This window comes from Pseudarthrobacter sp. NamE2 (assembly GCF_005796205.1).
Classification (GTDB): Bacteria; Actinomycetota; Actinomycetes; order Actinomycetales; family Micrococcaceae; genus Arthrobacter.
On record NZ_VAHN01000003.1, the window covers coordinates 57,672 to 115,342 of the forward strand.

The 57,671-nt window shown below is 67.3% G+C and carries 46 protein-coding genes and 1 tRNA gene (2 of these 47 cut by a window edge); 22 read left to right on the forward strand and 25 right to left on the reverse strand.

The annotated features are described in order from the left end of the window. Nucleotides 1-31, forward strand: partial view of an ABC-F family ATP-binding cassette domain-containing protein gene (locus FDW83_RS05140; RefSeq protein WP_138136528.1) — the final stretch only. The gene continues 1,790 nt to the left of window position 1, outside the view; only the last 31 of its 1,821 coding nucleotides appear in the window; the start codon falls outside the window, past its left edge; its stop codon occupies nt 29-31. Nucleotides 32-140: 109 nt separating this feature from the next. On the opposite strand, the gene FDW83_RS05145 is transcribed toward FDW83_RS05140, so the two are convergent. Beyond that, complete coding sequence (locus FDW83_RS05145) at nt 141-767, reverse strand: TetR/AcrR family transcriptional regulator (protein WP_138136529.1); 627 nt, start codon at nt 765-767, stop codon at nt 141-143. A 132-nt stretch (nt 768-899) separates the two neighbouring features. On the opposite strand from FDW83_RS05145, the gene FDW83_RS05150 reads away from it, so the two are divergent. The 9 genes from FDW83_RS05150 to sufU all read left to right on the forward strand — a co-directional run bounded on the left by FDW83_RS05150 (nt 900) and on the right by sufU (nt 12,876). Continuing rightward, a tRNA-Gln gene (locus tag FDW83_RS05150) sits at nt 900-971 on the forward strand. A 102-nt stretch (nt 972-1,073) separates the two neighbouring features. After that, nucleotides 1,074-2,555, forward strand: a complete 1,482-nt coding sequence (gene glmU, locus FDW83_RS05155; RefSeq protein ID WP_138136530.1) for a bifunctional UDP-N-acetylglucosamine diphosphorylase/glucosamine-1-phosphate N-acetyltransferase GlmU — start codon at nt 1,074-1,076, stop codon at nt 2,553-2,555. Next, nucleotides 2,555-3,535 (forward strand): ribose-phosphate diphosphokinase, encoded by a 981-nt coding sequence (locus FDW83_RS05160; protein WP_138136531.1) that lies wholly within the window; start codon nt 2,555-2,557, stop codon nt 3,533-3,535. Before glmU ends, FDW83_RS05160 begins: the two co-directional genes overlap by 1 nt. A gap of 281 nt (nt 3,536-3,816) precedes the next feature. Next, nucleotides 3,817-4,437: a 50S ribosomal protein L25/general stress protein Ctc gene (locus FDW83_RS05165; RefSeq protein ID WP_138136532.1), complete on the forward strand. Its 621-nt coding sequence runs from the start codon at nt 3,817-3,819 to the stop codon at nt 4,435-4,437. 107 nt (nt 4,438-4,544) lie between these two features. Then, complete coding sequence (pth, locus tag FDW83_RS05170) at nt 4,545-5,135, forward strand: aminoacyl-tRNA hydrolase (RefSeq protein WP_138136533.1); 591 nt, start codon at nt 4,545-4,547, stop codon at nt 5,133-5,135. A gap of 121 nt (nt 5,136-5,256) precedes the next feature. Beyond that, complete coding sequence (locus tag FDW83_RS05175) at nt 5,257-7,992, forward strand: LuxR C-terminal-related transcriptional regulator (RefSeq protein ID WP_138136534.1); 2,736 nt, start codon at nt 5,257-5,259, stop codon at nt 7,990-7,992. A gap of 52 nt (nt 7,993-8,044) precedes the next feature. Next, nucleotides 8,045-10,642, forward strand: a complete 2,598-nt coding sequence (locus FDW83_RS05180; protein WP_370281168.1) for a LuxR C-terminal-related transcriptional regulator — start codon at nt 8,045-8,047, stop codon at nt 10,640-10,642. 441 nt (nt 10,643-11,083) lie between these two features. Beyond that, a complete protein-coding gene (locus tag FDW83_RS05185) occupies nt 11,084-12,409 on the forward strand; it encodes an aminotransferase class V-fold PLP-dependent enzyme (protein ID WP_138136536.1) in 1,326 nt (441 codons plus the stop codon). A 17-nt stretch (nt 12,410-12,426) separates the two neighbouring features. Then, the gene (gene sufU / locus FDW83_RS05190; RefSeq protein WP_138136537.1) at nt 12,427-12,876 is read left to right on the forward strand and encodes a Fe-S cluster assembly sulfur transfer protein SufU; all 450 of its coding nucleotides are present in this window, start codon (nt 12,427-12,429) and stop codon (nt 12,874-12,876) included. An 81-nt stretch (nt 12,877-12,957) separates the two neighbouring features. On the opposite strand, the gene FDW83_RS05195 is transcribed toward sufU, so the two are convergent. Genes FDW83_RS05195 through FDW83_RS05205 form a run of 3 tightly spaced genes read right to left on the reverse strand, consistent with a single transcriptional unit; the run spans nt 12,958 to nt 15,231 of the window. Then, the gene (locus FDW83_RS05195) at nt 12,958-13,179 is read right to left on the reverse strand and encodes an SCO4848 family membrane protein (protein ID WP_138136538.1); all 222 of its coding nucleotides are present in this window, start codon (nt 13,177-13,179) and stop codon (nt 12,958-12,960) included. A 4-nt stretch (nt 13,180-13,183) separates the two neighbouring features. Further along, on the reverse strand, nt 13,184-13,681 hold the full coding sequence (locus FDW83_RS05200; protein ID WP_138136539.1) for a DUF2505 domain-containing protein: 498 nt from the start codon (nt 13,679-13,681) through the stop codon (nt 13,184-13,186). Between the two features lie 44 nt (nt 13,682-13,725). Further along, entirely contained in the window at nt 13,726-15,231 is a 1,506-nt protein-coding gene (locus tag FDW83_RS05205) for an SDR family oxidoreductase (RefSeq protein ID WP_138136540.1), read from the reverse strand. A gap of 202 nt (nt 15,232-15,433) precedes the next feature. Between FDW83_RS05205 and mfd the strand changes: the two genes are divergently transcribed. Then, a complete protein-coding gene (gene mfd / locus FDW83_RS05210; protein WP_138136541.1) occupies nt 15,434-19,096 on the forward strand; it encodes a transcription-repair coupling factor in 3,663 nt (1,220 codons plus the stop codon). A 6-nt stretch (nt 19,097-19,102) separates the two neighbouring features. Next, a complete protein-coding gene (locus FDW83_RS05215) occupies nt 19,103-19,915 on the forward strand; it encodes a metal-dependent hydrolase (protein WP_138136542.1) in 813 nt (270 codons plus the stop codon). Nucleotides 19,916-20,064: 149 nt separating this feature from the next. Here FDW83_RS05215 and FDW83_RS05220 read toward each other — a convergent pair whose 3' ends face one another. The 6 genes from FDW83_RS05220 to nirB all read right to left on the reverse strand — a co-directional run bounded on the left by FDW83_RS05220 (nt 20,065) and on the right by nirB (nt 27,093). Next, entirely contained in the window at nt 20,065-20,325 is a 261-nt protein-coding gene (locus FDW83_RS05220) for a hypothetical protein (RefSeq protein ID WP_138136543.1), read from the reverse strand. Nucleotides 20,326-20,379: 54 nt separating this feature from the next. Beyond that, complete coding sequence (gene deoC / locus FDW83_RS05225; RefSeq protein WP_138136544.1) at nt 20,380-21,096, reverse strand: deoxyribose-phosphate aldolase; 717 nt, start codon at nt 21,094-21,096, stop codon at nt 20,380-20,382. Nucleotides 21,097-21,190: 94 nt separating this feature from the next. Continuing rightward, on the reverse strand, nt 21,191-22,048 hold the full coding sequence (locus tag FDW83_RS05230) for an FAD-dependent oxidoreductase (protein ID WP_138136545.1): 858 nt from the start codon (nt 22,046-22,048) through the stop codon (nt 21,191-21,193). A gap of 214 nt (nt 22,049-22,262) precedes the next feature. Further along, nucleotides 22,263-23,411 carry a uroporphyrinogen-III synthase gene (locus tag FDW83_RS05235; RefSeq protein WP_138136546.1) on the reverse strand — a complete coding sequence of 383 codons (1,149 nt, stop codon included), beginning with the start codon at nt 23,409-23,411 and terminating at the stop codon, nt 22,263-22,265. Nucleotides 23,412-23,425: 14 nt separating this feature from the next. Next, a complete protein-coding gene (cobA, locus tag FDW83_RS05240; protein WP_138136547.1) occupies nt 23,426-24,460 on the reverse strand; it encodes a uroporphyrinogen-III C-methyltransferase in 1,035 nt (344 codons plus the stop codon). A gap of 2 nt (nt 24,461-24,462) precedes the next feature. Further along, complete coding sequence (gene nirB / locus FDW83_RS05245; RefSeq protein WP_138136548.1) at nt 24,463-27,093, reverse strand: nitrite reductase large subunit NirB; 2,631 nt, start codon at nt 27,091-27,093, stop codon at nt 24,463-24,465. 281 nt (nt 27,094-27,374) lie between these two features. Between nirB and nirD the strand changes: the two genes are divergently transcribed. Then, a complete protein-coding gene (gene nirD, locus FDW83_RS05250; RefSeq protein ID WP_138136549.1) occupies nt 27,375-27,737 on the forward strand; it encodes a nitrite reductase small subunit NirD in 363 nt (120 codons plus the stop codon). A gap of 58 nt (nt 27,738-27,795) precedes the next feature. Here the strand turns inward: nirD and FDW83_RS05255 are convergent, their stop codons facing one another. Beyond that, nucleotides 27,796-29,544: a phospho-sugar mutase gene (locus FDW83_RS05255; protein WP_171027458.1), complete on the reverse strand. Its 1,749-nt coding sequence runs from the start codon at nt 29,542-29,544 to the stop codon at nt 27,796-27,798. A gap of 59 nt (nt 29,545-29,603) precedes the next feature. Continuing rightward, entirely contained in the window at nt 29,604-30,422 is an 819-nt protein-coding gene (locus FDW83_RS05260) for a purine-nucleoside phosphorylase (RefSeq protein WP_138136551.1), read from the reverse strand. 104 nt (nt 30,423-30,526) lie between these two features. Here FDW83_RS05260 and FDW83_RS05265 point away from each other — a divergent pair, with 104 nt between their 5' ends. From FDW83_RS05265 to FDW83_RS05275, 3 genes are all read left to right on the forward strand, one after another. Then, nucleotides 30,527-31,942, forward strand: a complete 1,416-nt coding sequence (locus FDW83_RS05265) for an NAD(P)H-quinone dehydrogenase (protein WP_138136552.1) — start codon at nt 30,527-30,529, stop codon at nt 31,940-31,942. A 140-nt stretch (nt 31,943-32,082) separates the two neighbouring features. Next, a complete protein-coding gene (locus FDW83_RS05270) occupies nt 32,083-32,343 on the forward strand; it encodes a hypothetical protein (protein ID WP_138136553.1) in 261 nt (86 codons plus the stop codon). Between the two features lie 12 nt (nt 32,344-32,355). Beyond that, nucleotides 32,356-32,535: a PspC domain-containing protein gene (locus tag FDW83_RS05275; protein WP_138136554.1), complete on the forward strand. Its 180-nt coding sequence runs from the start codon at nt 32,356-32,358 to the stop codon at nt 32,533-32,535. 12 nt (nt 32,536-32,547) lie between these two features. Here the strand turns inward: FDW83_RS05275 and FDW83_RS05280 are convergent, their stop codons facing one another. Genes FDW83_RS05280 through FDW83_RS05290 form a run of 3 tightly spaced genes read right to left on the reverse strand, consistent with a single transcriptional unit; the run spans nt 32,548 to nt 37,800 of the window. Beyond that, nucleotides 32,548-34,110, reverse strand: coding sequence for an FAD-dependent oxidoreductase (locus FDW83_RS05280; RefSeq protein WP_138136555.1), 1,563 nt, complete (start codon nt 34,108-34,110; stop codon nt 32,548-32,550). Continuing rightward, on the reverse strand, nt 34,107-36,323 hold the full coding sequence (locus FDW83_RS05285; protein WP_138136556.1) for a molybdopterin oxidoreductase family protein: 2,217 nt from the start codon (nt 36,321-36,323) through the stop codon (nt 34,107-34,109). The genes FDW83_RS05280 and FDW83_RS05285 overlap by 4 nt, the downstream gene beginning before the upstream one ends. Before the next feature lies 1 nt (nt 36,324). Beyond that, on the reverse strand, nt 36,325-37,800 hold the full coding sequence (locus FDW83_RS05290) for an MFS transporter (protein ID WP_138136557.1): 1,476 nt from the start codon (nt 37,798-37,800) through the stop codon (nt 36,325-36,327). A 276-nt stretch (nt 37,801-38,076) separates the two neighbouring features. Here FDW83_RS05290 and FDW83_RS05295 point away from each other — a divergent pair, with 276 nt between their 5' ends. Continuing rightward, on the forward strand, nt 38,077-39,489 hold the full coding sequence (locus FDW83_RS05295; protein WP_138136558.1) for an MFS transporter: 1,413 nt from the start codon (nt 38,077-38,079) through the stop codon (nt 39,487-39,489). 174 nt (nt 39,490-39,663) lie between these two features. On the opposite strand, the gene FDW83_RS05300 is transcribed toward FDW83_RS05295, so the two are convergent. The 10 genes from FDW83_RS05300 to FDW83_RS05345 all read right to left on the reverse strand — a co-directional run bounded on the left by FDW83_RS05300 (nt 39,664) and on the right by FDW83_RS05345 (nt 52,222). Further along, nucleotides 39,664-40,395, reverse strand: coding sequence for a glutamine amidotransferase (locus FDW83_RS05300; RefSeq protein WP_138136559.1), 732 nt, complete (start codon nt 40,393-40,395; stop codon nt 39,664-39,666). A 50-nt stretch (nt 40,396-40,445) separates the two neighbouring features. Beyond that, a complete protein-coding gene (locus FDW83_RS05305; protein WP_138136560.1) occupies nt 40,446-40,883 on the reverse strand; it encodes a nuclear transport factor 2 family protein in 438 nt (145 codons plus the stop codon). A 15-nt stretch (nt 40,884-40,898) separates the two neighbouring features. Beyond that, nucleotides 40,899-42,707: a biotin carboxylase N-terminal domain-containing protein gene (locus tag FDW83_RS05310; protein ID WP_138136561.1), complete on the reverse strand. Its 1,809-nt coding sequence runs from the start codon at nt 42,705-42,707 to the stop codon at nt 40,899-40,901. Nucleotides 42,708-42,837: 130 nt separating this feature from the next. Continuing rightward, a complete protein-coding gene (locus FDW83_RS05315; protein WP_138136562.1) occupies nt 42,838-43,485 on the reverse strand; it encodes a nucleoside triphosphate pyrophosphatase in 648 nt (215 codons plus the stop codon). A gap of 30 nt (nt 43,486-43,515) precedes the next feature. Then, nucleotides 43,516-46,038, reverse strand: a complete 2,523-nt coding sequence (locus FDW83_RS05320; protein ID WP_138136563.1) for an MMPL family transporter — start codon at nt 46,036-46,038, stop codon at nt 43,516-43,518. A 17-nt stretch (nt 46,039-46,055) separates the two neighbouring features. Beyond that, on the reverse strand, nt 46,056-46,781 hold the full coding sequence (locus tag FDW83_RS05325; RefSeq protein ID WP_138136564.1) for a TetR/AcrR family transcriptional regulator: 726 nt from the start codon (nt 46,779-46,781) through the stop codon (nt 46,056-46,058). Nucleotides 46,782-46,988: 207 nt separating this feature from the next. Next, nucleotides 46,989-48,422, reverse strand: a complete 1,434-nt coding sequence (locus tag FDW83_RS05330) for a dicarboxylate/amino acid:cation symporter (RefSeq protein ID WP_138136565.1) — start codon at nt 48,420-48,422, stop codon at nt 46,989-46,991. Nucleotides 48,423-48,621: 199 nt separating this feature from the next. Continuing rightward, nucleotides 48,622-50,307 carry a DUF885 domain-containing protein gene (locus tag FDW83_RS05335; RefSeq protein ID WP_138136566.1) on the reverse strand — a complete coding sequence of 562 codons (1,686 nt, stop codon included), beginning with the start codon at nt 50,305-50,307 and terminating at the stop codon, nt 48,622-48,624. A 56-nt stretch (nt 50,308-50,363) separates the two neighbouring features. Beyond that, a complete protein-coding gene (locus FDW83_RS05340) occupies nt 50,364-50,624 on the reverse strand; it encodes an acyl-CoA carboxylase subunit epsilon (protein ID WP_138136567.1) in 261 nt (86 codons plus the stop codon). Nucleotides 50,625-50,638: 14 nt separating this feature from the next. Next, nucleotides 50,639-52,222: an acyl-CoA carboxylase subunit beta gene (locus FDW83_RS05345; RefSeq protein ID WP_138136568.1), complete on the reverse strand. Its 1,584-nt coding sequence runs from the start codon at nt 52,220-52,222 to the stop codon at nt 50,639-50,641. 227 nt (nt 52,223-52,449) lie between these two features. Here FDW83_RS05345 and FDW83_RS05350 point away from each other — a divergent pair, with 227 nt between their 5' ends. From FDW83_RS05350 to FDW83_RS05370, 5 genes are all read left to right on the forward strand, one after another. Beyond that, entirely contained in the window at nt 52,450-53,337 is an 888-nt protein-coding gene (locus tag FDW83_RS05350) for an NAD(P)-dependent oxidoreductase (RefSeq protein ID WP_138136569.1), read from the forward strand. 76 nt (nt 53,338-53,413) lie between these two features. Further along, nucleotides 53,414-54,322: a biotin--[acetyl-CoA-carboxylase] ligase gene (locus FDW83_RS05355; RefSeq protein ID WP_138136570.1), complete on the forward strand. Its 909-nt coding sequence runs from the start codon at nt 53,414-53,416 to the stop codon at nt 54,320-54,322. Further along, a complete protein-coding gene (locus FDW83_RS05360) occupies nt 54,315-54,914 on the forward strand; it encodes a PH domain-containing protein (RefSeq protein WP_138136571.1) in 600 nt (199 codons plus the stop codon). The genes FDW83_RS05355 and FDW83_RS05360 overlap by 8 nt, the downstream gene beginning before the upstream one ends. Beyond that, nucleotides 54,904-56,028, forward strand: coding sequence for an adenylate/guanylate cyclase domain-containing protein (locus FDW83_RS05365; RefSeq protein WP_138136572.1), 1,125 nt, complete (start codon nt 54,904-54,906; stop codon nt 56,026-56,028). Before FDW83_RS05360 ends, FDW83_RS05365 begins: the two co-directional genes overlap by 11 nt. A gap of 293 nt (nt 56,029-56,321) precedes the next feature. Then, on the forward strand, nt 56,322-57,671 hold the 5' portion of the coding sequence (locus FDW83_RS05370) for an Ig-like domain-containing protein (RefSeq protein WP_138136573.1). 4,776 nt of this gene lie beyond the right edge of the window; the window shows 1,350 of its 6,126 coding nt (coding positions 1-1,350); its start codon is at nt 56,322-56,324; its stop codon lies off the right edge, out of view.

The following is a 57,671-nucleotide window of genomic DNA, read 5'->3' on the forward strand; positions in this document are numbered from 1 at the left end:
GCTGGAGTCCTCGGAACTCCTGGGCGACTGACAACGGCGACGTGCGCACGCGTGAGCGGGGCGGCCGTCCGGCAGCGTGCGTCAAAGCGACGAAGGAGCAGCACGCAGAGGACAGGTGCCCCACTCACGAACGTGACCACTTACACCTCGGACTTGAGCTCCGGGTCCTTCTGCAGGCCGGTGAGGCCGTTCCAGGCGAGGTTGACCAGGTGCGCGGCTACGGTGTGCTTGTCGGGCTGGCGGCTGTCCTGCCACCATTGGCCGGTCATGGCCACCATGCCCACGAGCATCTGCGCGTACATGGCGCCGTCCTCGCCGCTGAAGCCGCGGCGGGAGAACTCGTCGGAGAGGATGTGCTCCACGCGGGCGGTGACGTGGGAGAGCAGGGTGGAGAAGGCACCTTCGGGCTGGGAGGGCGGTGCGTCGCGCATCAGGATCCGGAAGCCTTCGGTGCGGTCCTCGATATAGGTCAGAAGGGCCAGGGCGGCGCGTTCCACCAGGACGCGGGGTTTGGCCTCCTCGGCGAGTGCCGCGGTGATGGAGTCGAGCAGGATGTGGAACTCGTAGTCCACCACCTCGGTGTACAGCCCTTCCTTGGAGCCGAAGTGCTCGTAGATAACGGGTTTGGACACGCCCGCGCAGGCGGCGATTTCCTCGATGGTTGTGCCGTCGAGCCCGCGGACGGCAAAGAGGCCGCGCCCGACGTCGACCAGCTGGCTCCGGCGCTGGCGTCCGGTCATCCGCGTCCGCGGCGGGTTGTTGCTCACATTCCCATCATGCCCTACAGGGCGGCGGCATTCCGGGCGGCTGCTTTGGGGCGCCGGGCGCCCGTGTCGCGCGGCGCCCCGAAGCCGTGGCAAAATAGGGACTTGTGCCCGGGCCTTGCGCCTCGGGCATGGTCCGCTCTGGTGTAACGGCAGCACCCCGGCCTTTGGAGCCGTGGAGTATAGGTTCGAATCCTATGGGCGGAACTGCTGTGCGACATGTTCAGTAGGATGACACCCGGTACCGGGCCCGCAGGCCGGCCCGGACACCGCAAACGCCAGCGTAACCCAGGCAAGGAGAGCCAGTACGTGATCCCCGAGAAGGCCGGCCCGGCCGCCGTAATCGTTCTGGCAGCAGGAGCCGGTACGCGGATGAAGTCACGTACCCCCAAGATCCTCCACGAAATCGGTGGCCGGTCCATGGTGGGGCACGCACTCCTGGCGGCCCGCAGCATCAACCCCCGGCAGCTCGCCATTGTGGTCCGCCATGAGCGGGACCTGGTGGCAGGCCACGTGGCTGAGCTCGACCCGTCTGCACTGATCGTGGACCAGGATGAGGTTCCCGGCACCGGCCGCGCCGTGGAAGTGGCGCTGCAGGCCCTGGACGCGGACCAGCCGCTGACCGGCACCGTGGTGGTGACCTACGGTGACGTGCCGCTCCTGTCCGCAGAGCTTCTGGCGGAACTCGTCGCCACGCATGAGAAGGAAGCGAATGCTGTCACCGTCCTGACCGCTGTCCTGGACGACGCCACCGGCTACGGCCGCATCCTGCGGGGCGGGGACGGCACGGTCACCGGGATCCGGGAACACAAGGACGCAACCGACGCCGAACGGCTCATCGGCGAGGTCAATTCCGGCATCTACGCCTTCGACGCCGGTGTGCTGCGTGATGCCCTGGCCAAGGTCACCACGGACAACGCACAGGGGGAGAAGTACCTTACGGACGTGCTCGCCCTGGCAAGGGAGGCAGGCGGCCGGGTGGCCGCCGTCGTCACCGCCGACCGCTGGCAGGTGGAAGGCGCCAATGACCGCGTCCAGCTGGCCGCGCTCGGCGCAGAGCTCAACCGCCGCATTGTAGAGGCGTGGATGCGTGCCGGCGTTACCGTGGTGGATCCCTCCACCACCTGGATCGATTCCTCCGTCACTCTCGACGAGGACGTCCGGCTCCTGCCCAACACGCAGCTGCACGGCGCCACCACCGTGGCGAGGGACGCCGTCGTCGGCCCCGACACCACGCTGACCGACGTCACCGTGGGGGAGGGCGCCAAGGTGGTCCGCACCCATGGCTCCGGCTCCGTGATCGGGGCGCGCGCCGCCGTCGGACCTTTCACCTACCTGCGCCCCGGTACGGTGCTGGGCGAGAAGGGCAAGATCGGCGCCTTCTATGAAACCAAGAACGTGACCATCGGCCGCGGCTCCAAGCTGTCCCACCTCGGCTACGCCGGGGACGCGGAAATCGGCGAGGACACGAACATCGGCTGCGGAAACATCACAGCCAATTACGACGGCGAGAAGAAGCACCGCACGGTCATCGGCTCAGGCGTCCGCACAGGTTCCAACACGGTATTTGTTGCCCCGGTCACCGTGGGGGACGGCGCCTACAGCGGCGCCGGAGCGGTGATCCGCAAGGACGTGCCCGCCGGCGCGCTGGCGCTCACCGTAGCGGCGCAGCGCAACACCGAAGGCTGGGTGCCCGCCAACAGGCCGGGAACCCGCTCCGCGGAACTGGCCCAGGCGGCCGCCCAGGACTCCTCAAGTACCCCGGCATCTACAGAAGAGGGCAAGCAATAATGAGCGAAATTACGGCGCGCGGCGAGAAGAGGCTGGTGCTTGCCACCGGGCGGGCCCACCCGGAGCTGGCCCGGGAAATCGCAAAGGAACTCGGCACGGACCTCCTTCCGGTGGACGCCTATGACTTCGCCAACGGTGAAATCTACGTGCGTGCCGGCGAGAGCGTGCGCGGCACTGACGCCTTCGTCATCCAGGCGCACCCGGCCCCGCTGAACAACCACCTCATGGAACAGCTGATCATGATCGATTCGCTGAAGCGGGCCTCTGCCAAGCGGATCACTGTCGTGTCGCCGTTCTACCCCTACTCGCGCCAGGACAAGAAGGGCCGCGGCCGCGAGCCGATCTCCGCCCGGCTCGTGGCGGACATGTACAAGACCGCCGGTGCCGACCGCATCATGAGCGTGGACCTGCACACCGCTCAGATCCAGGGCTTCTTCGACGGTCCGGTCGACCACCTGATGGCAATTCCGCTGCTCGCCGACTACCTGCGCACCCGGGTGGACGCCAACAACATCACCGTGGTCTCACCTGACACCGGCCGCGTCCGGGTGGCCGAACAGTGGGCCGAGCGGCTGGGCGGCGCTCCGCTGGCATTCGTGCACAAGAGCCGCGACCTCACTGTCCCCAACCAGGCCGTGTCCAAGACCGTGGTGGGGCAGATCGAGGGCCGCACCTGCGTGCTGATCGACGACATGATCGACACCGGCGGAACCATTTCCGGGGCCGTGAAGGTGCTGAAGAACGCCGGCGCCAAGGACGTCATCATTGCCGCCACGCATGCCGTGTTCTCGGAGCCTGCGGCTGAGCGGCTCGCCGAGTCCGGTGCCCGCGAAGTGGTGGTCACCAACACGCTTCCGCTCAGCTCTTCGCAGCGGTTCCCGCAGCTGACCGTGCTGTCCATCGCGCCGCTGATCGCGCGCGCCATCCGCGAGGTGTTCGACGACGGTTCCGTCACCAGCCTGTTCGACGGCAAGGCGTAGCCCTCCCGTTGTTGAGCCTGTGGGAACCTGGTTTCGACAGGCTCAACCACCGGGAGGGGCATCGTTTTCAGGAAACCGGTCCGGCGCTGGTAGACTGTTCCCCGATACCTTGGCGAGGGAGAGCAATTGGCATGCCGGTTGCAGGTCTCCGTTATCGACTGGGTCTGATTTGCCCTTCCGGGGGCGCCTTCTTGAAGAGCTGCCAGCGGGCGGCCCGGCGTTGAAGGTCATACCAGACCTCCGCCCTTGCTGAACACCCCTTAATCTTCAAGGAGATTTCCATGTCTGAGCAGAAGCTCGCAGCAGAACTGCGCACCGAATTCGGCAAGGGCTACGCCCGCCGCGCCCGGATGGCCAACCTGATCCCCGCCGTCATCTACGGCCACGGCGCAGAGCCCATCCACGTCACCCTGCCGGCCAAGGCCACCACCCTTGCCGTACGCACCGCGAACGCCCTGCTGTCCCTGGACATCAACGGCGAAGGCCACCTTGCCCTGGTCAAGGACATCCAGCGCGACCCGATCAAGCAGATCATCGAGCACATCGACCTCCTGACCGTCCGCCAGGGCGAGAAGGTCACGGTTGACGTTCCCGTCCACGTTGAAGGCGAGTCCGCTGCCGGCACCGTGCACAACCTGGAACTGACCGTTGTGTCCCTCGAGGCCGAGGCAACCCACCTTCCCGAGGCCGTCGTGGTCAGCATTGAAGGCCGCGCTGCCGGTGAGCACATCCACGCTTCCGATCTTGCCCTGCCCAAGGGCACCGTCCTGCTGACCGACGCCGAAGCCCTCGTGGTGAACATCTCCGAGGCCGTGGCCACCGAGGAAGAGGGCGCCACCGAAGGCGGCGAGGCTGTTTCCGGCGAAGCTTCTGAAGCTGCAGAGAAAGCAGCAGCCGAGTAACCACCCGGTTGTTTGCTTGTTTGTGGCCGGATCCCGCTGGGATCCGGCCACTGCCATGTCCGCCGCCGTAGGCCTTGCTCCCACCAGCCCACCCTAGGATTAATCCCATGACTGACACCTGGCTGATCGTCGGCCTCGGTAACCCCGGACCCCAGTACCAAGGCAACAGGCACAACGTCGGCCAGATGGTGCTTGATGAACTCGCCGGCCGGATGGGCTCCGGCTTTAAGACACACAAAGCGCGGGCGCAGGTGGTGGAAGGCCGGCTGGGAATCGGCGGCCCGCGCGTGGTCCTGGCAAAACCCATGACCTATATGAACGTCTCCGGCGGGCCTGTCTCGGCGCTGGCCAACTTTTACGGCGTCGCCGCTGACCATGTGGTGGCGGTACACGACGAGATTGATATCCCCTTCAATACCATCAAGCTCAAAATCGGTGGCGGCGAAGGCGGCCACAACGGCCTGCGCGACATCTCCAAAGCATTGGCCACCAAGGACTACCTTCGGGTCCGCGTCGGCGTGGGGCGTCCACCCGGCAGGATGGACACAGCAGATTATGTCCTGCGGGATTTCGGTACTGCCGAACTCAAGGAACTGCCTTTTCTGCTGGACGATGCGGCAGATGCCGTCGAGGCGCTGCTGCGCGACGGGCTCACGGCGGCGCAGCAGAAATACCACCCCGCGAAGGCCGGGCAATAGCAACATAGAAACTTAAACCCGTTTCAACCTGTTTCCCTGTCGGTACCACGAGGTAGTCTTCTAGCTATGCGGGGGAGCAATGGGGCTACATCCCGCTATCGGGGATGTAGGGGAAAAGTTCATGTCAATCGAGCCACTTAGCTGGGGACGTGGGTCAACACCTCACGACGACGGGCTGCGACCGCAAAGCTCCGCTACACGGGGGCAGCACTGGTCCGCGCCCGCCCGCAGCGCGCATCTTGAAACTGTCCGTACCGCTCTGACCAGCGAAAACTCCCTGGGGGCCGTCATCACCGGCGGCCGGGGCGTGGGTAAGTCGTCCCTCGCCCGTGCAGCCGTGGCGGACCTCGGACCGGACGTCTGGTCGCTGCAGCTCCGCACCGGGCCCGCCGGGGCCAACACACCCTACGGCTGCCTTTCCTTCCTGCTGGCCCGGCTGCCGCAGGCCTACATGGGTTCGCCCACAGCCATCCTCCGCGGAATCACGTCGCTGATCCGCAGCGACGCCGCCGGCCGTCCCTGCGTCATCACCCTGGACACCTCCAGCAGCATCGACGACATGAGCGCGGGCGTTCTGCTGAACGTCCTGCTGACCGGCACGGCCAAGATCATTGCCGTGGCACCGGGCATCAGTGACCTGCCGGCTGACTTCCACTGGCTTTTGACGGACCGGCGGCTGACCGAGGTCCGTCTCAGCAACCTCAACGAGTTGCAGACCCGCCAGGTCCTTCTCTCCCTGCTCGGCCACCGGGTTTCCGCCGCCCTGGTCAACACCTACCACCGCATGGTGGGTGGCAACCCGCTCCTGCTCAAGGCCCTCGTCACCGAACAGCAGCTGTCCGGCAACCTGGTGCTGTCCGACTCCGTCTGGACCCTGCGCGACAAGGTGGTGCTCGACGGCGCTGCCAGCCTCGATGACATCGTCCGGTCCCGCTGGTCCAGGGAAACTCCCGAAACCCGGGAAGTCATTGAGATGCTGTCTTGTGCCCGGCGGGTGGAGCTGTCCCGGCTGACGGCAATCTACAGTGCCGTTGTGGTGGCTGACATGGAGGATGGCGGCCTGCTGGAGATCGACGACTCCGATCACCGGTGGGTGTCGCTGCGGGAAAAGTACATCGGCGACGTCGTGCGGACCTGGCTGTCCATTGCCAGGCGGCGGGAACTTCGCGCGGTGCTGCTTGGCGGCGAGGAACCGGACCCGGCCGCCATGACGGTTGAAGAGCTGATGGCCTTCGCCGCCTGGACCAACGAATGCGAGGCCGAGCTCAGCCCTGCACTGGCCCTTGCAGCCGCGGAAGCTGCCGTCCAGTTATTCGACCCCAAGTTCGCCCTGACGTACGCGGACATGCTGAAGCGGACGGACCGGCAGTGGGTTCCCGCCCAGCGCCAGAAGGCCGCCGCCTACCTTCAGTTGGACCTGCCGGTCCAGGCACTGGCTGCCCTGGACGATATTTCGCGCCCCGAGCTCGACGCCCTCGACGACGTTGAGGAGTACGCCCGCGTTGTGGCCGCCAAGGCGCGGGTGATGGTGAGGCTTCCTGAACAGGCTGGCAAGGTCCCCGGCCTCTTCTATGAAGCCCGCAAGCGGCTTGCGCCGGCCGGAGAAGAAGCCGCGTGGCCCGAGCCGTCAGCGGCAGCGTTGAACCAGGTCACGCTGAGCGAGTTCGAATACCGGGCCTTCGTTGGTGATTACGCCGGCCTGATTCCTGCCCTTGAGGCGGCGGCTGATCCGGCGTCGAACCCTGACGCCGGATACCGTATGCACTCGGCCATCATCCTGATGACTGCACTGGCCCTGACAGGCAGGGAGATGGACGCGCTGGGCCTGATGCGCCAGCTCGGCGGCCAAATCAGCGACGCCTCCCACGTGGTGGGGCTGCGCGAGCGGTACAGCCGGGAGGCATACCTGGTGCTGCTGATGGCCGGTCAGTGGCGGCGGTGCATCGACGTCCTGGGTACGCAGAGCGTGGAGGAACCATACCGCCTTCCCTACGGCAGCGCCGCTGCCGAACTGGCCACAGGAATTGCATACGTCTACTCCGGCCGTGGTGCTGCCGCACTGGAACCCTTGATGTCAGCCACCGCCCAGCTGGAGTTGCAGCCCGTCCAGACCGCACTCCGGTTCGCTTACTCCGCAACGGCGCTGGCCCATGCGCAAACCGGCAATGCCGTCCAGGCCCGCAAGTTCCTCGCAAAGCTGCAACGGACCCCCGGCACAACCGGCTTCGTCACGGAGAGCCTGATCAGTTTTTGTGCCTTGGTGGCCGGACGGTGGCTCAACGACCCCGATGCCGCCGCCGGCCTCAAACAATCCGCGCGACGGAACATGGAGGCCGGGCTGTACACCATGGCCGGCATCGAACTCCTTGCTGCCACCGTGAATGGAAGCGACGCCGATTTTAAGCTTCTGGAGGAGATCGCAGCCCATCGCCAAGGCCCCCTCGCAGAGGTCTCCCGGCTCATCGCACTGGGTACCCGCACCAAGGACGCCAAGGCCCTCCTGGCCGGCGGGGAGCTCGCCGCCACTCTGGAACTGGACGCCGTCGAGGCCCGGTGCATGGCATTGGCCGTGGATTTTGCGCGCCAGGACGGGGATTCCATCTCGGCCCGGACGGCCCAGGCCCGGCTCGATATCCTGGCCGCAACAGTCACCAACCTGCCCATCGTGCCCAGCTCCGGCAGCCCCCTGCTCACCAGCAGGGAGCGTCAGATCGCCCGGCTTGCCGGCCGGGGTGCATCGAACCGTGACATAGCCCTGGAAATGGGCGTGTCAGTCCGGACTGTGGAAGGGCACCTTTACCAGGTGTTCACCAAGCTCGGCGTAACCTCCAGGGGTGATCTGACTGGACTCGTCTAACGGACACAAACCTGCAACAGCACACCGGCTCCTCACCGGACGCCGGGAGCCGCTGGAACGGATCTGCAACCTCGTCCGGAACCGCACCAGCCAGGCTGTTTTCGTCATGGCCGGCCCCGGTATCGGGAAGTCGTCCCTTACCGAGGCCATCAGCGAACGCCTCGCCGGCGAACTGAACATCCTGCAGATCCATGGCAGCTCGGCCCTTGCCGCGGTACCGTTCGGGGTCCTGACCCCCTACACCGCGGACCTGACGGCCGAGGAGTCGGTCTCGCCCGTGGCGGTCCTGCGGTCCATGTGGACCTACTTCGAGAAACTCAAAGCCGGCAACGGCAACTCCGTCCTCCTGGTGGTGGATGACGCCCACTACCTGGACGAAGCCTCGGCGGGCGTGCTCGCGGACCTGATTTCGGCCGGCTGGGCCAGTGTGGTGGCTGCCGCACGGCAGCGGCCCGGACTGCCGCAGCCCCTGGACCAGCTGTGGTACGACGGCCTGGCCGAGCGGATCGACCTGCGCCCGCTCACCCGGGAACAGATCGAAGAAGTCCTGGAGCATCTGTTGGATGGGACCGTCCCCGGTGCCACCATCGATGCAGCATGGACGGCCTCGGGCGGCAACCCGCGGCTGCTTGACGCGCTGCTCCATGACGCCGCCGAGGCAGGCATCCTGTCAAAGCGCAACGGAATCTGGATGCTGCTGGGCTCCCTGCCGGCGGACGGGGCCCGGCTGACGGCAGTGGTGTCGAAGGACCACATCAGGCGGCGGCCCGAAGAACAGGAAGCACTGAAGCTCGTCGCGCTGTCCGGTCCCGTGGGCAGGAAGGTCATCGAGGACATCTGTGGCGCTCCGGTGGTCCGCTCGCTCCTGGACCAGCAAATGATTGTGGAAACATCAGGTGTCCCGGCCGAACTATCCCTGTGGAACAGGCTTTTCGCCCACGCCATCAGGAACACCATTTCCGTATCGCGGAGCCTTCAGCTGCAGGAAAAGATCCGCGCCCACCAGAACGGCACCGTGCTGCGCGGGGAAGGCAAACTCCGTTCCGTGGAGTGGGCCCTGGAGTGCGGCCTGCGCGTAGCCGACGCCGACTTGCTGGAGGCCGCCCGGGAAGCGCTGGTCAGGTTCCGCAACGACAGCGCCCGTTCCATTGCCGCCAGGGTGCAGGATCCGGACCTGGCACCGCTGGCGCGCGCTGTCCAGGCCCGGGCGCTGTACAACGAGGGAGCGTACGCCGATGCTGCCGCCCTGCTTGATGGCTGCTGGCTTGAGCTTGCCGGCCACGGTGAGGGTCCTGCCGTCCTGCTGCTGCTGGTGTCCGCCCACCAGGCCGCCGGACACCAGCTGGCCGCGGTGGCCGAGGACGTGCTGGAACAGGCGGGGAGGCCGGCTGACGGCGGCCTGCTGTGGCAGGAGGAAATCCTCCGCTTGCTGAAGGCGGGCGCCGGGGTGGATCACCGGACGGTGGCCGCCGTCGTCGAAGGAATCAGGAACCACCCCGCCCCGGAGGGAGCTGCCGGCCAGCCCGCAACAGCTGTGGGTGAGGCGTTGCTGGCTCATGCCCTGACAGCCGTCGGACGCCCGGCTGACGGTCTGGACGCCGCACTCCTGGCAGCCTCGGAACTGGCGCCGCTGGAGGGCAGCCTGTTTTTCTTCCCTGAGTTCGCACTGGGGCGCCTTGTCATAAGCTACCTGGCCATGGGGGAGTGGGAGTCGGCGGAGCGCGAGCTGAACAGCTACGCCGCAGGCCACGCGGTCGGAGCCGCAACATTCGACGGCAGCCTGCAGCTGCTCCGCGGTTACTCAATGCTGCGGCAGGGCCGGATGGAGCGTGCATACCAGCTGCTGCTGCCCGCCGTGGAAGCACTCCGGCTCAACGATCCCCTCCAGCTGTTCCGTTTTGGCTCGTCCCTCGGCTTTTACGCCGCGGCACGGCTGGGCGATGCGGCACAGGCGAAGCGGCTGGAGCAGGACTACAAGGACGCCGTCACCGGCGGACCTGCCCACGACCTCCTTGCCGGCGCCTATGCCGCAGCGGCCGCGGAATACTTGTCCCGCGACGGTAAGGGCCTCGCCTCCCTGCATACGATGATGACTGCTGCAGAAGCGTCCGGCAGGGCCGGGCAGCTGCTCGAACTCCTGGCCGTCTGCTGGGATCTTGGGGACCCCTCGGTGATCCCCATGGTGCAGGACATTGCCAGGAACGTGCAGGGCCGCTGGGCTGAGGCCATGCTTGAGCTTTCCACGGCATGGGAAGCGGCTGACGGTGAAGCGCTCATGCAGACGGCCGCATCCCTGGAACAATCCGGTTTCGTGAACCTCGCCCGCGAAGCCTACGCGCGGGCCAGCTCCGTGCTGGACCAGGCAGGGGAAAAGCGCAGGTCCCGGCAGGCCGTGGCCCAGCGGGAAAAGTGCGACCACGAGCTGGGCGAACGGTTCCGGGAAGGCCGCTTCATCGCCGCAGCCCCGGCCGTGCATCTCACTCGGCGGGAGCAGGACATCGTGGAGCTTGCCGTGCAGGGGCTCACTGACCGTGAAATAGCGCAACGCCTCATGGTGTCCGTCCGTACCGTCGAGGGTCACCTGTACCGGACTTACGTCAAACTCGGCGTCCGCAGCAGGGACGAACTGGAGTCCGCGCTGCCCAAGTAGCCAGCAGCAATGCAAGACCGCCGCAGGCAGCTGTAACCCGCTGCCGGGCTTTGTCCTGCCCAAGGCAGGTTCCGCCCATCTCGGCTGCGCCCGGCCTAGGTAGTGCCACGGTGCCGAAATCGAGTACACCGTACTCGTGTACAGGAGGTTGCGGCGGGATTTACTTAAGGAGGCAAGGCGGTACGGCAGGATGAACGCCGGAACGGTTGCCGGCAGGACATAAGGGCCTTTTTGACTTCCGGTTCCGACAGGGACCGGGCGAGACGGGGCCGGCGGCGTTAGAGTCTTCTGAGACCGAGACTCTCCCCCCAGCCGTCGCCGGCCCTCCGCTCCGCGGGCTGAAGCCCGGAGCGGCTGTGGCGGCTGCCCCTCCAGGGCGGCCGCCACAGCCGTGCTGTGGGACAATTGAGTGTCACCCGTTGGCATCTCAAGGAGATCGTTTTGGCCGTAGTATCAACGCCAGCCACCCTGGAGCAGGCGCCCCCGGTCCTGGACAATGCCGAGGTTTTGCGGATCCGCAATGATTTTCCCGTCCTGGACCAGCTCGTCAACGGGCGGCCACTGGTGTACCTGGACTCCGGTGCCACCTCCCAGAATCCCCTGAGCGTCATCGAGGCTGAGCAGGAATTCTACGAGCAGCGGAACGCGGCAGTGCACCGGGGTGCCCACCACCTTGCCGTCGAGGCAACGGAGGCGTTCGAGGACGCCCGGCAGACGGTTGCGGACTTTATCGGTGTGGACTACGCGGAGACCATCTGGACATCGAACGCCACCGAGGGCCTCAACCTGATTTCCTACACGTTGTCCACCGCTGCTCTCTGGTCGGCGCAGGGCCGCGGCGATGCGGCCCTCAAGGAACTGGCGCTGCACCCCGGCGACGAGATCGTGGTGACCGAGATGGAGCACCACGCAAACCTCATCCCCTGGCAGGAGCTGGCGTTCCGCACCGGGGCCACCCTCCGGTACATCCCCATTGACGACGCCGGCAGCCTGCGGATGGACGAGGCCGCCGCAATCATCGGCCCCCGGACCAAGGTCCTGGCATTCACCCACGCGTCCAACGTCCTCGGCACCATTAATCCGGTCCGCGAACTGGTGGCGTTGGCCCGTGCTGCAGGGGCCCTGGTGGTGCTGGACGCATGCCAGTCGGCACCGCATATGCCCTTGGACGTGAAGGACCTGGACGTGGACTTCGCCGTCTTCTCCGGGCACAAAATGCTCGCACCCACCGGCATCGGCGTCCTGTATGGCAAGCAGGAACTGCTGGACGTCCTGCCGCCGTTCCTGACGGGCGGCTCCATGATTACCACCGTGACCATGGAACGCGCGGAATATCTGCCGGCGCCGCAGCGCTTCGAAGCCGGAACCCAACGTATCTCCCAGGCCGTGGCCCTCGCCGCGGCCGTGAACTACCTGACGGAGACCGGGCTGGACCGGATTCACCGCTGGGAGGCCGAACTCGGCGAACGCATGGTGTCCGGGCTCGAATCACTTCCCGGCATCCGCGTCCTGGGGCCGGCGGCAGGCAAGGAGCGGATCGGACTGGCCGCATTCGACGTCGAAGGCGTCCACGCCCATGACGTGGGACAGTTCCTGGACTCGCGCGGGATCGCAGTACGTGTGGGCCACCACTGCGCGCAGCCGCTCCACCGGCGCCTTGGGCTGACCGCCACCACCCGCGCGAGTGCCTACCTGTACAACACCACCGACGACGTCGACCGGTTCCTGGACGCCGTATCCGGTGTGCGGGCCTACTTCGGCGCCTGAAGGATCGAGGGTAACCGATGAGCCTTGACCAGCTGTACCAGCAGATCATCCTGGACCACTCCAAGGCCCGGCACGGAAGCGGCCTGGCGGACACCGAGGCGCCGGCAGGTTCGTCCACCGGGCAGTCGCACCAGCTCAACCCCGTCTGCGGCGACGAGGTCACCCTGCGCCTCGCAGTGGAGGACGGCAAGGTGGCGCAGGTTTCCTGGGACGGCCAGGGCTGCTCCATCTCCATGGCCTCGGCCTCGGTGCTCACCGACCTCGCCGAGGGGATGACCGTTGCCGAACTCCACGAAGTCATTGACAGTTTCCGGGAAGTCCTCCGGTCCCGCGGCAAGGTGCATGCCGATCCGGAGCTGCTGGGGGACGCTGCCGCGTTCGAAGGTGTGGCGCGCTACGCGGCCCGGGTCAAATGCGCCATGATCTCCTGGGTGGCGGCGGAAGACGCCCTGAACCAGGCCGCCTGACGGCCTGCCGGCCGTAGGCAGGAAGCCGGCATACAAAAAGGCTCTCTTCCCGGCGGGAGGAGAGCCTTTTCTGCAGGGGGACTAGCCGAACAGTCCCATGATGCCGATGAGGGCCGTGGCTGCCCCCAGCACCATGGAGATGCTTACGAGCACCACGTGCACGGTAAGGAACTTGGTCGCCTTGCCGGAGGAGTCACGGGCGCGGGGATCCTTCATGACCCGGCGCAGGAACTGCGGCCAGACCACCAGGGACCAGACGCCTGCCACGATCAGGACGAGCGCAGCGAAAACGGGCAGCTCCACGGTATCAGTGGCTTTCCAGCCAGGCCTGCGCCTGCTTGGCCTGCAGGTTGAGGGCCTTGGCAACCATCGGCTCGGCAGCATCGGCGATCTTGCCGCCCAGGAACGGTACGGAGGACTTGACCTCGCCTTCAAGCTCAACGCGCGTTCCGCTGGCCTCGGCCACCAGGCGCTGGACGGCGGTGACGTCCACGGGCGCACCGGCGATCTTGAGGGAGATATTGCTCTGGCGGGACCCGTCGGCGGCGGGGGCGCTCCAGTTTTCCACCTGCGTCACCTTCAGGTGCTCGCCGACGAACTTGCGGGCAATCTCGGGGAGACGGGTGGTGGGCAGGGTGCGCACCGAGGTGGCGCTGAAGCCGCCGGCGACGTCGCCGTCAACGGTGAAGGATTCCAGGTTTCCGCCCACCAGCTGGCTGACGTGGCGCTGGAAGTCCTCGTTCACCAGGACAGCTGCAACGCTGTCTACGGAGTGCGGAAGGGAAGTGGTTGCGCTCAGGGCCATGGATCCTCCTGGGAGATCGGGGAACGGATTTAACTCAAGACATCCTACGGGGTCGCGGCCTGACGCTCTGCATCGACGAGCTTTTGCGCCGCCCCGGTGATGTTCCGGGCCATTGCCGGGAAGATCAGGCTGTGGAACGGCAGGACCGCCAGCCAGTACAGGCGCCCGCTGAGCCCTTTGGGGAAAAAGATGGCCCGTTGCCGGTACCTGCTGCCGTTTCCGTCCGGATCCACCGACAGTTCCAGCCACGCCCGCCCGGGCGCCTGCATCTCCGCCCGGAGCCGCAGAAGCCTTCCCCGGTCTATGCGCTCCACCCGCCACCAGTCCACCACTTCGCCGGCGGCCAAAGTATGGGGGTGCCGGCGTCCGCGCAGCAGCCCGGCGCCGCCGGTCAGCTTGTCCAGCCAGCCGCGGACCTGCCAGGCAAGGGGCAGCGAGTACCAGCCGTTCCGGCCGCCGATGCCCTCGATGACCGTCCACACGTGGTCCGGATCCACGTCCCCGTGGAACGTCCGTTCGTCGATGTACACCTTGTGGCCCGCCCACTCCGGGTCGCTCGGCAGCGGATCGGATGCCACCCCGGCGTTGGCCCAGGTAGTCTCCACCTGGCCGTCCCGTTCCTTGCCCAGCGCCAGGGCGACGGCTGTCCGGTAAGGCGTCAACCCGCCGTCGGGCTCTGGAATGTATTGGTCAATGTCATGCTCGCCGGATACGGCGTCATGCTGCAGGGACTGGACCAGGGGGAACGCCATGGCCAACGGAATGGGCGTGGTCAGGGCCACCCACATGCCGGCGAGCTTGGGGGCGGGGACGGGCAGGGCGAGCACCACGCGGTAGGGGAGGCCGGCCTCGGCCGCATATTCCTGCATCATCCCGGCGTACGTCAGCACCTGGCGGCAACCGATGTCGAAGGTCCGGTTGACGGGCCCGTCCAGGGAGGCCGCAGCCACCAGGTAGTACAGGACGTCCCGGACCGCTATCGCTTCGATCCTGTTCCGCACCCAGCTGGGCGCCGGCATCAGCGGCAGCGTCTCGGCCAGGTGCCGGATCATCTCAAAGGACGCCGAGCCGGAGCCGATCACCACCCCTGCCTGGAACACGATGGCATCCAGCGGGCTGTCCAGGAACAGCTGGCCCACGGCTTCCCGGGACCGCATGTGGGTGGACAGTTCCACGTCCTTGGGGTGCAGGCCGCCCAGGTAGACGATCCTGTGTACCCCGGCGTCGGCCGCGGCCTGGGCGGCTATCGCGGCCATCCTTTTTTCCTTGGCTTCGAAGCCGGCCCCGGCGGCCATGGAGTGGACCAGATAGTAAAAGACGTCGACGCCGGCCAGCGACTTCCGCAGCGTGTTGCCGTCGTCGAGGCTGCTTACCACCACCTCCACACTGTCCCGCCACGGCACCCCTGCGATCTTGTCCGGCGAGCGCACCAGCACTTTCACGGTGTGGCCTGCCTCAAGGAGCCTGGGCACCAGCCGGCCGCCGATGTAACCGGTTGCGCCGGTCACCAGGACTGTTTTCGGGAAGCATTCGGTATTGATTCCGTTCATGCTGGCTCCTGTTCGTCCTGAGCGGTTCGGAGCGGACGCCCGGGTGGACGGCCCTCGGCTGACATGGCGTTGCCCTGCCAGCTTAGGCGCCTGCCCGGGATGTCAGCGGTGCGGGGTAGGCTGGAGGTTACCCGGGATTCACAGCGAATTTCGGGTTTTCGCGTTGCCTGCGATACCAAAGAACACCCCAGGAGCTTCTGCCATGAGCCAATCCGGCCCCTCCTCACACGGCCCGTCGCTGGACGGACTGCGCCGCGTCCTTGCCTCGGACCAGACTTTCGCCCGGGTCAGGGCGGAGGCTGCCAGGGGTTTCGCCGTGCGTGGGCAGGACTACCAGATCAGCGCCCCGGCGGGGCTTCGTCCCGTGCTGCTTGCGGAAATGGCTGACGGTCTGCAGGCCGCGTCCGATGGCGGTGAGCCGGGCGTGGTGCTGGCCGTCACCGCCACGGGCCGCGAGGCTGAGGACCTGGCGGCGGCGTTGCGCGCCTACCTGCCCGCTGACGCGGTGGCGGAATTTCCGAGCTGGGAGACGCTGCCGCACGAACGCCTTTCGCCGCGCTCGGACACGGTTGGGCGGCGGTTGTCGGTCCTCCGCCGGTTGGCGCATCCGGAAAGTTCGACGGCGGGACGCCTCCGCGTGGTGGTGGCTCCCGTCCGCGCCGTGGTCCAGCCCGTTGTGGCCGGCCTGGGAGACCTTGTGCCGGTCACGCTGAAGGTGGGTCAGGACATCCCGTTCACGAACGTTGTGAAAAGCCTCGCCGACGCCGCCTATGCCCGGGTGGACATGGTGACGCACCGCGGCGAGTTTGCCGTGCGCGGCGGCATCATCGACGTTTTCCCGCCCACCGAGGACCATCCCATCCGCGTGGAGTTCTTCGGCGACGAGGTGGACCAGATGCGCTGGTTTGCCGTGGCCGACCAGCGCTCGCTCTCCGCACCCGGCATCCACCATCCGACCGGGCTGCACGCGCCGCCGTGCCGCGAAATCCTCATCACCCCGTCCGTGATGTCCCGGGCCGCCACCCTCAAGGCGCAGCTGCCGGCCGCGGCCGACATGCTGGAAAAGATCGCCGGCGGCATCGCCGTGGAAGGCATGGAATCCCTGGCGCCGGTGCTGGTGGACGCCATGGTCCCGTTCGTGGACCAGCTGCCCGGCGACTCCATTGCCGTTGTCATCGAGCCGGAGAAGGTCCGGACCCGTGCCCATGACCTTGCCGCCACCAACGAGGAGTTCCTCGAGGCGGCCTGGTCCACGGCGTCCGACGGCGGGGCTGCGCCCCTGGACCTGAGCTCCCAGGCCACGGCGGCGCTTCACTCCGCCAGCTTCCGCTCCCTTGCGGAGACCCGCGCCACCTCCCTGGAGCACGGTGTCTCCTGGTGGTCCATCACCTCGCTCGCCCAGGATGAGGAACTGCTCCCGGAGGTCGACGTCCTCAACCTGCACGCCCGCGAGCCCCGGGGCTACCAGGGCGACGTGGCGGAAATGATGGATTTCATCGGCTCCCACGTGCGCGACCAGTGGCGGGTAGTGGTGGCCACTGAGGGTCCCGGCCCTGCGCAGCGCCTGGCCGAGCTCTTCCACGACGCCGACATCCCCTGTGCGCGCGTCGACAGCCTGGACCACGAACCCCAGCCGGGCATCATCGAGGTGACCACTGCCGCCGTCGGACGCGGTTTTGTCCTGGACGGCCTGAAGCTGGGCCTGCTCACGGAAGCCGACCTGCTGGGCCGCACTTCCGCGGCGTCCACCAAGGACATGCGGAGGATGCCGTCCAAGCGGCGCAACGCCGTGGACCCGCTGCAGCTGGTGGCGGGGGACCACGTGGTCCACGAGCAGCACGGCATCGGCCGGTTCGTGGAACTCATCCAGCGCAAGGTGTCCGGCGGCGGCGACGGCGTGCGGGAGTACCTGGTCCTGGAATACGCGCCGTCCAAGCGCGGCGCACCGGGGGACCGGTTGTTCGTCCCCACGGACCAGCTGGACCAGGTCACGCGCTACGTGGGCGGCGACACTCCCGTCCTGAGCAAGATGGGCGGCGCCGACTGGGCCAGCACCAAGTCCAAGGCACGGAAAGCCGTCAAGGAGATCGCCGGCGAGCTGATCCGGCTGTACTCGGCACGGATGGCCTCCCGTGGCCATGCCTTCGGCCCGGACACGCCCTGGCAGCGGGAACTTGAGGAGGCGTTTCCGTACGTGGAGACGCCGGACCAGCTGACCACCATCAATGAGGTCAAGGCGGACATGGAGCGGGAGATCCCCATGGACCGGCTGGTCTCCGGCGACGTCGGCTACGGCAAGACCGAGATTGCCGTGCGCGCGGCGTTCAAGGCGGTGCAGGACGGCAAGCAGGTGGCCGTGCTGGTGCCCACTACCCTCCTGGCCCAGCAGCACTACGAAACCTTCACCGAGCGGTTCTCCGGCTTCCCGCTGCGGGTCAAGCCGCTGTCCCGCTTCCAGGCGGCCAAGGAAGCCAAGGAGACGGCGGAAGGCGTCAAGAACGGCAGCGTGGACGTGGTGATCGGCACGCACCGGCTGCTGTCCAAGGACTTCGAGTTCAAGGACCTGGGCCTGGTGATCGTGGACGAGGAACAGCGCTTTGGCGTGGAACACAAGGAAGCGCTGAAGAAAATGCGCACCAACGTGGATGTGCTGGCAATGAGCGCCACCCCGATTCCCCGCACGCTGGAGATGTCGCTGACGGGCATCCGGGAAACCTCCACCCTGGCCACCCCTCCGGAGGAACGCCACCCGGTCCTGACCTACGTGGGACCCTACACGGACAAGCAGACCACCGCGGCAATCCGCCGTGAACTGATGCGCGAGGGCCAGGTGTTCCTGGTCCATAACAGGGTGTCCACCATCGAACGCACCGCCGCGAAGATCCGCGAGCTTGTGCCGGAAGCCCGGGTGGAGGTGGCCCACGGCAAAATGTCCGAGAGCCGCCTGGAGCAGATCATCGTGGACTTCTGGGAGCGGCGCTTCGACGTGCTGGTGTGCACCACCATCATTGAAACCGGCCTGGACATTTCCAACGCGAACACCTTGATCGTGGACGGCGCGGACAAGTACGGACTGTCCCAGCTCCATCAGCTCCGCGGGCGCGTGGGCCGCGGCCGCGAGCGGGCCTACGCCTACTTCCTCTACCCCTCGGAGAAACCGCTGAACGAGGTGGCACTGGAACGGCTCAAGGCCGTAGCCAGCCACAACGAACTGGGCGCCGGCATGCAGCTGGCCATGAAGGACCTCGAGATCCGCGGTGCCGGCAACCTGCTGGGCGGCGAACAGTCCGGCCACATCCAGGGCGTGGGCTTCGACCTGTACATCCGGCTGGTGGGCGAGGCCGTGGCGGACTTCCGCGGCGAGGCCGAGGAGAAGGCAGCGGAGATGAAGATCGAGCTGCCGGTGAACGCGCACCTGCCGCATGACTACGTGCCCGGCGAACGGCTGCGACTGGAGGCCTACCGCAAACTGGCGGCGGCCCTCACCAACGAGGCCATCGACGAGGTCCTGGCGGAACTGGTGGACCGCTACGGCGAACCGCCGCTGCCCGCACAGAACCTGGTGGCGGTGGCGCGCTTCCGGGTGGCGGCCCGGGAGGCGGGCCTGTCCGACGTCGCGCTCCAGGGCAACTTCATCCGTTTCTCCCCGGCGCAGCTGCCCGAGTCCAAGGTGATGAGGCTGAACCGGATGTATCCGGGGTCCCAGCCCAAGCCTGCCCTCGACGCGGTACTGATCCCCAAGCCCAAGACAGCCAGGATCGGCGGCCGGGACCTGCAGGACGCGGAGATCCTGGAGTGGGCCGACGGCGTCATCCGGAACATTTTCTCGGACCAGCCGCTTTCTGTTTCATCAGCCGGGGCCTGACCGGTGATGGGGGGACACCACGCCGCGTCGGGAGCCGCGGCGTGGGTGGCTGTTGCGTCCACGGGGCCCTACACCCTGGGCTGGTACCCGCTGGATCCCACGGGGATCCTCATCGGCGGAATGGCCACGGCCGGCACTGCCCTGGTCTGCGACTGGGACCACCGGTCCAGCACGGTGGCGCACTCCCTGCCGCCGCTTTCCAACGCGATTGCGCGGGGCATCGAAAACGCCAGCGGAGGACACCGCCAGGGCACGCACTCCATCCTGGGTGGCGCTGTTTTTGTGTTCCTTGCCGTGTTGGCGTCCCGGTTCCAGCTGGAGACACCCTGGGGGCTGCTGTCCGTCGGCGCCGGGCTGCTGTGCATGTTCCTGATCAACATCGCGGCCAAGGCCCTTAAGCTCTTTCCCAAGGCCGGGTTCCTGAGCAACTGGATCTTCGCGCTGGTCATGGCAGGACTGGTCACCGTGTACGCACCCGAACAGTGGACGTGGCTGCCCATGTCCATGCTCATCGGTGTTGTGGTGCACATCGTCGGCGACCTCATCACCACCGGGGGAGTGCCGCTGCTGTGGCCCCTGGTGGTCCGGCCGCCCAGGCTGCTGCGGAAGGTTCCCCTGCTGCGCAACGTCTGGCGGCCCAACGGGGCGCTGTCCCTGCCGCTCCTCGGCCGGGCCGGCTCCAAGCGTGAATGGCTGGTGCTGATTCCCGTGAGTGCCTACGCGATGGTGGGCCTGGCCATGGCCGGCTGGTCCATCGCCCAGGGCCAGTGGACGCGCGTGGCGGACGCGGCTGTCGCCTGGACCAGGCTCTGGTTCTAGGAAAATGCACAAGGCCTCCGGGGCGGTGATCACATCACAGCGCCCCGGGGGCCTTCCTTACTTCTTTACGTCGGCGGTCCCAACTGGGTAGCAGCAGCTGCCGTTTTGGGCCGCCAAGACGGCAGCTGGTGCTCCTTAGCCAGTTGGGGTTAGTGCTCGCCCGCGGAGTCCGAGCGGCCAAGAATGGCCTGGGGAATCCAGAAGGCCAGCGCGAACAGCACAATGCAGACGGCCATGGGCCAGATGTTGTCCAGGGTGAGGAAGGACAGGGAGTAAACGGCACCGAAGAACAGGGCGATGCAGACCACGAAGGCGAGGATGCTGGCCCCCAGCTTGTTCTCGTTCTGGGGCGTCTGGACAGGGCCCTCGTTCGGAATGTCCTGGCGGGACGCGTTGATGTTGCTGGACATGAAGTTCCTCCTCAGCCCCGCGGGGCTCAATCTGCGGCGGCGTCCGGCCTGCCGTCAGTAGGTCGATGAACCCTGTTCACCCTTGACGATGGCAATGCCGGAGCTGGCACCAATACGTGTTGCACCTGCAGCAATCATAGCCTGCGCGTCAGCAAGCGACCGCACTCCGCCGGATGCCTTGACGCCCAGGTCCGGCCCTACGGTTTTGCGCATCAGGGCGATATCTTCAACCGTGGCGCCACCGCCGTTGAAGCCGGTCGAGGTCTTGACGAAGTCGGCGCCCGCTTCCACTGCCGCTTGGCAGGCGAGGACCTTCTGGCTGTCCGTGAGCAAAGCGGTCTCGATGATCACCTTCAGGATGGCGCCGCTGGAATGGACGGACTCGGCCACCGCCGTGATGTCCTCGACCAGCGCGCCCTTGTCTTCGGCCCGGGCCGCGGCGATGTTGATGACCATGTCCACCTCGTCCGCGCCGTCAAGCACGGCACCGCGCGCTTCGAAGGCCTTGACGTCGGTCGGCGTTGCACCAAGGGGAAAACCCACCACCGAGCAGGTGAGGACCCCGGAGCCCTTCAGCACCTTCTTGACGGTCTTGACCCAGACAGGGTTGACGCACACCGACTTGAAGCCGTACTCCGCAGCTTCCGAGCAGACTTTCAGGACGTCGGCTTCGGACGCCTCGGGCTTGAGCAGGGTGTGGTCGATGTAGGAGGCGATGCCCCCGGCAACAGCGGCGGCCGGTTGAACAGAAGGCGTGGCTTCGTTGCTCATGATGGTCCTCTCCGGGGCCCTGTGGGGCCCGGTATGTCCTTGACTCGGTTCGGGAACCATCTTGTCACAGCAGCCGGCCGCCTCCGGGCCAGGACTAGGCGGCCGCCTGCAGGGCCGGTCCGGCGGAGGCCGCGGCCAGCAGCTGAGTTGCGCATGCTCCGGCAGCGGATGCCGCCGCCACCAGCAGGCCCAGCCGGACGCCGTCGAACGCCGCTGCGTCACCGATAGCCCAGATGCCGGGGACGGACGTCCGGAAGTCCTGGCTGATCACGATTCCGCCGTTGGCCGCTGTCCGCAGTCCTGCGCTGGAGGCGAGGCCGTCGCGGGCCACCCGCTCCTCGGCCAGGACCACCAAGTCGCCGCTCATGCTGCTGCCGTCCTCGAAAATCACGGCGGAGGCGGCGAGCCCGGAGACGGACTGGCCGGGAACGACGGCGGCCGGGCGGGCGGTGGTGCGGACGGGCCGGACACCCCGGGCGCGGAGGACCGCTTCGGCCTGGCCCGCTGCCGCGCCGTTGCCCACGAGGATCCCCAGCGGGCGCCGGCCCAGCTCCCGCGTCACTTCCCCCACGGCCTCGGCGATGCGTGCGGCGTCATCGATGGTGGAGTAGCTCAGGCACTGGGATGCCCCCTCCACCGGACTGGCAACCGGCGCGGATCCGGTGGCGATCACCAGCTGGTCGTATGCGAACTCCATGCCGTCGGCCGTGGCGACGGTGCGGTTGACGGCGTCGATGTGGCTGGCCGGCTGGCCGAACCGAACCGAAACCTGGGGGAGCAGCGCCAGTTCCAGCAGTTCTTCGGGCGTGTCATCGCGGTTGCTGAGCATCGTGATGCTGCCGGCGAACCGGGCGCGGTCCAGTTGCGTGACCAGGGCCTGGGCGGCCGGGCCGGCGCCGGCGATGACGATGCGGGTGGAGGAGGTGGACGTGGAGGGTGCCGGAGCGGACATGTGCTGGCCCTTTCGCTGGCGGCCGCGGAACGGCCGGAACTTCGTGATGAACCCAGCGTAGGGAGGCGCTTTTACCGTTGTGTTTCCCCTCCGTTGCCGGTCCGGGAGGGGTGCGTTCGCCAGTTTTTACCGGCCGGTAACAGAACCCGTGACGCGGCTCTCATCCGGCAGGCAGCAGACACACGTCCCTTCCGGACCGGGATGCGGAACGGCGCTAGACGCGGATGCGGTAGCCCCGTTTGACCACGGTTTCCACCAGGCGTCCGTCCGGCAGCGATGACCGCAGCCGGCTGACTGTCATGTCCAATGCATGGACCGAGCCGCGCAGTTCGAGCAGGTCCGAGAGCGATTCCCGGGACAGGACCGCGCCGCCGGCGCCAAGCAGCGCCCGCAGGAGCAGCAGCGGTGCCGGTGCGAGTTCAACGGGCTGGCCGTCGATGCGCAGGCTGCGCCCCCGGAGCTCGATGTTCCCGGACCGGGTATCCAGCCGCCGGACGTGGTTCAGTGCCAGGTGCTCGCACACCAGCCGGATGAGCGCGCCCATGCGGAAGCGTTCCGGGATCAGCGGCGTCACCCCGGCGTCCAGCAGCGGCTGCGCGGTCACCGGGCCCACCACGGCGGTAGTGACGTTCGTCTTGAGGCTTTCAATGAGCTGCTTGTAGACGCCCATCTCGTGCGCGGTGCTCCACATGGCGTCGACGGCGGGCGCGCTGGTGAAGGTAAGGACGTCCAGGTTTCCGCTGCAGGCGGCGTCGATGAGCCGCGGAAGCTTGTCCTCGCCGTCGGGCTTTACCCAGCGGTAGGGCGTGACGGTCAGGACTGTGGCGCCGGACATCCGCAGGCGCTCCAGCTGCCGGACATCGGTGTAGCCGTGCAGCTGCACGGCGACCGTCTTGCCGCGGACGCCCTCGGCCAGGATCATGTCCACCAGTGTTGCAGTGGTTTCGTCACTGCTGATTCCGACGTCGGCAAGGCCGGCCGCGCGCACGGCGCCGCGGGCTTTGGGCCCGCGGACGAACATCCGGCACGAGCCCAGCGTGTCCAGCAGTTCGTCGCCGATGCCGAAGGAGTCGGCGGCCTCGCACCAGCGCCGCATCCCGTATGCCGTGGTGGCGATGCAGAGGTCCGGCTTGGCGGCGATAATGGCCCGGGTGTCCTCGATGAGGTGCACGTCCTCCTGCACGGGCGCGATCTTCAGCGCCGGGGCGTGCAGCACCTCGGCGCCGCGGCGCTCCAGGGCCTCGATCAGGTCCCGCGAGCGCCGGTGGGACGTGACGCCGATGCGGAAGCCCTCAAGCGGGGCCTCCGCGGCGTCGGTTGCTTCCTCCGCCTGGGCGGCTTCGGCCGGTGCAAGTGCAGTCATGGGGGTTAATCCTTTCACGAACCGAGCAGCGAGGCCGCCAGCCTGTCCAAGTCGGCGGCGGCCTCAGCATGGCCGCGGTTGGCTTCGGCCACCCGGACCACCTCGCCTATGACCAGCACGGCCGGGTTGCTGCAGCCGGCGGCGGCGGCGGCGATGGTGCCCAGGCTTGCGATGGTGGTGCGCTGCCCGGGGCGGTAGCCGCGCTCCACCACGGCCATGGGCATGTCCGGGTGCATCCCGGCCCGGCGCAGTCCTGCCGCCAGCTGGTGCAGGGTTCCGATGCCCATCAGCACCACGATGGTTCCGCCCAGCCCGGCGAGGTGCCGGTGCTCCTTTTCCGTGAGCGGCGCATGCCCGGAAACTACGGTGAACATGTGGCTCACTTCGCGGTGCGTGACAGGGATCCCTGCCGCCGCCGGGACGGAGATGGCGCTGGTGACGCCGGAAACTACGTGGACCTTGACGCCGGCGGCCACGCAGGCCGCCACTTCTTCGCCGCCACGGCCGAAAACGTAGGGGTCGCCGCCCTTGAGGCGCACCACGTTGTTGCCGGCCAGCGCGCTTTCCACCATGAGCTTTTCGATGTCCGCCTGGCTCACCTTGTGGTGGCCGGGCTTCTTGCCCACGTCCACCAACTCGGCGGAGGTGAGGGACGGCAGTTCCTGGTACGGAGCGAGCCGGTCGTAGAACACCACGTCGGCATCCCGCAGGGCCTTCACGGCGGCGACGGTGAGGAGTTCCGTGGTGCCGGGGCCGCCGCCCACCAGGGTGACATGCCCGGCGGGGCCGGCGGCGGGTTCGGCGGCCACCGGAATCCCGGACTCCCGGCAGCGGCCAAGGAGGGCGTCCCAGCCGGGCTGGCCGTCGTCGACCGCGGCCACGAGGAACGGCCGTTCGGGCAGCGGTCCGTCATGCGCGGCACCCTGCGGGGTGCTGAGGCGGTGGACGACGGCGCCCGCGGCTTCGTAGCGGCGCACTGCCTGCCGTGCTGCGGTGTCCGAGCCGGTGACCAGGACCTCGCGGCCAGTGAGATCAATGCTGAGCTGCATGCCTACACCTCGTTTTCGTTGCCGGACCGGACTGAGATGGACGTGCCGAGGAGGACCTTGCCCTTTTCCTCCGGGGTGGCCGGCCGCATTTGGCCGCGCTCGTCCGGGACGAAGGTGATGGAGTCGTCCTTCTGGTCCGGGGCGTTGACGAAGGAACGGAAGCGGCGGAGGCGCTCCGGGTCCTTGAGGGTGTCCGCCCACTCGTCGATGTACGTGTCCACGTGCTTGGCCATGGCGGCCTCGAGGTCCGCGGCGATGCCCAGGGTGTCCTTGACCACCACATCCTCGACGTGCTTGATGCCGCCGTCAAGCTCTTCCTGCCACCGGGCCGTGCGCTGCAGGCGGTCGGCAGTGCGGATGTAGTACATGAAGTAGCGGTCGATGTATTTGACCAGCGTCTCGTCATCAAGGTCCTTCGCGAGCAGTTGGGCGTGCGCCGGGGTGGCGCCGCCGTTCCCGCCGACGTACAGGTTCCAGCCGTCCGCGGTGGCGATGACGCCCACGTCCTTGCCCCGCGCCTCGGCACATTCCCGGGCGCAGCCGGAAACGCCCATCTTCAGCTTGTGCGGGCTGCGGAGGCCGCGGTAGCGCAGTTCCAGCTTGATGGCCATGGCCACGGAGTCCTGGACGCCGAACCGGCACCAGGTTGATCCGACGCAGGACTTTACGGTGCGCAGGCTCTTGCCGTAGGCCTGCCCGGACTCGAAGCCGGCGTCAACGAGTTCCTTCCAGATTTCGGGAAGCTGCTCCAGCCGGGCACCGAACATGTCGATCCGCTGGCCGCCGGTGATCTTGGTGTACAGGTTGTACTTCTCCGCCACGGCGGCGATGACGCCGAGCTTCCTGGGCGTGATCTCGCCGCCGGCGATGCGCGGCACCACCGAGTACGTGCCGTCCTTCTGCATGTTCGCCAGCGCACGGTCATTGGTGTCCTGCAGCGTGCCGCGGCCGGCATCCAGCACGTAGGCGCTGTTCTGGCTGGCCAGGATGTTGGCAATCGTGGGCTTGCAGATGTCGCAGCCCGCGCCGGTGCCGTACTTCGCCAGGATCTCTTCGAACGAGGTGAGTTCCAGGACGCGGATGGCGTCGAACAGTTCCTGGCGGGACAGTTCGAAGTGCTCGCACAGGGCCCTGGAAACCTCGACGCCGGACTTGGTGAGTTCGGTTTCCAGCAATTTCTTGAGCATGGGCACGCAGGAACCGCACTGCGTGCCGGCACGGGTGCAGCCCTTCAGTTCGCCGAGCTCCTGGACCGGGGCGTTGCCCTCGCAGGCACCGCAGCCGTTGATGGCGTCGCGGATGCTTCCGGCGGTGACGTTGTTGCAGGAGCACAGGGTGGCGTCGTCGGGAAGTTCGGTTTCGGGTGCGTCCCCGCCGCCCGCGGCGCTGAGAAACGCGCCGGGTTCGGCGGGCAGTTCGCGGCCAAGGAGCGGGCGCAGGCTCATGTACGGTGAGGCGTCGCCCACGAAAATGCCGCCGAGCAGGGTCTTGGCGTCGTCGGTGGTGACGATTTTCTGGTAGACGCCGCGGGCGGGGTCGGCGTAGACGATTTCGAGGGCGTGCTCGGTCTTGGCGAAGGCGTCACCGAAGCTGGCCACGTCCACGCCGGAAAGCTTCAGCTTGGTGGCGGTGTCAAAGCCGGGGAACGTGGCGTCTCCACCGTGCAGCCGGTCGGCCACAATCTCGGCCATGGTGTTGGCAGGAGCCACCAGGCCAAGGCACATGCCGCCGAAGTTGGCTACTTCGCCGATGGCCCAGATCCCCGGGACCTCTGTGGCGCAGTAGTCGTTGATGACCACGCCGCCGCGGGGGCCCAGGCTGAACACCTGTTCCTCCCCCTCGGCGGCGCGGAAGAGTTCATCACGGGGCCGCACGCCGATGGCCACGATCACGATGTCCGCCGGAATGATGCGCTCATCGGCCATCAGCACACCGGTGACCTGGCCGTCGTCGTCCGTCAAAATCTCGGACGGGAAGACGCCGCCGTGCACCTCGAAGCCTTTCGCCTCGATCAGGCGGCCCAGGGCCTGGCCTGCACCCTCGTCAAGTTGCGTGTTCATCAGCCAGGGGGCCCCGTTGATAACGATGGGGGTGGCGCCCAGCTGCTCGGTGCCGGCCGCCGATTCGAGGCCCAGAAGGCCGCCGCCGATGGTGACGGCATTGATTTTGCGGCCAAGCTTTCCGGTGAGGTCGGCAATGGCCTTGTTGATGGCCCAGACGTCCTCAAGGGTCCGGTAGACGTGGGCATGCTCAGCACCGGGGAGCGGCAGGCGCATGGCATCGGAGCCGGTGGCCACCACCAGTTCGTCGTAGGGGTAGCTGTTGCCGGCGGCGGTTTCCACCGTCTTCGCTTCGGCGTTGATCCTGACCACGCGCTCGCCGGTCTTCAGGGTCAGCGCTTCGTGGTCCCACATGGAGGCGGACCCGAGGGTCAGGTCAACGCCGGTGTCGGTGAGGGCCTTGGAGAGGGCAACGCGGTCGTAGGGGAAATGCACTTCCTCGGTGAGGACCGTGACATGCCAGCCATCGAGGCCGCGGGCATGCATGGCGTCCGCAAAACGGTGGGCCGCGGGGCCGCCGCCGGCGACGACGATGCGGCGCGGAGTCCCGGTGTTTGAAGTCTGTTCGGTCACGATGGGCCTTTCGCATGGGCCGCAGGCAGTAATGCGCGGCCTTCACTGACGAGTGTCCAACCAGACTAGGGAGAGGCAGTTTCGCTTCAGTTTCCCGATTGTTTCGCCGACTTAACTTCTGCATCACGAACGCATTTCCAGCCGCGTTAGGTCTCTTTTACGCGCCGGACACATGCGCTGCATCCTCCCGAAACACCCCGGTCCTAGCGTGGAACACGGCCGCATCGCCAGCAGTCCGGATGACAAGCACAGGACAACAAACACAGGGAAAGGAGCCGGACATGACGGCAACACTGGAACTTGGGGCACTCGACACCGCCACCACCGGATGGCACCGCGTCTGCCCGGTGGACGACCTGGAACTTTCCTGGGGCGAGGCTGCCCTTGTGGCCGGCCGCCAGATCGCGCTTTTCCGCACCGGTCCCAGCGAGGTGTTCGCCGTGGCCCACGAGGACCCGGCCACCGGCGCCCACGTCATGGCCCGCGGCATCCTGGGTTCGAAGGGATCCCGCCCCACGATTGCTTCGCCGCTGCACAAAGAGGTCTACGACCTGGAGACAGGGGAGTGCTTCAGCACTCCGGGCCTCGAAATCCAGGCTTTCGGTACCCGGGTTGTGGACGGTTATGTCGAGGTTGAGCTGTAGCGGCAACAACCATGCAAAGCAGGAAGCAGGGGCGCCGGCAGGCGCCCCTTCTTCGCTGTTAAAGTCCCAGCGCCTCGCTGACATCCTTGAGCACCTCGTCCAGTGAAGCCCGCGCCGCCAGCCGTGCAGCAGGCAGTTCCGCTGCGGAGGCGGCGTGGTGGATGACTTCGAGGTAGCACTTGAGCTTCGGCTCGGTGCCGCTTGGCCGGATGATTACCCGCGTGAGGTCCCGGGTCACGTACAGGAGTCCGTCGGTGGGCGGCAGCTGGTCGGTGCCTTCGGCCAGGTCCGTGAAAACTTCGACGGCGGAGGACCCGAAGGATTCCGGCGGCGAAACCCGCAGCCGGTTCATCATGGCGTCCAGCAGTCCCAGGTCCGCCACCCTGATGCTCAGCTGGTCGCTGGCGTGCAGGCCGTGCTTCAGGTAGAGCTCGTCCAAAGTGTCGAAAATGGTTTTGCCGTCGGCCTTGGCTGCTGCCGCCAGCTCAGCAATGAGGACGGCAGCAGAAATGCCGTCCTTGTCCTTCACCAGGTCCGGCGCAACGCAGTAGCCCAGCGCCTCCTCGTATCCGTACAGCAGCCCGGGCACCCGCGAAATCCACTTGAACCCGGTGAGGGTCTCCTCATGCTCATAGCCGGCCTCCGCGGCGATCCGGGCCAGCAACCGCGACGACACAATGGAGTTGGCGAACACCCCGTGGGCGCCGTCAGCACCGCCGCCGGCGGCAGCCGCCAGGCGGGCAGCAATATGCGCACCCAGCAGCGCGCCCACCTCGTCGCCCCGCAGCATCCGCCAGGCGCCGGAATCCGGATCCTTTGCGGCAACCGCTGCACGGTCGGCGTCGGGGTCGTTGGCGATCACGATGTCGGCGTCAAGCCGGGAGGCGGTTTCCAGGGCGAGGTCCAGGGCGCCCGGCTCCTCCGGATTGGGGAAGCTCACAGTGGGGAAATCCGGGTCCGGCTTCGCCTGTTCGGCCACCAGGGTGACGTCCACGAAGCCGGCAGCCCTGAGCACGGCCAGCGCCGTTTCACCACCCACCCCGTGCATGGGGGTAAGGACGATGCGCAGGTCGCGTGCCGGGAAATAATCGCTGTGGACAAGCCCCGCCACGGCACGCTGGTACTCCCCGACGATGGAGTCCTCAAGGACCGTCCAGCCCTCCTGGGCGAGCGCGATGGATTCCAGGGAACCCACGGCGTTGATCCGGGCCGCGATTTCGGCGTCGTACGGGGTGACGATCTGGGCGCCGTTGCCGCTCTCCGGGACGGCGTGCCGGCCCAGGTACACCTTGTAGCCGTTGTCCTGCCGAGGGTTGTGGCTGGCAGTGACCATCACGCCGCCGTCGCACTCCAACGCCCGGACAGCGTACGCCAGCAGGGGTGTGGGCAGGGCTGCCGGCATCAGGAACGTTTCGATGCCCGCGGCAGTGAAGATGGCCGCGGTCTCGGCCGCGAACACGTCAGAGTTGTAACGGGCGTCATAACCGACGACGGCGCGCGGCCGGGTTCCGGGGGATACCGTGCCAACCGTGTCCAGCAGGAAAGCGGCCAGCCCGGCGGCGGCACGCCGTACCACCGCCCGGTTCATCCGGTTCGGGCCGGGGCCCAGCGCCGCCCGCAGCCCGGCGGTGCCGAACTGCAGGGCGCCGCGGAAGCTGTCAACAAGTTCCTGCCGGGCTGCCGGGTCACCGTCCTCTACCAGCCTGATGAGCTCGAGGAGGGATGCCGCCGTTGCGGGATCCGGATCGTGGGAGGCCCAGGCGCGGGCTTCGTCGAGCAGGCGGAAATCGGCATCGGCGGACGTCATGGGCACCACGCTATCGTCATTGTCCCTTCAGTTCCTCCCCATCCGCGCCGAAGCAGTGCCTACAGTTTGGCGATGATGTCGGCCAGGAGCCGGGAAATCCGCGGGCCCGCTGCCTGCCCCGCCTCGATGACTTCCTGGTGGCTGAGCGGAACCGGACTGATGCCCGCGGCGAGGTTGGTGACCAGGGAGATGCCGAACACCTCCATGCCGGCGTGCCGCCCTGCAATGGCCTCCAGCGCCGTCGACATGCCCACCAGGTCCGCCCCGATCCGCTTGGCATACTGCACCTCGGCCGGGGTCTCGTAGTGCGGCCCGGTGAACTGTGCGTAGACGCCCTCGCCGAGGGTCGGGTCCACTTCCCGGGCCAGGCCGCGGATGCGGGACGAGTACAGATCCGTCAGGTCAACGAACGTTGCGCCCTCAAGGGGTGAGGCCGCGGTGAGGTTGATGTGATCTTTGATGAGGACCGGGGTGCCCGGAGCCCAGTTGTCGTTGAGTCCGCCGCAGCCGTTGGTGAGGACCAGCGTGGTGCAGCCGGCGGCGGCCGCGGCGCGGATGCCGTGCACCACAGCGCGGACGCCCTTGCCTTCGTAGTAGTGCGTCCGGGCACCCAGGACCAGGGCGCGCTTGCCGTCGGCGGTGAGGACCGAACGGATGGTCCCCACGTGCCCCTCCACGGCCGGGGCGTGGAAACCGGGAACCTCCTCGGCGGAAAGGGTCGCGGTGGTTTCGCCGATGAGGTCTGCCGCAGCACCCCAGCCGGAGCCGAGCACCAGGGCAACGTCGTGGCTGTCCACTGCTGTTTCCTCGGCGATGTAGTCAGCCGCCGCGCGGGCTGCGGCGAAGGGATCCGTGTTCAGGAAGTCTGTTGTACTCACGAGTACAAGTTATCCTGCCGCTCCTGTTGCGCCCACCACAGCCTGCCTCGCAGGGTGCATGGATTCTTGGTGCTGCGGCGGGGGATGGGCGAGAATGATGAATTGTGACTACGCATCCAGATTTCAGCGCACCCCGGATCGCAATCCTTGGCGGCGGCCCGGGCGGGTACGAAGCCGCCATGGTGGCCGCCTCACTGGGGGCGCAGGTCACCATCGTTGAACGGGCCGGCCTGGGCGGATCCGCCGTACTCACCGATGTGGTGCCCTCCAAGACGCTCATCGCCACGGCCGACCTGATGACCCGGGTTGCCGAGGCAGGCGAGCTGGGAGTGAAGTTCGACGTCGACGGCGGCGACTTCGTGCCGGTGATGCGCGCGGACCTCAAGCACATCAACGACCGCCTGCTGAACCTGGCGCGCAGCCAGTCGAGGGACATCCACGACGGCCTGGCCGCGCAGGGCGTGCGGATCCTGACGGGTTCGGGCCGCCTGCTCGACAACCACACCATCGAAGTCCTCACCCTGGACGGCACCGAGATCGTGGAGGCGGACACCATCCTGCTCGCCGTCGGCGCCCATCCGCGGGAGCTCCCCACGGCCCGGCCGGACGGTGAGCGCATCCTCAACTGGACGCAGATCTACAACCTGGACGAGCTGCCCGAGGACCTGATCGTGGTGGGCTCGGGTGTCACCGGTGCCGAGTTCGCTTCCGCCTACAACGGCCTCGGCTCCAAGGTCACGCTGGTGTCCAGCCGCGACCGCGTGCTGCCCGGCTCCGACGTCGATGCCGCCGTGGTGCTGGAGGAAGTGTTCGAACGCCGCGGCGTCCGCGTCCTGTCCCGCTCGCGGGCGGAGTCCGTGGACCGCACGGAGGACGGCGTGGTGGTTACCCTCAGCGACGGCACCAAGGTCACGGGCAGCCACTGCCTGCTCTGCCTCGGCTCCATCCCCAACACCGCGGGCATTGGACTTGAGGAAGCGGGCGTCGCCCTCGGCGACAGCGGCCATGTGAAGGTCGACGGCGTCTCCCGCACCAGTGCGCCCAACATCTACGCCGCCGGTGACTGCACCGGCGTGCTGCCGTTGGCGTCCGTCGCAGCTATGCAGGGGCGCATCGCCGTAGCCCATTTCATGGGGGATGTGGTCACCCCGCTCAAGCTGCACCAGGTGGCATCCAACATCTTCACGTCCCCGGAGATCGCAAACGTGGGCGTCTCCGAGGCGGACATCGATTCCGGCAAGTACCAGGGCGACGTGGTCAAATTGTCCCTGCGCAGCAACGCGCGGGCCAAGATGCGCAACGCCCGGGACGGGTTTGTGAAGATCTTTGCCCGCAAGGGCTCCGGAACCGTGATCGGCGGCGTTGTGGTGGGCCCCAACGCCTCGGAACTGATCTTTCCCATCTCCATCGCGGTGAAGCAGAAGCTGCATGTGGACGACGTCGCCAGCACCTTCACCGTCTATCCGTCGCTGACAGGGTCCATTTCCGAGGCAGCCCGCCGCCTGCACGTGCACCTGTAGCTGCTGCGGGAGCGGCGCGGGCCGGAAAGTCTGGACCCCGCCGCTGCCTCCTGCATAGACTCCTTCAAGGACCGGCCGGAGATTCCATCTACGAATTTCCGGCCGTCCCTGCTTCAAGCCGTCGACGCAAGGAGAACCCCATGGAACTGCAGGACGTCAAGTGGAACGAGCAGGCGCGGGAGAAGATCCTGGTGGACGCCGACCGGGCGCTGCAGGAGGCAGTCCGGGAAGCGGCGTCGTCCCTGTCCGGTGCTGACAAGGACGAGGTCTACAAGTTCCTGTTCGAGAAGCTGAAGCCGCAGTTCGTCGACTTCCAGCCGGGGCCCGACCTTACCCAGTACGCGGAGGCAGTTGCCGGCGGGAAGTTCACCGCGGCAGGCGACCCAGGGGCGGAAGGCTAGCGGATCATGTCCATGGCACTCGTACGTCCGCGCCGGGGCAAGATGATCGGGGGCGTCTGCGCGGCGCTCGCAGCCCGGTTCGGGCTGCCCAAGTTCCTGGTGCGGCTGGCGTTCGTGATCTTTGGCCTGGTGGGCATCGGGGAGCTGGTCTACATCGCGCTGTGGATCATCATCCCCAAGGCACCGGCTTAGCGTTTCCAGGGGTCACGCGGCGGAGACCGCCTGGAAGTGTTTTTCGATCAGGGCCCTGATGTCCTCGTGGCAGCCGCCGCAGCCGGTTCCGGCCCTGGTGGCCTTGGACACGTCGGCCACGGCGGAGCAGCCTTCCTCAACGGCGCCCTGGATGGTTGCCGCGCTGACGCCTGCGCACCGGCACACCGTTCCGGCGGGATCGGATGCTGCCGTTCCCGGCAGCTGGTCCGGCCCGTCCAGCCGCAGCAGAAGCGAGCGGTCAGCCGGCAGCTCGGCGGAGCGCTCGTAGAGCCCCACAAGCTCGGCGGCCGTGCGCGGCATGCCGACGGCGACCAGACCTTCGAGGACGCCGCCACGGGTGGTCATCTTGACGTAGCGTCCATGCTCGGGATCTGCCCACTGGGCAATCTGCAACCGCGCGCGGCCGTTCACTGCACCGGCGCTGAGAACCTCCTCGTCCCAGGGGTCGGCCTGGTTGTCGCCCGCCAGCGCCATGTTCAGCCCGCGTGCCTTGAGGACGATAACGGCGGGCTGCTCGGCCGGCAGTTCAGGCAGCAGGCCGGCGTCGCTTTCGATGCCGGCAGCAAGGAGGGTGAGGTATTCAGCCAGCCATTCCGCCTGCCTCCAGCCGGGACCCACCAGGCCGGACGGGCCCTTGGCGTTCCGGCACGCGGCGCAGTCCGGGTCCGGGCAACGCACCTCGGCACAGTCACCGATGGCGAAGATGTGCGGCTCATGGTGCGCCCGCAGCTTGTGGTCCACCAAAATCCCGGTTGACGTGGAAAGCCCGCAGCCCTCCGCCAGTTCCGTACGGGGACGCACGCCGCATGAGATGACCAGGAGGTCCCCGTCGATCGCCGAGCCGTCCTCGAGCAGCAGCGCCGAGAAACCGCCGTCGGGGGCGTTGTGCTCCACTGCGGTGGAGCGGGCATTGCCGGCCATCCTCACTCCGCAGCGCCGCAGTCCGGCCGCCAGCACGGCCCCGCCGCCGCGGTCGATGGTGCGCCCCAGGGGGTGCGGGCCGTTATGGACAACGGTGACGGTGGCGCCTTCCTCAGCGGCTGCCAGCGCCGTTTCCAGGCCCAGCACGCCGCCGCCCAGGACCACCACCCGCTTGCCGCCGGCCACCGCCTGCCGCAGCACAGCCGCATCCCGGAGGTCACGCAGCGCCGTGACGCCGGCGGGCAGGACGGGTGACGCGGGATCCGGGTTGATGCCGGTCAGGTTGGGGATGACCGGACGGGAGCCGGTGGCAAAGACCAGCCGGTCGTAGTGGACGGCCGGGCCGCCGGACAGGAGCACCTGCTGCCGGGCGCGGTCCACGCGGCGCACCCGGGTGCCGAGGCGGACGTCCACCCCCTCGGCAACCAGGGCGGCAGCGTCGGACAGGGCCAGGGCGTCTGCGGTGGTGCGCCCAACGCCGAGGTCGGCCACCAGGACGCGGTTGTAGGCGGCCTCGGCTTCCTCGCCCACGACGGTCAGGGCCACGTGCCCTGCGCGCACGGCCGGCAGCAGTTCGTCCACCAGCCGGGACGCCACCGGACCGAATCCCACAATGACTACTTGCTCGCTCATGAGGCCTCCATCGTTTGCAGCACTTTGCCGGTTGGGACGGCGGCCACGGGCCGGACCCACACATTGTTGAACTTGAATTCGGGCATCCCGGAAGTCGGGTCGGTGGCCGCTTCGGTGAGGCGGTTGGCGCTTCCGAGTTCGGGAAAGTGGAACGGCAGGAACACCGTCTCGGGGCGGATGGACGTGCTGAGCCCGGCCCGGCACACCACCTCGCCGAGCTCGTTGGACACCGAGACCAGGGCTCCCTCCGCGATGCCCAGTGCGGCGGCCGGCGCAGGGTGGATCTGCACAGTGGCTTCCGGCCGGGCAGCCAGCAGCTCGGGCACCCGCCGGGTCTGCGAGCCGGACTGGTAGTGCTCCAGGAGCCTGCCGGTGATCAGGATCATTTCCTTCGCCGCGGCATCGGGGCTGGCAGCAGGCGTACGACGGCGGCGCGGGGCCACCGGAACCATCACGGCCTTGCCGTCGGGGTGGGCAAAGCGCTCCCGGAACAGCCGGGGCGTTCCTGTGCCGCCTGCCGGATACGGCCAGTAGGCGGCCTCGCCGCGGTCCAGCATCGCGTAGTCGATACCGGAGTAGTCCGCGAGTCCGCCGGCAGAGGCCCGGCGGAGTTCCTCGAACACGGTTTCCGGGTCCTCGCTGTAGGTGGACGGGGCACCGAGCCGTTCGGCCAGGCGCGCCATGATCCACAACTCGCTGCGGGCTCCCGCCGGAGGCTGCAGTGCCCGGCGGCGGCGGAGGACCCGGCCTTCCAGGTTGGTGAGCGTGCCTTCCTCCTCGGCCCACTGCAGGACCGGCAGGATGAGGTCCGCTTCGGCGGCGGTCTCGGACATAAAGAAGTCGCACACAACCAGGAAGTCCAAACTGCGCATGCCCGCGATCACCGCATTGGCGTCGGGGGAGGCCACGGCGATGTTGGAGGCATGGACGAAAAGGCACCGCACGCCGTCGGGCTGTCCCAGCGACTTCAGCAGCTGCACCGCGGGGAGCCCGGGTCCTGGGATCAGGTCCTCGGGAACACCCCAGACGCCGGCCACATGGGCGCGGGCGGCGGGATCGGTAATTTTCCGGTAGCCGGGCAGCTGGTCAGCTTTTTGTCCGTGCTCGCGGCCGCCCTGGCCGTTGCCCTGTCCGGTGAGCGTGCCGTAGCCGCTGCGGGCGGATCCGGGCAGGCCCAGCAGGAGGCTGAGGTTGATGGCGGCGGTGGCGGTGTCCGTGCCGTCCACGTGCTGTTCCACGCCGCGGCCGGTGAGGATGTAGCTGCCGCCCCGGCGGGACCCGGCGGCGAGCCTGCGCGCCGTTTCCCGGATGAGGTCGGCCGGGACTCCTGTCAGGGACTGGACCCGTTCGGGCCAGAAGGCGTTGACGCTGCGGGCTACGGCGCTGTAGCCCGTGGTGCGCTCTTCGACGTAGGCGGTGTCCACCAGGTTTTCGTGGATGACCACGTGGGAAATGCCCAGCAGCAGGGCCAGGTCGGTGCCCGGCAGGGGCTGAAGGTGCATGCCGCCGCCGTCGGCCGTGAACGCCGCCGTGGCCGAGCGGCGCGGATCCACCACGATCAGCCCGCCGGCGTCGCGTGCTCCCTTGAGGTGCTGGACGAAGGGCGGCATGGTCTCGGCCACGTTGGAGCCGAGCATCAGGATGGTGCTGGCGGTGTCCAGGGCTTCCAGCGGAAAGGGCAGTCCGCGGTCAACACCGAAGGCGCGCATCCCGGCGGCCGCCGCGGAGGACATACAGAACCGGCCGTTGTAGTCGATGCGGGAGGTTCCCAGGGCGAGCCGGGCAAACTTTCCCAGCATGTAGGCCTTTTCGTTGGTGAGGCCGCCGCCGCCAAAAACGCCGACGGCGTCAGCACCGTGGCGTGCCTGGGCGTCCTTCACGGCGGATACGGCAAGGTCGAGGGCCCGGTCCCAGCTGATGGGGCGGTGCACGCCGTCCGCGTCCCTGAGCAGGGGTTCGGTAATCCGGCCGGCGTGGTTCAGAAGCGTGGGCGAGGTCCAGCCTTTGCGGCACAGGCCGCCGCGGTTGGTGGGGAAATCGCGTCCCTGGACGTCGAGGGGGGCGCTTCCGGCGGCGGGGGAGGCCGGGGCTGCGGAAAGAGCCACGGGGACTGGCCCCGGCGGGGATGCCGGGGCCAGTTCCGCTGGTGACGTGAGCGTCATGGCGCACTGCAGGGCGCAGTAAGGGCAGTGCGTGTCGGCGCCGTTGGTCATGTTAGACGTGTCCCATCGCATTTCGGTTGGCGTTGCGGATGTAGCAGAACCAGCACACTGCCAGCATCAGGCCGTAGGCGGCCACGAAGCCGTAGAACGCGGGGGTGTAGGAACCGCTGGCGGTGTTGGAGGCATTGAGCACCTGCGGGATGACAAACCCGCCGTAGGCGCCGATGGCGGAGATCAGGCCCAGGGCTGAGGACGCCAGCCGCTGGGTTGCCACGGAGCTGGCACCGTTCTTTGCGGCCCTGCTGGAGGTGGCGAAGATGACGGGGATCATGCGGTAGGTTGCGCCGTTGCCGAAGCCGCTGGCGGTGAAGAGCATCAGGAACAGGACCAGGAAGAGCCAGAAGTTCTTCAGCGGCAGCGTCCAGATCATGGTCAGGGTGATCGCCGCCATGATGGCGAAGGCTGCAACCGTCATCCGGGCGCCGCCCATCCGGTCCGCCATGCGTCCGCCGTAGGGGCGGGCCAGCGAGCCGACCAGCGGGCCGAGGAATGCGAGGGACAGTGCCACGGTTCCGACTGCGATGGAGGAGAACTCGGGGAAGTAGTCCTTGATGAGTTTAGGGAACACACCCGCGAATCCGATGAACGAACCGAAGGTGCCGATGTAGAGCAGCGCCATGATCCACAGGTGCGGTTCCTTGAGGGCCGCGACGGAACCGGCGACGTCGCCCTTGGCGCTGGTGAGGTTGTTCATGTACTTCCAGGCACCGAAGGCGGCCAGGAGGATGAACGGCACCCACATCCAGCCGGCCATCGGCAGGTTCACCGTTCCGGCGGCAAGCAGGGTGATGGCGATCGGCACGGCGAGCTGCGCGACGGCGGCACCCAGGTTCCCGCCGGCGGCGTTCAGGCCCAGCGCCCAGCCTTTTTCACGGGCAGGGTAGAAGAAGGTGATGTTGGCCATGGAGCTGGCGAAGTTGCCGCCGCCGAAGCCGGCCAGGGCAGCGACGAGGAGCATGACGGCGAACGGTGTTTCCGGGTTGGAGACGCACAGTGCCAGGCCGATGGACGGGATCAGGAGGAGGAGCGCGGAGACGATGGTCCAGTTGCGTCCGCCGAAGCGGGGAACCATGAACGTGTAGGGGATGCGGAGCGTGGCGCCCACGAGGCTTGGCATTGAGATGAGCCAGAAGATTTCCGACGTGGAGAACGTGAATCCGGCTGCGGGGAGCTGGACCACCACGATGGACCACAGCTGCCAGACCACGAAGCCGAGGAATTCGGCGAAGATGGACCAGTTGAGGTTGCGGCGGGCGATGGAGCGGCCGGCGGAGTCCCACTGCTCCTTGTTCTCGGCGTCCCAGTTGGCAATCCAGCGTCCGGGGCGGAATTCAAGGGCGGGGGCGTCTGTGGTGCGGGTAGAGCCGGGCTGTGCGCTGGCGGATGCGGCAAGGGCTGCTGGGTCTTTGGCGTCGTCAAGGTCCAGGGAATTGCCGGTGCCGGCATCAGCGGTGCGGTCGACAGTCACGGGTTACCTCCTTTGGGGGATGTTGTTCCTCCAAGGTAGGGACGGTGCGTTTCACAGACCGACGCTGAGTGTTAACGCGCTGTGACATTTGCCTATCGGCGCCTTCCGGCCGTGGTTAGGCGCCGGTAGCAGCTGCAAAATGAGACAGACAGCACATGTCCGTATGCTGGACCTTTCGTCCATTGACTGGACCACGGGAACTAATATTGAACTCTAACTATTTCGACCCGGAGGCCACCCCGGCATCCGGCCGGTTCTTACGAAAGCGTTTACCCTATGTCTTCCACCGATACCTCCACGGTGCCTGGCCCGCCGCAGCCGGTTAACTCGCGCGGCCGTGTGATCGTGGCCAGCCTCATCGGCACCACGGTCGAGTTCTACGACTTCTACGTCTATGCCACGGCAGCGGTGCTCGTATTCCCGCAGCTGTTCTTCCCCAGCGCCAATGAAACAACACAGCTGCTGAGCTCCTTTGCGGTGTTCGGCGTAGCCTTCATCGCCCGGCCGCTGGGCTCGATCGTCTTCGGGCACTTCGGCGACAAGTTCGGCCGCAAGGGCACCCTGGTAGCCTCGCTGCTCACGATGGGTATCGCCACCTTCCTGATCGGCTGCCTGCCCACGGCGCTCGTTCCCGGCTGGGAATTCTGGGCTCCGGCCCTGCTGGTGGTCATGCGGTTCGCGCAGGGCCTGGCCCTGGGCGGCGAGTGGAGCGGTGCTGCCCTTTTGGCCACTGAAAACGCGCCCGCCAACAAGCGCGCCATCTATGGCACCTTCCCCCAGCTTGGCGCCCCGATCGGCTTCATCATTGCCAACGTCATCTTCCTGGTGTTCAGCTACGCACTGTCCCCAACCGACTTCATGGCCTGGGGCTGGCGGGTGCCGTTCCTGCTCTCGGCCGTCATGGTCATCATCGGCCTCTACGTGCGCCTCAAGCTGATCGAGACCCCTGCGTTCACCAAGGTGATCGAGTCCAACGAGGTGGCCAAGCTGCCCCTGGGCCGCGTTTTCAAGACCAGCTGGCGCCAGCTGATCCTGGGCACGTTCATCATGCTCGCCACCTATGTGCTCTTCTACCTGATGACCACGTTCACGCTGACCTACGGCACCCGCCCCGCCAGCCTCGAAGCTGCCCGCGCCGCTGCCGAGAAGGCCGGCAAGCCCATGACCGAAGCCGCCGCAGCCGCGTTTGTTCCCGGCCTGGGCTACACCCGCAACGATTTCCTCTGGATGCTGATTGCCGGCGTCGTGTTCTTCGGTATCTTCACGCTGGTTTCCGGCCCGCTGGCCGAGAAGTACGGCCGCCGCAAGATGCTGATCGCAGTCACCGCAGGGATTTTCGTCTTCGGCCTGCTGTTCGTTCCGCTGTTCAGCGGCGGATTCATCGGCACCATGGCGCTGCTGGTCATCGGCTTCTCCCTGATGGGCCTCACCTTCGGTCCCATGGGCGCGCTGCTGCCGGAGCTCTTCCCGACAAACGTCCGGTACACCGGTTCCGCCGTCAGCTACAACTTCTCCAGCATCCTCGGCGCTGCGGTGGCTCCGTTCATCGCCGTGGCCCTGTGGGAAGCCGCAGACGGCAGCCCCGTGCTGGTGGGTATCTACCTGACCTCCATGGCCGTGCTGACCCTCATCGCGCTGTTCGTGAGCAAGGAAACCCGCGACCTGGACTACGAGAACAACGTGGCCTGACACTCTTACCCGCGCGTTCCAGCCCGGTTAGCGGGTAGGGTGCCCGGCATGGCCCCCGTGAAAACGGGGATCGTGCCGGGCATTCTGCTTTTCCGGGTTAGCATTCTGCTTTCCCGGGTGAAGTGCACCGGGAAGGAAGGCACGACGGCGGGGCCGACTTTTTGGAGGGGCGGCTCACGCGGCGTACCGGGTTACGAAGTTCCGCAGGATGTTCATCGGCTCAGTCACAGTGAACTGCCGCGCGTTGTCCATCAGGTCCTCCGCGGACTCCGGCGGGAAGTAGCCGGCGTGGCGGTAGATGTCGATCCGGGTGATGAGGCCATTGACGTCCAGCTCAGGATGGAACTGGGTGGCATACAGGTTGGTGCGGATGCGGAACATCTGGACCGGGCATGCGGATGAGCGGGCCAGCAGCACTGCGTGCGGCGGCAGGACCGTGCAGGCTTCCTTGTGTCCGGTGAAGGCGGTGAAGGTGCGGGGCATCCCTTTCAGGAGCGGGTCCGCCAGGCCTGCATCGGTCAGTTCTATCTCGGCCCCGCCCAGCGGTTCGCCATAGGTGCGGTCTATGACGGCGCCCTGGTGCGTGCCGAGGGTTCCCACGCCGTAGCAGGCGCCCAGGAAGGGAAAGTCCATGGCCACCAGCTGGTCCAGGAGGCCGGACAGTTCCCGCTCCACCCGGTGCTGCACCGCGCTTTTTTCCTCCGGCGGGTCGCTGGACGTGAACGGGCTGCCGCCCACGATCACCCCGGAGTAGGAGGACAGGTCCAGGTCCGGCAGCGGTGTTGCCTCCAGGCGGATGCGGTGCAGTTCCTGCGGCTCCAGCCCGCCGTAGCGCAGGTAGGCGGCATACTCGTCCTCGGCGGCGGCATCCTCGGCCCGGGAGGCCAGCAGCAGGAAAGGCAACATCTGCTAAGTGTGCCCGTTCCCGGTGCGGCCTGTCAGTAGGCCGGCGCCCGTCAGCTGCCGGTCGGCTGGCTCAGGGACCGCCGCGACTGGGGCCGGGCGGCCGGATCGGCGTGCCGGTGCACCAGCTTCCAGTACCCTTCCTCGCGGCGGAAGACACTCGTCACCCGGAGCGCGAATTCCTCGATGGCCCCGCCGTCCAGCCGGGCACGGAAGTGCTCGGTCTCCACCAGGTAGGCAGTGTCACGTGCGGTGTAGGAGGTGACGGTGTCGAAGCCCAGCATCTGGCCGTCCTGGAACTGGCGTGCGGCCTGGTCCAGGCGCGCCTCCACCTGTGCCCAGCCGCGCGCGATGCCGCCAAACGGATTGGCCAGGGTGACGTCGTCGAGCCGTGAGTACAGCTCCTTGACCGGCCCCGGGTTGCCCTGGGTGATCTCAGGAACCGCCGCGTGGTAGCGGTCCACCTCTTCCTGAAAGCTGGGTGCGAGCATGCGTGCCTCCGTCGGCTAGTCTTCGATGGTGGCGATGACGGCACCTGCGGTCACTGTTTCGCCGGCTGCGGCGTTCAGGCCGGTGATGGTGCCGGAACGGTGCGCAGTCAGCGGCTGTTCCATTTTCATTGCCTCAAGGACCACAACCAGGTCGCCCTCTGCCACGACGTCGCCGTCCGCCACTGCAACCTTGACGATGGTGCCCTGCATCGGCGAGGCGAGGGCGTTGCCGGTGGCGGCCGCGGGCCCGCCCGAGCGGGAACGCTTCCTGGATTTGGCCGACTTGGCGGCTGCGGGTGAACCGGTGCCGGGGGTACCCAGGGATGCGGGCAGCACGACTTCCAGCCGCTTGCCGCCCACCTCGACCACCACGCGCTGGCGGTCCTCGGCGGTTCCCGCTTCCGCAGCGCCTTCCGGTGTCCAGGCCGGCAGGTTGTTCGTGAACTCGGTTTCGATCCAGCGGGTGTGAACCTTGAACGGTCCCTCTGCCGGCGCGAAGGCCGGGTCGGAGACGACAGCCAGGTCGAAGGGAATGACCGTCGGGATGCCCTCGACCACCATCTCCTCCAGGGCGCGGCGGGCACGCTGCAGCGCCTGAGGCCGGCTGGCCCCGGTAACGATGAGCTTGGACAGCATGGAATCGAAGTTGCCGCTGATCACGTCGCCCTGTTCAATGCCGGAATCGATCCGGACGCCGGGGCCGGTGGGGTTCTTCAGCACGCGGATGGTGCCCGGGGCAGGCATGAAGTTCCGGCCCGGGTCCTCGCCGGTGATGCGGAACTCGATGGAGTGGCCGCGGACCTCCGGATCGCCGTAGCCGAGCTCCTCGCCGCGGGCCAGGCGGAACTGCTCACGGACCAGGTCGATGCCGGTCACTTCCTCGGAAACGCAGTGCTCCACCTGGAGCCGGGTGTTCACTTCGAGGAAGGAAATGGTGCCGTCCTGCCCCACGAGGAATTCGCAGGTGCCGGCGCCCAGGTAGCCTGCCTCCTTGAGGATGGCTTTGGAGGATTCGTAGAGCCGCCGGTTCTGCTCCCCGGTCAGGAACGGGGCGGGTGCTTCCTCCACCAGCTTCTGGTTGCGGCGCTGCAGCGAGCAGTCGCGGGTGGAGACCACCACAACGTTGCCGTAGGCATCGGCCAGGCACTGCGTTTCCACGTGGCGGGGGGAATCGAGGAACCGCTCGATGAAGCATTCGCCGCGGCCGAACGCTGCGGTGGCTTCGCGGACGGCGGACTCGTACAGTTCGGGGATCTCCTCGCGGGTGCGGGCAACCTTGATGCCGCGGCCGCCGCCGCCGAAGGCTGCCTTGATGGCGACGGGCAGCCCGTGCTGGTCCACGAAGTCCAGGACCTCCTGCGCAGAGGCTACGGGGTCGGCCGTGCCGGGAACCAGGGGAGCGCCCACCTTCTCCGCGATGTGCCGGGCCTTGACCTTGTCGCCCAAGGCGGAGATGGCCTCCGGCGACGGGCCGATCCAGGTGATGCCCGCCTCGATGACGCGGGCGGCGAACTGGGCGTTCTCGGCCAGGAAGCCGTAGCCGGGGTGGATGGCGTCCGCGCCGGACTCACGGGCCGCGTCAATGATCTTGTCCATCATCAGGTAGGACTCGGCAGCGGTGTTGCCGCCCAGCGCGTAGGCTTCGTCAGCGAGTCGGACATGGAGTGCGTCGCGGTCCGGGTCGGCGTAGACCGCCACCGAGGCGATGCCCTCATCGCGGGCGGCGCGGATGATGCGGACCGCGATTTCACCGCGGTTGGCGATCAGCACCTTTGTGAGGCTCGGCTGGGTGGGACGGGCGGACTGCTCCAAATTTGCTGACAAGGCGTCTCCTTCTTTCCTTCAGGGAGCCTAGCGCGCTTTTGGAGGTTCCGCCGATATTACTTGCGGAACCCGCGCGTAAACCGGCAAGGCTTTGTAGGGAAGCTACAAGGCGGGCCGAAAAAGGGGATGTTCACGGCGAGGGCCACAGATCGGTGATCCGCACGTTGGCGGAGGCGAGGAGCCCGCGCAGCGTCGACACGGAAAGTCCGACGACGGCGTGCGGGTCCCCGTCCACCTTGCGGATGAAGGCGCCGCCCAGGCCGTCTATGGTGAATGATCCGGCGCAGTGCAGCGGCTCGCCCGTGGCGATGTACGCGTCGATTTCCGCGGGCTCCATCTCAAGGAAGGACACCTCGGCGGAGGAGACGGCCCCCACCGTGGCACCCGAGCCGGGATCCCCGCCGTCGTCGTCCGGATCCGTGCCCCGGCAGTCCACCAGCCAGTGTCCCGTGTGCAGCACCCCGGAATTTCCGCTCATCCGCAGCATGCGCTCACGCGCGACGTCCGCCGTGTACGGCTTGCCGTGCGCCTCGCCGTCGAATTCGAAGACCGAGTCGCAGCCAAGCACCAGCGCACCCTCCGCCTCCGGGAGCGCCGCAACGGCCTCAGCCTTGGCCCGGGCCAGGAGCAGCGCAGTGTCATGCGGATCCGTGACGCCGTACCGGGCCTGCACGGCGTCCTCGTCCACGTCGGAGACGAGGACCGAATGCCTGATGCCGGCCTCGGCGAGGAGCTTGGTGCGGGCAGGGGACTGGGACGCGAGTATCAGGCGGAGCACGCCTCCAAGCCTAGTGGACGGAAGCCGGCCTCAGTGGACCAGTTCCCCGGCCCGGGGAGCGGCCCCGGCGCGGTTGAGCTTGGCGCCTTCCACGTCCACGTCGGGCAGGATCCGGTCCAGCCAGCGGGGCAGCCACCAGGACTTTTCGCCGAGCAGGTACATCACGGCCGGAACGATGGTCATCCGGACCACGAAGGCGTCGAGCAGGACACCGAACGCCATGGCAAAGCCGAGCGGCCGGACCATGGTGAGGTGGCTGAAGATGAAGCCGGCGAACACGCTCACCATGATGATTGCGGCGGCGGTGACCACCGCGGCCGCGTGGCTGAAGCCCACCCGGACCGCTTCCCTGGCCGTGGATCCGTGCATGTAGGCCTCGCGCATGCCGGAGGCGATGAACACCTGGTAGTCCATTGCCAGGCCGAACAGGACGCCGATCAGGATGATGGGCAGGAAGCTCAGCACGGCGCCGGGGTTGGCGACGTCAAACACGTTTCCCAGCCAGCCCCACTGGTAGACGGCCACCACGGCGCCGAAGGCCGCGGCGAGGGAGAGCAGGAACCCGCCCGTGGCGAGCAGCGGCACCACGACGGAGCGGAACACGAGGAGCAGCAGGATCAGGGAAAGGCCGACGACGATCGCCAGGTAGGGCGGCAGGGCGCCACCGAGCTTGGTGGAGACGTCGATGTTGCCTGCGGTCTGGCCGGTCAGGCCCATGGTGACACCGTATTCCGACTGGATCCCGTTGTTCAGCCCGCGCAGTTCGGATACCACCTGCACCGTGCTGGCGCTGGCCGGGCCTTCTCTGGGGATGACCTGGAAGACGGCGGTTTGGCGGTCGTCACTAAGCGCGACGGGCACGGCCGCCACGACGTTGTCCACGCTGCGCAGCTTGTCGGCGACGTCGTACTGCAGGGTTTGCGCCTGCTGCTCGTCCAGGTTGGCCGGGAATTCGCCCACGGCAACGATGGGGCCGGTGACGCCTTCGCCGAAGCTCCGCGCGGTCAGATCGTATGCCTGGTAGGCCTCGGAATCCACGGGCTCGGAACCGCCGTCGGGCAGGGCGAGCTGGAGTCGGGTGGCCGGGAGGGCCAGCGTGCCCAGCAGGAGGGCGCCGGCGAGCAGGGCCAGGACCGGGTGCCGGGTGACCAGGCCGCCCCAGCCGTGGGTGCTGCGCTCCCGGTCCTTGGCCTCATCGGCGGCCTCGTGGCCGGGCTCAGCGTTGTGGGCCTCCGCTTTCGCCCAGGCCCGGCGGGAGACGATCCGGCGGCCGATCAGGGACAGCATGGCCGGGGTCAGGGTGATGGCCACCAGCACTGCCACCGCGACGGTTCCCGCGGCGGCCAGGCCCATGACCGCAAGGAACGGCAGGCCGGGCACCACCAGGGCGGCCAGGGCGATGATGACGGTGAGGCCGGCGAACACCACGGCGTTGCCGGACGTGCCGGTGGCACGCGCCACCGACTCCTCCGGGTCCATGCCGGCCAGCAGCTGGGTCCGGTGCCGGTTGACGATGAATAGGGAGTAGTCGATGCCCACGGCCAGGCCCAGCATCAGCGCGAGCATGGGGGAGATGGAGCTCATGTCGAAGATCCCGGAGAGCGCGAAGGTGATCCCCACACCGGCCCCCACGCCTGCCACTGCCATGAGCAGCGGCAGCCCGGCGGCAACCAGGGTGCCCAGCATGATGATCAGGACCAGGGCCGCCACGGCGATGCCGATGATTTCGGCAGCGCCGAAGAGTTCTGTGATGTCCTCCGTGATTTCCTTGCTGGCCAGTGCGGTGACACCGGCTGCGGAAGTCTCATGGGCGATGGCCTGCACCTCGTGGCGGACTTCCGGGCTCAGCCCGTTGATGGAGCTGTCGAACTGCACCTGCGCGACGGCGGCCTGGCCGTCCTCGGACACGAAGCGGATGGCTGAGGAGGCTTCGGCCTGGCGCTTGCCCAGTTCCAGCTTGGCCTTGCTGGCTTCCAGTTCTTGTTCCCCTGCCTGGAGGCGGGCCTCTCCTTCGGCCAGCGACGCCTTTTGCTGGCCCAGTTGCGCTTCAATGAGTGCGGCGGGGGCTCCTGCGGCGGCCAGCTGCTGCCCGGCTGCGGCGAGCCGGGCTTTCCCGGACTCGATTTCGGTCCTGGAGGCATCCAGCTGCGCCTGCCCGGCGGCCAGCTGCTGCTCGCCGTCGGTAATGGCCTGGCCGGCCTGGTCCACCTGGGCCTGGGTGGCAAACGGGTCCACGGTGCCGCGGACGTCCGGCAGGGTCTCCAACTTCTTCAGGGCGTCGGTGACAGCGGTGCGGCTTTCGTCCGTGAAACCGCCGTCGGGAGCCTGGAAGACAATGGTGGCGGTGCCCCCGGACGCAGACGGCAGCTCCTCCTTCAGCTTGTCCGCAATCCGCTGGGTCTCGGTACCGGGGATCTGGAAGTTGTTGGACAGGGTTCCGTGGAACGCGGCAGCGGAACCGGCGACGGCCACCAGGGCAGCGAGCCACAGCGAGATGACCAGCCGGCGCCGGCGGTAGGAGAACTTGCCAAGGCGGTATAGGAACAGTGCCATGAGGGGAACCGATCTGATCAGGAGGAACGGGAGTCTGACGGGGAGGGGGCAGCAGCTTTCGCGGCCTTCGGTTGCCGGGTGCCGGGCGGGGCCGGGACGGCGTTGAAGCCGGCTCCGAGCAGCGCCATCGCGTCGATGAGCAGCTGCCGCAGGTCCGCAAGGGAAGCGGGGGAGAGGTCGGGACCGCGGCGGCTGAACCAGACCTCCAGGGCGGCCTTTCCGCAGGAGATAACGGAGCCCGCCAGGGCGCGGATATAAAGGTCGTCCTGCTCGCCGGGCATGCCGGCGACGCGCTCACGGGCGATGTCGAAAACCTGTGCCCTGCAGTGGTCCCACGCTTCAAGTTCGGTATGCGACATGAGGGGGCTCTGCTGCGTCAGCGTGAACAGTTCCGCCAGCGGGGCAATGGCCTTGGGATCCGCCAGGGCCATCAGGGCAGCCTGGGCAGATTCCAGGACCGGCTCGTCGGCCGGGCGGAGCCGCAACTGCTGGATGGCCTTGTCGAGGAAGGCGTGCGTGATGGAGGCCAGGGCCGCATCGGTGCTGCTGAAGTAGTTGAAGAATGTGCGGCGGGAGATTCCGGCAGCCTCGGCGATGTCCTCGGCGGTGAAGTTGCCCGGCCCCTTGGAGCGCAGCAGACCCAGGGCAGCTTCGGTGATGGCGAGGCGCGTGGCGGCTTTGTTGAGCTCGCGCCGGGAGGGGGCAGCGGCAGGTTCTGCTGCCGCCGGAGGTGGGGTTGTCACGCGCTTACATTAAGTGCAACTTTGCACTCTGCGCAAGTTTCATCCCACAGCCGAATGAAGGTTCCCGAAAGGCTCTACGAAGCCGGTGGAGAACGGCGTTATCGTCGGCCGCTGGCCTGGCCTCGAAGGACCCATAACACAAGGAAGTCCCCGGGATGGATTCCCGGGGACTTCCTCTGGTCACACTCTGCCGATCACACCGTGGAGTTACGCCTTGGCGTCCTGCAGTTCACGGGATGCGGTGTCCGTGCTGATTCCGTCGGAGGCTGCAGGCACGTCGCTGTCATCCACGAACGGGGTGCCGTTGCGCGGGGCGTTGTACAGCGACTCGTCCAGGATGCCCTGGCGCTTGGCCACGATGGTGGGCACCAGCGCCTGGCCTGCCACATTCACCGCGGTGCGGCCCATGTCCAGGATGGGATCGACGGCCAGCAGGAGGCCGACGCCGGCCAGCGGCAGTCCCAGCGTGGAAAGGGTCAGCGTGAGCATCACGACGGCGCCGGTGGTTCCGGCGGTTGCCGCGGAGCCCAGGACGGAGACGAGGGCGATCAGCAGGTACTGGGTGAAGTCCAGCTGGATGCCGAAGAACTGGGCAACGAAGATGGCTGCGACAGCCGGGTAGATGGCGGCGCACCCGTCCATCTTGGTGGTGGCGCCCAGCGGTACAGCGAAGGAGGCGTAGCCGCGGGGAACGCCCAGGCTGCGCTCGGTCACTCGCTGGGTCAGCGGGAGGGTGCCCACCGACGAGCGGGATACGAAGGCCAGCTGGACGGCGGGCCACACGCCGGAGAAGTACTGCCTGACGGAAAGGCCGTGGGTGCGGACCAGGACCGGGTACACGGCGAAGATCACCAGGGCAAGGCCAACGTAGATCGCGAAGGTGAACTTGCCCAGCGAGCCGATGGTGTCCCAGCCGTAGACGGCTACGGCATTGCCGATGAGGCCCACCGTGCCGATGGGGGCGATGCGGATAATCCACCACAGCACCTTCTGGATGACGGCCAGGGCGGAAGCGTTCAGCTTCAGGAAGGGCTCTGCTGCCTGGCCCACCTTGAGTGCGGCGACGCCGACGGCGATGGCGATCACCAGGATCTGGAGAACGTTGAAGCTGACCGAGGTGGTGACGGCGCCGGCTTCAGCAACGGTGGAGGTGGCACCGAGGCCGAGGAAGTTCTTGGGGAACAGGCCGACAAGGAAGGACCACCAGTCGCCGGACTTGCCCGAGTACTTTGCCTCCTCGGTGATGCCGGTGTTGGCGCCCGGCTGCAGGAACACGCCCAGGCCGATGCCGATCAGTACGGCGATCAGGGAGGTGATGGCAAACCAGAGCAGGGTGTTCCAGGCCAGCTTCGCGGCGTTGGAGACCTGGCGGAGGTTGGAGATGGAGCTGACAACAGCGGTGAAGATGAGGGGGACGACGGCGGTCTGCAGCAGCGAGACGTAGCTGGAACCGATGGTCTGCAGGGTGGCGCCGAGTCCGTTGGGGCTGGCTTTGGTGCTGCCGGTGTACTTGGCCAGCAGGCCGAGTCCGAGGCCCACGATGAGGGCGGCGATGATCTGGAAGCCGAAGGATCCAGCCCACTTGGGCAATTGGATCCCGGTCTTCCCTGCGGGTGCGGGGGTGCTTGTCTGAGTGCTCACCCGAATACGGTAGGGGGCGGCCTCATACCACGGCGAACCAACATTGAGAAATATTACGCGCAGGAAAATCGGGTTAGCGGTGGAAAAGCGCGACAACTCAAGGGTTTCAGGCTCTATTGTTACTTATTCCCGCCGAGGGTGTGCTTAATGTCTCGCCAAAGGCGGGCTAGCCGCCCGGGGCACCCGGTCCCCGGGCGGCTTACTTCAGCAGCGCGCGCCGCAGGGTATCGAGTCCAACAGAGCCGATATTCAAGGCCTTGGTATGGAAATCCTTGAGGTTGAACCCGGGCCGGGCTTCGAGTTCGGCGCGGATTTGTTCCCACAGGCGCTGTCCCACCTTGTAGGAGGGGGCCTGCCCGGGCCAACCAAGGTACCGGGCGAACTCGAAGTTGAGCTGGCCTTCGCTGATGGGCAGGTTCTGCTTCAGGAAGTCGTACCCCTTGTCCGGGGTCCAGGTGCCGGATCCCCAGCGCGCGGGAACGTCGAGTTCCAGGTGGACACCGATATCGAACACCACCCGCGCCGCGCGCATCCGCTGCATGTCCAGCATGCCCATGTGGTCGCCGGGGTCGTTGAGGTAGCCCAGTTCCTGCATCAGTTTCTCGGCGTACAGGGCCCAGCCTTCCCCGTGGCCGGAGGTCCAGCAGACGTTGCGCCGCCACTTGTTGAGCAGGTCGCGCCGGTAGGTGGCGGTGGCTACCTGGAGGTGATGCCCGGGGACGCCTTCGTGGTAGACGGTGGTGGTCTCGGCCCACGTGGTGAAGGTGTCCTCGCCGGCCGGGACGGACCACCACATGCGGCCGGGCCGGCTGAAGTCGTCCGACGGGCCGGTGTAGTAGATGCCGCCCTCGTCCGTGGGCGCGATCAGGCACTCCAGCTTTTTCATGACATCCGGGATGTCGAAGTGTACGCCGGCGAGAGCGGCGACGGCGTTATCTGAGAGGTCCTGCATCCACTCCCGGAGCGCGGCTGTGCCCTTCAGCTGCCGGGCAGGATCGTTGTTGAGGATGTCCTTGGCCTCCGCGATGCTGGCGCCCGCCTGGATGGTGGCGGCAACCTGCTCCTGCTCCGCGATCAGGCGGTCGAGTTCCTCCACGCCCCAGGCGTAGGTTTCCTCAAGATCAACCGTGGCGCCCAGGAAGGACCGTGAAGCCAGCGCGTAACGCGAGCGGCCCACGGCGTCCTTTTCGGGCGCTGCGGGGAGCATCTCCGTGCGGAGGAACTCCGCAAGGGAGGTGTAGGCGCGGCGGGCGGCGACGGCACCGCCGTCGAGCTTTTGCTGCACGTGGGTGCCCAGCGGACCTGCCGGGGTGGCGGCGTTCGCGGCCAGCTTCGCGAAGAAGCCGTCCTCCGCGGCGTACTTGCCGGCCTGTTCGATGACAATTTTCACCTGCCGTGCCGCTGCCACGCGGCCGGCGTCGCGGGCTTCGCGGAGCGACTCGATGTAGCCCGCGATGGCGCCCGGGACATTGTGGGCCCGCCCGGCGATGTTGGCCCAGTCCTGTTCGGTTGCGGTGGGCATCAGGTCGAAAATGGCGCGGATGTCCTGGGCGGGGGAGGCGATGTTGTTCAGGTCCGCGTATTCCCAGCCCGAGGCATGGATCAGCAGCTGCAGCCCCAGGCGCTCCTGCATCGCGTCCAGGGTGACGGCGTCCACGTCGTCCTCGGGCTCGAGTCCTTCCAGGTCCAGCAGCGCCTTGCGGGCCGCCTCGGCGAACTCTGCGATTCCGGCCGGGGAGAAGTCCTGGTATTCCGTTTCATGCCCGGGCACGCCCAGGGTGGTGGCGAACGAAGGGTTCAGCCGGATGAGCGTGTCCGTATAGGCATCCGCGACGGCGTCGATCCGGGTGCGCGGGCGGGTGGCAGGAGCAGTCTCGGTAGTCACCTCCCGAGACTAACGGGGGCAGGATGGTTAGGAAAGCATCCCGCCTGCCCGCCGTGTCAGCCGCGGCTGCGCTTCCAGGCGCCGGGTCCTGGTGTCGGGGCAAGCCTCAGCTGCTGCCGGCGTACCCAGTGGCGGACACTTGGCCGGGTTTCCCGGGCGGGTGCGGATGCGCCCAGGGAAAGTACGACGGCGGTCAGCGCGGCGAGCTCCTCAGGGCTCGGCTGTCCCTTCACGACAGAGAAGAGGGGAGTTACGGCAGGCGCGGCTGCCGAGGGGGTTTCGGCGGGTTCAACAACCGGGTTTGCAGGTTCTACCATCAGCGTTTCCATCCTTACAGCGGGATGTTTCCGTGCTTCTTGGCGGGCAGGCTGGCGCGCTTGTCGCGCAGGGCGCGAAGGCCCTTGATGATCTGGATCCTTGTATCCGACGGGGCGATGACAGCGTCGACGTAGCCGAGTTCTGCCGCCTGGTATGGGTTGAGGAGTTCTTCCTCGTACTGCCGGATGACTTCTGCGCGGCGGGCCTCGACGTCGCCGCCGGCTTCCGCTACTGCTGCGAGGTCGCGGCGGTAGAGGATGTTGACGGCGCCCTGTGCGCCCATCACGCCAATCTGCGCCGTGGGCCAGGCCAGGTTGAGGTCGGCGCCGAGCTTCTTGGAGCCCATCACGATGTAGGCTCCGCCGTAGGCCTTGCGGGTGATGACCGTGAGCTTTGGCACTGTGGCCTCGGCGTAGGCGTAGAGCAGCTTCGCGCCGCGGCGGATGATGCCCTGGAACTCCTGGTCCTTGCCGGGCAGGAAGCCGGGCACGTCCACGAGCGTGATGATGGGGATGTTGAAGGCGTCGCAGTGGCGGACGAAGCGGGCCGCCTTCTCGGACGCGGCGATATCCAGCGTGCCGGCGAACTGCAGCGGCTGGTTGGCCACGATGCCCACGGTGTGGCCTTCCACCCGGCCGTAACCGATCATCACGTTGGGGGCGTAGAGGGCCTGCATTTCCAGGAAGTGCCCGTCGTCGACAATCTGCTCGATGACCCCGCGCATGTCGTAGGGCTGGTTGGCGGAATCAGGGATCAGGGTGTCGAGGGAGAGGTCGTCATCGTCAAGCTCCAGCTCCTGGCTGTGTTCCATGACGGGGGCCTCGGACAGGTTGTTCGAAGGCAGGAAGTCCAGCAGTTCGCGCACGAATTCGATGGCGTCGCTTTCGTCTGACGCGAGGTAGGTGGAGGTGCCGGTGGTGGCGTTGTGCTGGCGGGCGCCGCCGAGCGTCTCCATGTCCACGTCCTCGCCCGTGACGGTCTTGATGACGTCCGGGCCGGTGATGAACATGTGCGAGGTCTTGTCCACCATCACCACGTAGTCGGTGAGGGCGGGGGAGTAGGCCGCGCCGCCAGCGGAGGGGCCCATGATCATGGAGATCTGCGGGACAACGCCGGAAGCGTGGACGTTGTTGCGGAAGATGTCCGCGAACATGGCCAGCGAGGCTACGCCTTCCTGGATGCGCGCACCGCCGCCATCGAGGATGCCGACCACAGGGCAGCCGTTGCGCAGGGCGAATTCCTGGACCTTGACGATCTTCTCGCCGTTGACCTGGCTCAGGGAACCGCCGTAGACAGAGAAATCCTGGCTGTAGACGGCCACGAGGCGGCCGTCCACGGTGCCGTAGCCGGAGACCAGCCCGTCGCCAAGGGGTCTTTTCCTTTCCATGCCAAAGGCGGTGGAGCGGTGTACTGCAAGGGCGTCGAACTCCACGAACGAGTCCTCGTCCAGCAGCAGTTCAATCCGTTCGCGGGCGGTGTTCTTGCCGCGCGCATGCTGTTTTTCAATCGCTTCGGGGCCGGAGGGCTGTTCGGCACGGGCCTGCCGCTCGCGGAAATCGGCAATCTTTCCCGCTGTTGTGGTCAGATCGTGGCTCATCAGGTATCTCCGGCTCTGTTGCAGATGTGTTCTCTGGCGCTCTGGTTGCTGGCGGGTTTGAGTCGCAGGCGGGCTTTAAGTAGCTTCCGCACAAAAGACGAACCCTGCTGGCAAGTCTAGTGACGGTTTCAGCGCCCGCCGCTGTAGGGAACCTACAATTTTCTGCCGTGCCTCCACCCGCACCCGAATGTTACTCGCGGGTAACTTCACTGGGTTACAGTAATCGCATGACTTCGAGCAACGACGCCGTGCATGCCGCTGCCACCCCGTACCGGGCCTCCGGAACACTCAACGGGAAAACAGTCCTCATCTCCGGCGGAAGCCGCGGCATTGGCCTGGCCATCGCCGTCCGCGCCGCCAGGGACGGCGCCAATATCGTCCTGATGGCCAAGACGGGGGAGCCGCACCCCAAGCTCGCCGGAACGGTCCATACCGCGGCACGGGAAGTCGTCGGGGCCGGCGGGCAGGCGCTGCCCCTGGTGGGCGACGTGCGCAGGGACGAGGACGTTGCCCGCGCAGTGGAAGCCGCAGTAAAGCGCTTTGGCGGCATCGACGTCGTGATCAACAACGCGTCCGCCATCGACCTCTCCCGGACCGCCGACGTGGACATGAAAAAGTACGACCTCATGCAGGACATCAACGTCCGCGGCACCTTCCTGCTGTCCAAGCTGGCGCTGCCCGCACTCCGCGCATCAGGCCAGGGCCATATCCTCACTCTCTCGCCGCCCCTGAACCTCGACCCCGCCTGGGCCGGGAAACACCTGGCATACACCATGGCAAAGTACGGGATGAGCCTGACCACCCTCGGACTGGCCGAGGAACTGAAGGCCGACGGTATCCGCGTCAACTCGCTGTGGCCCTGCACCCTCATCGATACCGCGGCCATTCGCAACATGCCGCACGGCGCTGTGATGGCCAGGGCGGCGCGCGGCCCGCAGATCATGGCGGACGCCGCCCACGCCATCCTGACGGGAGGCAACCTGGCTGCGGGCGCCGCGCCGAGCGGCAACTTTTATACGGACGAACAGGTCCTGGCGGCGGCGGGGGTGCAGGATTTCCGCCCGTACAGCCTGGGAGCGCCGGAGGACCAGCTGGTTCCGGATATCTTCCTCTAGCCCGTCGCCCGGTGCGCCTTCCCGGTGCCAAAGGCCCGGCTCCTCCGGGAACTGATTGGCTCGCTAGGATTTAGGCATGGAAGACGCACACGACCCGGGCACTCCGCTGAACCGATGGGACCTGGATGACCAGCGTTTCCTGTCCGCGGCCGGTATACCCCGCATGGAGGTGGTGGACTCCACGGGATCCACCAACGCCGACCTCCTCCGCGCGGTAACCGTGGAGCCCAAGGCATGGCCGGACATGTCGGTGCTGACAGCCGAGTACCAGACGGCAGCCAGGGGGCGCCTGGACAGGCACTGGGAAGCCCCGCCGCTGAGCTCGATCTCCGTCTCCGTGGTCCTGCGGCCCGTGAACGCCGACGGGAGGCCGCTGCCCACGCACAGCTACTCATGGCTTTCCCTGATCGCTGCCCTGGCGCTGCGCGAAACGCTCCTGGAAACCGCCGGCCTTCCCGCTGAGCTGAAGTGGCCCAACGATGTCCTGGTACGCGGCCGCAAGATCGCCGGCATCCTGGCGCAGCTCGGTCCCATGGCGGACGGAAACGTCCCGCCCGTCATCCTGGGAACAGGCCTCAATGTCACGCTGCGCGAGGGCGAACTGCCGGTGCCCACCGCCACCTCCGTTGCGTTGGAGGGCGCCCGCACCACGGACCGGACCCTGCTGCTGAAAAGCTACCTGTCACATTTCTCGGTGCTCTACCGGAGCTTCTGCAACGCCGACGGCGACCCGGCAGCGGGAATGGCCGGCGGGCCGTCGCTCCATAAGCGGGTGGAAGCGGTCATGGCCACCCTGGGCAAACAGGTCCGGGCGCAGCTTCCGGGCGACCACGAAATCATCGGACACGCTTCCCGTTTGGACGAGTACGGATCCCTGCTGGTGGTGGACCGGGAGTCGAGGGAGCATGTGGTGACCGCCGGCGACGTGGTCCACCTGCGCCGGTGGACTTCCCCCGGCGATGCGGGCGAAGGCGGGTATGCGTAAAGACCTCGTACCGGGCGAGCAGGTAATTGTCACCACCCGCCCGCAGCCGAGGAAGCTGGCAGGAGCCGCTCTCGCCTTCATCGTCTCGCCGGCGCTCGCGGCCTTCGCTTCGGCCTGGATCATCCGGGGAGAGGTCCGCCGGCATGTTCCCTTCCTTGCCGCGCAGTGGAACCCCTGGCTGGTCGCGGCCTGTATCGGCGGGGCGGCCTGGGTGTGGCTGGGCTATTGCCTGCCCCGGCTGCTGCGCTGGCATGCCACGCGCTACACCCTGACCAGCCGAAGGATAGTGGCCAGGTACGGGCGGCTGAAGCGGCGGGACCAGCAGGTTCCCCTCGCCTGGATCCGCAACGTCACTGTCCACGAATCGCTGCTGCAACGCCTCCTGCGCTCGGGGAATATATCCTTGGAAACCGGGCAGCAGGGCGTGGTGACTTTACAGGACGTGCCGGAGGTTGCCCGGTTCCGGGAATTCATCCTTGATGCCATCGGGGAACTGCCGGACGACCGTGATGTCCAGCCGGACGGCACAACGCACTATCCCGCCGAGGCTTTGCCGTGGGAAATGAGAGAAGGTGGACGGGATGACCGATGAGGACCAGCAGGAACGCGTCGACCCCGTTGCGCCCTCGCCCGCCGCGGACCCCAATCCCGCCACCGGCGCGATGTCCGCCGAACGGCTTGCCATGAAAGCGCTGGAGTCGCGGCTCCTGGGCGGCGAACGCAAGCTCCGCCGTCGCGAAGTCGCGGCCGGCGCCGGACTCTCACTGCTGTCCGCCCGGAAACTCTGGCGCGCCCTGGGCTTTCCCAATTTCGGCGACGACGACGTGGCCTTCACCGAACGCGACCAGGCGGCCCTCTCCACCGTGGTGGACCTGGTCCGTTCCGGCAAGCTGACCGAGGAGGCGGCCATCTCGGTCACGCGCGCCATCGGCCAGATGACGGACCGCATGGTGGTCTGGCAGATCGAGGCGCTGGTGGAGGACCTGGTCCACGAACAGGGCGTTACGGACGCCGTGGCCCGCAAGCGCCTGGTCAATGAGCTGCCCGCCCTGGTGGACTCGCTTGAGGAAGTACTGGTGTACTCCTGGCGGCGCCAGCTCAACGCCGGCGTCCAGCGGCTCGCCGTCCGCGCCGAAGCCGGCCTGCAGGCCAGCGAAGAAGGGCGGGAAGGTGACGAGGATGACGCTCCGCTGCCGCTCGCGCGGGCTGTGGGATTCGCCGACCTGGTGTCTTACACCAGCCTCTCCCGCCGCATGAACGAGAAAACGCTCGCCCGGCTGGTCCAGCGGTTCGAAAACAAGTGCGCGGAAATCATCTCCGTCGGCGGCGGCCGGCTGGTCAAGACCGTCGGGGACGAAGTCCTGTACATCGCCGAAACCCCCGCAGCGGGCGCCGAAATCTCCCTGGCCCTCGCCCAGGCGTTCACGGAGGACGAGATCCTGCCGGAAGCCCGCGTGGCCATGGTGTGGGGCAGGATCCTGTCCCGGCTGGGAGACATCTACGGTCCTACCGTGAACCTGGCTGCCCGGCTCACCAGCCTCGCCGATCCCGGGACCGTGCTGGTGGACTCCATGACCGCCTCCGCCCTGGAACGGGACGAACGCTTTGTAATGGTGCCCCAGCCGCCGGAAAACGTCCGCGGCTTCGGCGAGATCCGGCCTGTCCGGCTCACCCGCGGCCTTGGCAAGGGGCTGGTCCTGGATTAGTCCGGGGCGGTCTTGCGGTACCTGAAAAGGTTTATCCAGTTGTTTGGCTATCGCGGTATAGTCGTAGCGGCCGCCGCCGCCGTTGGCGGCGGCGGTGGGGAGGGCTCCCCATCGCATCGTGAGAAGGACAGTAGGTAAGCTGGGCCGCGGGGAACCGCCTGCCGGCCCTCTGCGCCCGCAGGGCGCATTCCAGGTCTCAACCGCTTCGACCGGGGCGGTACTATACACCGGCCCGGGGTTTGCGCCCGGACCGGCAGCTGCCATGGGCAGCACTGAATCAGGGGAAACACGCTGTGACAAGTCTGCTGGGGAAACTTGGGCTGAAACGGCGCCACAAGAAAATCGCCACGGGCACGGCATTCAGTGCCGCCGTGGCCGTCGTGGTGACCGGGGCCATCCTCTATCCGGGGTTTAAGACCACCGAGGTGGAGTTGAACGACGGCGGTGTGTGGGTGGTGTCGAAGTCCAAGAACGCGGTGGGCCGGCTCAACTATCCCTCCCGCGTGTTGGACGGTGCGGTGACGCCGGCCTCGACGACGTTCGACATCCTGCAGGATGCCGGGGATGTGTTTGTTGATGACGAGTCGGGTTCGACCATCAACCAGGTATCCCCGGCGAACATGCGGCTGGGCGGGGACAAGCAGTTGCCGGCCGCGGCGGACGTAAGTTTCGGTTCGGAAGTCATTGCCGTGACGGATGCAGCGTCGGGCAAGGTGTGGGCAGTGTCGCCATCGACGGTGAACGGTTTCGATGAGGAGGCATCCGAACCGGTCCTGGTGGGCTCGGAAGGCACTGTCTCTGCGGTGGGCGACGATGACCGGATATACTCCGCGGACCCGGAGTCCGCCATGGTCACGGTCACCGGCGTTGATGCGAACGGTGCGGTCACGTCGTCGGAATCCGGCACCTGGGGCGAGCTGAAGGGCGCCGGGGACCTGCAGATTACGGTGGTGGGGGACCAGCCGGTGGTCCTGGACGCGGCGGCGGGCAAGCTGCTGCTGCCCGGCGGGAAGCGGCTGCAGTTGGACAACGCGCGGGATGCGAAGCTGCAGCAGGCCGGCCCAACCAGTGATTTTGTTGCCATTGCGACGCAGAAAGCCCTGCTGAAGCAGCCTTTGGACGGCGGAACGGCGAAAACCGTGGCGTTCGACGGCGAGGGGATCCCGGCTGCCCCCGTGCAGTTGGGCGGGTGTGTCCATGCTGCCTGGTCCGGGGCGAACAAGTACGTGCGCGACTGCACCAACGACGCGGACGACAAGAACGTGGACGTGCCCAAGGCGAGTGCGTCGCCGTCGTACGTTTTCCGGGTGAACCGGGACCTGGTGGTCCTGAATGATGTGAACTCCGGCAACGTGTGGCTGGTCAACCAGAACATGCAGCTGGTCAACAACTGGGACGACGTCGTTCCGCCCAAGAACGAATCCGACGAGCAGGACCAGGAATCCGCTGACAACAACACCATCAATGTCCTGCCGGACCGCACCAAACCCAACCGTCCGCCGGAAACCAAGCCCGACGCAGTCGGCGTGCGCCCTGGCCGCACCACCATCCTCAGCGTCCTCGACAACGATTCCGACCCCGACGGCGATGTGCTCACCGCAGCGCTGGGCGGCTCGGGGCCGCAGGCCGGCACCCTGGAAAAC

Bases quoted from the DNA above. Each gene is read 5' to 3' on its own strand.
- FDW83_RS05160 (WP_138136531.1), top strand. From the start codon at position 2,555: ATGAGCGAAATTACGGCGCGCGGCGAGAAGAGGCTGGTGCTTGCCACC.
- FDW83_RS05165 (WP_138136532.1), top strand. From the start codon at position 3,817: ATGTCTGAGCAGAAGCTCGCAGCAGAACTGCGCACCGAATTCGGCAAG.
- pth (WP_138136533.1), top strand. From the start codon at position 4,545: ATGACTGACACCTGGCTGATCGTCGGCCTCGGTAACCCCGGACCCCAG.
- FDW83_RS05175 (WP_138136534.1), top strand. From the start codon at position 5,257: ATGTCAATCGAGCCACTTAGCTGGGGACGTGGGTCAACACCTCACGAC.
- sufU (WP_138136537.1), top strand. From the start codon at position 12,427: ATGAGCCTTGACCAGCTGTACCAGCAGATCATCCTGGACCACTCCAAG.
- FDW83_RS05200 (WP_138136539.1), bottom strand. From the start codon at position 13,681: ATGGCCCTGAGCGCAACCACTTCCCTTCCGCACTCCGTAGACAGCGTT.
- FDW83_RS05205 (WP_138136540.1), bottom strand. From the start codon at position 15,231: ATGAACGGAATCAATACCGAATGCTTCCCGAAAACAGTCCTGGTGACC.
- mfd (WP_138136541.1), top strand. From the start codon at position 15,434: ATGAGCCAATCCGGCCCCTCCTCACACGGCCCGTCGCTGGACGGACTG.
- FDW83_RS05215 (WP_138136542.1), top strand. From the start codon at position 19,103: ATGGGGGGACACCACGCCGCGTCGGGAGCCGCGGCGTGGGTGGCTGTT.
- FDW83_RS05220 (WP_138136543.1), bottom strand. From the start codon at position 20,325: ATGTCCAGCAACATCAACGCGTCCCGCCAGGACATTCCGAACGAGGGC.
- deoC (WP_138136544.1), bottom strand. From the start codon at position 21,096: ATGAGCAACGAAGCCACGCCTTCTGTTCAACCGGCCGCCGCTGTTGCC.
- FDW83_RS05230 (WP_138136545.1), bottom strand. From the start codon at position 22,048: ATGTCCGCTCCGGCACCCTCCACGTCCACCTCCTCCACCCGCATCGTC.
- FDW83_RS05235 (WP_138136546.1), bottom strand. From the start codon at position 23,411: ATGACTGCACTTGCACCGGCCGAAGCCGCCCAGGCGGAGGAAGCAACC.
- cobA (WP_138136547.1), bottom strand. From the start codon at position 24,460: ATGCAGCTCAGCATTGATCTCACTGGCCGCGAGGTCCTGGTCACCGGC.
- nirD (WP_138136549.1), top strand. From the start codon at position 27,375: ATGACGGCAACACTGGAACTTGGGGCACTCGACACCGCCACCACCGGA.
- FDW83_RS05255 (WP_171027458.1), bottom strand. From the start codon at position 29,544: ATGACGTCCGCCGATGCCGATTTCCGCCTGCTCGACGAAGCCCGCGCC.
- FDW83_RS05270 (WP_138136553.1), top strand. From the start codon at position 32,083: ATGGAACTGCAGGACGTCAAGTGGAACGAGCAGGCGCGGGAGAAGATC.
- FDW83_RS05275 (WP_138136554.1), top strand. From the start codon at position 32,356: ATGGCACTCGTACGTCCGCGCCGGGGCAAGATGATCGGGGGCGTCTGC.
- FDW83_RS05280 (WP_138136555.1), bottom strand. From the start codon at position 34,110: ATGAGCGAGCAAGTAGTCATTGTGGGATTCGGTCCGGTGGCGTCCCGG.
- FDW83_RS05285 (WP_138136556.1), bottom strand. From the start codon at position 36,323: ATGACCAACGGCGCCGACACGCACTGCCCTTACTGCGCCCTGCAGTGC.
- FDW83_RS05295 (WP_138136558.1), top strand. From the start codon at position 38,077: ATGTCTTCCACCGATACCTCCACGGTGCCTGGCCCGCCGCAGCCGGTT.
- FDW83_RS05300 (WP_138136559.1), bottom strand. From the start codon at position 40,395: ATGTTGCCTTTCCTGCTGCTGGCCTCCCGGGCCGAGGATGCCGCCGCC.
- FDW83_RS05305 (WP_138136560.1), bottom strand. From the start codon at position 40,883: ATGCTCGCACCCAGCTTTCAGGAAGAGGTGGACCGCTACCACGCGGCG.
- FDW83_RS05320 (WP_138136563.1), bottom strand. From the start codon at position 46,038: ATGGCACTGTTCCTATACCGCCTTGGCAAGTTCTCCTACCGCCGGCGC.
- FDW83_RS05340 (WP_138136567.1), bottom strand. From the start codon at position 50,624: ATGGTAGAACCTGCAAACCCGGTTGTTGAACCCGCCGAAACCCCCTCG.
- FDW83_RS05345 (WP_138136568.1), bottom strand. From the start codon at position 52,222: ATGAGCCACGATCTGACCACAACAGCGGGAAAGATTGCCGATTTCCGC.
- FDW83_RS05350 (WP_138136569.1), top strand. From the start codon at position 52,450: ATGACTTCGAGCAACGACGCCGTGCATGCCGCTGCCACCCCGTACCGG.
- FDW83_RS05355 (WP_138136570.1), top strand. From the start codon at position 53,414: ATGGAAGACGCACACGACCCGGGCACTCCGCTGAACCGATGGGACCTG.
- FDW83_RS05360 (WP_138136571.1), top strand. From the start codon at position 54,315: ATGCGTAAAGACCTCGTACCGGGCGAGCAGGTAATTGTCACCACCCGC.
- FDW83_RS05365 (WP_138136572.1), top strand. From the start codon at position 54,904: ATGACCGATGAGGACCAGCAGGAACGCGTCGACCCCGTTGCGCCCTCG.